Annotated in this window: 58 protein-coding genes (2 of these 58 only partly in view); 31 read left to right on the forward strand and 27 right to left on the reverse strand. The window is 60.3% G+C overall.

Annotation, left to right across the window (positions count from 1 at the left end; genetic code table 11):
* The 5 genes from EIY72_RS21285 to gatC all read right to left on the reverse strand — a co-directional run.
* A protein-coding gene (locus tag EIY72_RS21285) for a calcium/sodium antiporter (RefSeq protein ID WP_093226740.1) crosses the window boundary here: on the reverse strand, window positions 1-543 show its 5' portion. Its footprint begins 519 nt before the window's first position; 543 of the gene's 1,062 nt are visible here — the first part of the coding sequence; its start codon is at window positions 541-543; its stop codon lies off the left edge, out of view.
* 50 nt (window positions 544-593) lie between these two features.
* Window positions 594-968, reverse strand: a complete 375-nt coding sequence (locus EIY72_RS21290) for a septal ring lytic transglycosylase RlpA family protein (protein ID WP_093226739.1) — start codon at window positions 966-968, stop codon at window positions 594-596.
* A gap of 148 nt (window positions 969-1,116) precedes the next feature.
* Window positions 1,117-2,562 (reverse strand): Asp-tRNA(Asn)/Glu-tRNA(Gln) amidotransferase subunit GatB, encoded by a 1,446-nt coding sequence (gatB, locus tag EIY72_RS21295; RefSeq protein ID WP_093226738.1) that lies wholly within the window; start codon window positions 2,560-2,562, stop codon window positions 1,117-1,119.
* Between the two features lie 10 nt (window positions 2,563-2,572).
* On the reverse strand, window positions 2,573-4,024 hold the full coding sequence (gatA, locus tag EIY72_RS21300; RefSeq protein WP_093226737.1) for an Asp-tRNA(Asn)/Glu-tRNA(Gln) amidotransferase subunit GatA: 1,452 nt from the start codon (window positions 4,022-4,024) through the stop codon (window positions 2,573-2,575).
* 16 nt (window positions 4,025-4,040) lie between these two features.
* Window positions 4,041-4,328, reverse strand: a complete 288-nt coding sequence (gene gatC / locus EIY72_RS21305; RefSeq protein WP_093226736.1) for an Asp-tRNA(Asn)/Glu-tRNA(Gln) amidotransferase subunit GatC — start codon at window positions 4,326-4,328, stop codon at window positions 4,041-4,043.
* Between the two features lie 211 nt (window positions 4,329-4,539).
* On the opposite strand from gatC, the gene mreB reads away from it, so the two are divergent.
* The 8 genes from mreB to tldD all read left to right on the forward strand — a co-directional run bounded on the left by mreB (window position 4,540) and on the right by tldD (window position 15,740).
* Window positions 4,540-5,577 (forward strand): rod shape-determining protein MreB, encoded by a 1,038-nt coding sequence (gene mreB, locus EIY72_RS21310; RefSeq protein ID WP_002555108.1) that lies wholly within the window; start codon window positions 4,540-4,542, stop codon window positions 5,575-5,577.
* Between the two features lie 143 nt (window positions 5,578-5,720).
* Window positions 5,721-6,836: a rod shape-determining protein MreC gene (mreC, locus tag EIY72_RS21315; protein WP_093226735.1), complete on the forward strand. Its 1,116-nt coding sequence runs from the start codon at window positions 5,721-5,723 to the stop codon at window positions 6,834-6,836.
* Complete coding sequence (gene mreD, locus EIY72_RS21320; protein WP_093226734.1) at window positions 6,836-7,327, forward strand: rod shape-determining protein MreD; 492 nt, start codon at window positions 6,836-6,838, stop codon at window positions 7,325-7,327. Before mreC ends, mreD begins: the two co-directional genes overlap by 1 nt.
* Window positions 7,328-7,370: 43 nt before the next feature.
* Window positions 7,371-7,967, forward strand: a complete 597-nt coding sequence (locus tag EIY72_RS21325) for a Maf family protein (RefSeq protein ID WP_093226733.1) — start codon at window positions 7,371-7,373, stop codon at window positions 7,965-7,967.
* Window positions 7,968-8,024: 57 nt separating this feature from the next.
* The gene (gene rng, locus EIY72_RS21330) at window positions 8,025-9,482 is read left to right on the forward strand and encodes a ribonuclease G (protein WP_093226732.1); all 1,458 of its coding nucleotides are present in this window, start codon (window positions 8,025-8,027) and stop codon (window positions 9,480-9,482) included.
* A gap of 75 nt (window positions 9,483-9,557) precedes the next feature.
* The gene (locus EIY72_RS21335; RefSeq protein ID WP_093226731.1) at window positions 9,558-13,361 is read left to right on the forward strand and encodes a YhdP family protein; all 3,804 of its coding nucleotides are present in this window, start codon (window positions 9,558-9,560) and stop codon (window positions 13,359-13,361) included.
* A gap of 69 nt (window positions 13,362-13,430) precedes the next feature.
* Entirely contained in the window at window positions 13,431-14,285 is an 855-nt protein-coding gene (locus EIY72_RS21340; RefSeq protein ID WP_093226730.1) for a carbon-nitrogen hydrolase family protein, read from the forward strand.
* Window positions 14,286-14,297: 12 nt separating this feature from the next.
* Window positions 14,298-15,740, forward strand: a complete 1,443-nt coding sequence (gene tldD / locus EIY72_RS21345; RefSeq protein ID WP_093226729.1) for a metalloprotease TldD — start codon at window positions 14,298-14,300, stop codon at window positions 15,738-15,740.
* A gap of 49 nt (window positions 15,741-15,789) precedes the next feature.
* Here the strand turns inward: tldD and yjgA are convergent, their stop codons facing one another.
* Entirely contained in the window at window positions 15,790-16,314 is a 525-nt protein-coding gene (gene yjgA / locus EIY72_RS21350; protein WP_077045279.1) for a ribosome biogenesis factor YjgA, read from the reverse strand.
* A gap of 108 nt (window positions 16,315-16,422) precedes the next feature.
* Between yjgA and pmbA the strand changes: the two genes are divergently transcribed.
* The 6 genes from pmbA (at window position 16,423) to EIY72_RS21380 (ending at window position 21,690) form a co-directional block, all read left to right on the forward strand.
* On the forward strand, window positions 16,423-17,769 hold the full coding sequence (gene pmbA / locus EIY72_RS21355; protein WP_093226728.1) for a metalloprotease PmbA: 1,347 nt from the start codon (window positions 16,423-16,425) through the stop codon (window positions 17,767-17,769).
* Between the two features lie 163 nt (window positions 17,770-17,932).
* Window positions 17,933-18,340, forward strand: coding sequence for a FagA protein (locus tag EIY72_RS21360; protein WP_093226727.1), 408 nt, complete (start codon window positions 17,933-17,935; stop codon window positions 18,338-18,340).
* Window positions 18,321-19,697 carry a class II fumarate hydratase gene (locus EIY72_RS21365; RefSeq protein ID WP_093226726.1) on the forward strand — a complete coding sequence of 459 codons (1,377 nt, stop codon included), beginning with the start codon at window positions 18,321-18,323 and terminating at the stop codon, window positions 19,695-19,697. Before EIY72_RS21360 ends, EIY72_RS21365 begins: the two co-directional genes overlap by 20 nt.
* Before the next feature lie 26 nt (window positions 19,698-19,723).
* A complete protein-coding gene (locus EIY72_RS21370; RefSeq protein WP_093226725.1) occupies window positions 19,724-20,152 on the forward strand; it encodes a hypothetical protein in 429 nt (142 codons plus the stop codon).
* Between the two features lie 2 nt (window positions 20,153-20,154).
* Window positions 20,155-20,766 (forward strand): superoxide dismutase, encoded by a 612-nt coding sequence (locus EIY72_RS21375; protein WP_093226724.1) that lies wholly within the window; start codon window positions 20,155-20,157, stop codon window positions 20,764-20,766.
* A gap of 30 nt (window positions 20,767-20,796) precedes the next feature.
* Window positions 20,797-21,690, forward strand: a complete 894-nt coding sequence (locus EIY72_RS21380; RefSeq protein WP_093226723.1) for a ZIP family metal transporter — start codon at window positions 20,797-20,799, stop codon at window positions 21,688-21,690.
* A 4-nt stretch (window positions 21,691-21,694) separates the two neighbouring features.
* Here EIY72_RS21380 and EIY72_RS21385 read toward each other — a convergent pair whose 3' ends face one another.
* The 10 genes from EIY72_RS21385 to EIY72_RS21430 form a co-directional block, all read right to left on the reverse strand.
* On the reverse strand, window positions 21,695-21,970 hold the full coding sequence (locus EIY72_RS21385) for an HPr family phosphocarrier protein (protein WP_093226722.1): 276 nt from the start codon (window positions 21,968-21,970) through the stop codon (window positions 21,695-21,697).
* A gap of 15 nt (window positions 21,971-21,985) precedes the next feature.
* Window positions 21,986-22,843 carry an RNase adapter RapZ gene (rapZ, locus tag EIY72_RS21390; protein WP_093226721.1) on the reverse strand — a complete coding sequence of 286 codons (858 nt, stop codon included), beginning with the start codon at window positions 22,841-22,843 and terminating at the stop codon, window positions 21,986-21,988.
* A 2-nt stretch (window positions 22,844-22,845) separates the two neighbouring features.
* Window positions 22,846-23,310: a PTS IIA-like nitrogen regulatory protein PtsN gene (ptsN, locus tag EIY72_RS21395; RefSeq protein ID WP_093226720.1), complete on the reverse strand. Its 465-nt coding sequence runs from the start codon at window positions 23,308-23,310 to the stop codon at window positions 22,846-22,848.
* Between the two features lie 12 nt (window positions 23,311-23,322).
* On the reverse strand, window positions 23,323-23,631 hold the full coding sequence (gene hpf / locus EIY72_RS21400) for a ribosome hibernation-promoting factor, HPF/YfiA family (protein ID WP_093226719.1): 309 nt from the start codon (window positions 23,629-23,631) through the stop codon (window positions 23,323-23,325).
* 74 nt (window positions 23,632-23,705) lie between these two features.
* Window positions 23,706-25,199: an RNA polymerase factor sigma-54 gene (locus EIY72_RS21405; protein WP_093226718.1), complete on the reverse strand. Its 1,494-nt coding sequence runs from the start codon at window positions 25,197-25,199 to the stop codon at window positions 23,706-23,708.
* A gap of 238 nt (window positions 25,200-25,437) precedes the next feature.
* Window positions 25,438-26,163: an LPS export ABC transporter ATP-binding protein gene (gene lptB, locus EIY72_RS21410; RefSeq protein ID WP_093226717.1), complete on the reverse strand. Its 726-nt coding sequence runs from the start codon at window positions 26,161-26,163 to the stop codon at window positions 25,438-25,440.
* Window positions 26,163-26,711 (reverse strand): lipopolysaccharide transport periplasmic protein LptA, encoded by a 549-nt coding sequence (gene lptA, locus EIY72_RS21415; protein ID WP_093226716.1) that lies wholly within the window; start codon window positions 26,709-26,711, stop codon window positions 26,163-26,165. Before lptA ends, lptB begins: the two co-directional genes overlap by 1 nt.
* Window positions 26,698-27,270: an LPS export ABC transporter periplasmic protein LptC gene (lptC, locus tag EIY72_RS21420; RefSeq protein ID WP_093226715.1), complete on the reverse strand. Its 573-nt coding sequence runs from the start codon at window positions 27,268-27,270 to the stop codon at window positions 26,698-26,700. The genes lptA and lptC overlap by 14 nt, the downstream gene beginning before the upstream one ends.
* A 7-nt stretch (window positions 27,271-27,277) precedes the next feature.
* Entirely contained in the window at window positions 27,278-27,802 is a 525-nt protein-coding gene (locus EIY72_RS21425; protein WP_093226714.1) for a KdsC family phosphatase, read from the reverse strand.
* On the reverse strand, window positions 27,802-28,776 hold the full coding sequence (locus EIY72_RS21430) for a KpsF/GutQ family sugar-phosphate isomerase (protein WP_093226713.1): 975 nt from the start codon (window positions 28,774-28,776) through the stop codon (window positions 27,802-27,804). Before EIY72_RS21430 ends, EIY72_RS21425 begins: the two co-directional genes overlap by 1 nt.
* 276 nt (window positions 28,777-29,052) lie before the next feature.
* Here EIY72_RS21430 and EIY72_RS21435 point away from each other — a divergent pair, with 276 nt between their 5' ends.
* From EIY72_RS21435 to hisC, 10 genes are all read left to right on the forward strand, one after another.
* Window positions 29,053-29,862, forward strand: a complete 810-nt coding sequence (locus tag EIY72_RS21435) for an ATP-binding cassette domain-containing protein (RefSeq protein ID WP_093226712.1) — start codon at window positions 29,053-29,055, stop codon at window positions 29,860-29,862.
* The gene (gene mlaE, locus EIY72_RS21440; protein ID WP_093226711.1) at window positions 29,862-30,659 is read left to right on the forward strand and encodes a lipid asymmetry maintenance ABC transporter permease subunit MlaE; all 798 of its coding nucleotides are present in this window, start codon (window positions 29,862-29,864) and stop codon (window positions 30,657-30,659) included. Before EIY72_RS21435 ends, mlaE begins: the two co-directional genes overlap by 1 nt.
* Complete coding sequence (gene mlaD / locus EIY72_RS21445; protein WP_093226710.1) at window positions 30,659-31,126, forward strand: outer membrane lipid asymmetry maintenance protein MlaD; 468 nt, start codon at window positions 30,659-30,661, stop codon at window positions 31,124-31,126. Before mlaE ends, mlaD begins: the two co-directional genes overlap by 1 nt.
* An 11-nt stretch (window positions 31,127-31,137) precedes the next feature.
* On the forward strand, window positions 31,138-31,791 hold the full coding sequence (locus EIY72_RS21450) for an MlaC/ttg2D family ABC transporter substrate-binding protein (protein ID WP_093226709.1): 654 nt from the start codon (window positions 31,138-31,140) through the stop codon (window positions 31,789-31,791).
* Window positions 31,788-32,093 carry an STAS domain-containing protein gene (locus tag EIY72_RS21455; protein WP_093226708.1) on the forward strand — a complete coding sequence of 102 codons (306 nt, stop codon included), beginning with the start codon at window positions 31,788-31,790 and terminating at the stop codon, window positions 32,091-32,093. The genes EIY72_RS21450 and EIY72_RS21455 overlap by 4 nt, the downstream gene beginning before the upstream one ends.
* Before the next feature lie 114 nt (window positions 32,094-32,207).
* Complete coding sequence (locus tag EIY72_RS21460; RefSeq protein ID WP_008046181.1) at window positions 32,208-32,447, forward strand: BolA family protein; 240 nt, start codon at window positions 32,208-32,210, stop codon at window positions 32,445-32,447.
* A 22-nt stretch (window positions 32,448-32,469) separates the two neighbouring features.
* Complete coding sequence (gene murA, locus EIY72_RS21465) at window positions 32,470-33,735, forward strand: UDP-N-acetylglucosamine 1-carboxyvinyltransferase (protein WP_093226707.1); 1,266 nt, start codon at window positions 32,470-32,472, stop codon at window positions 33,733-33,735.
* Window positions 33,736-33,861: 126 nt separating this feature from the next.
* On the forward strand, window positions 33,862-34,497 hold the full coding sequence (hisG, locus tag EIY72_RS21470; RefSeq protein ID WP_007970278.1) for an ATP phosphoribosyltransferase: 636 nt from the start codon (window positions 33,862-33,864) through the stop codon (window positions 34,495-34,497).
* 126 nt (window positions 34,498-34,623) lie between these two features.
* Window positions 34,624-35,949 (forward strand): histidinol dehydrogenase, encoded by a 1,326-nt coding sequence (gene hisD, locus EIY72_RS21475; protein WP_093226706.1) that lies wholly within the window; start codon window positions 34,624-34,626, stop codon window positions 35,947-35,949.
* 2 nt (window positions 35,950-35,951) lie between these two features.
* Window positions 35,952-37,004, forward strand: a complete 1,053-nt coding sequence (gene hisC, locus EIY72_RS21480) for a histidinol-phosphate transaminase (RefSeq protein ID WP_093226705.1) — start codon at window positions 35,952-35,954, stop codon at window positions 37,002-37,004.
* 51 nt (window positions 37,005-37,055) lie between these two features.
* On the opposite strand, the gene algW is transcribed toward hisC, so the two are convergent.
* Window positions 37,056-38,216 carry a Do family serine endopeptidase AlgW gene (gene algW / locus EIY72_RS21485; RefSeq protein WP_093226704.1) on the reverse strand — a complete coding sequence of 387 codons (1,161 nt, stop codon included), beginning with the start codon at window positions 38,214-38,216 and terminating at the stop codon, window positions 37,056-37,058.
* 103 nt (window positions 38,217-38,319) lie between these two features.
* Between algW and EIY72_RS21490 the strand changes: the two genes are divergently transcribed.
* From EIY72_RS21490 to cysN, 3 genes are all read left to right on the forward strand, one after another.
* On the forward strand, window positions 38,320-39,078 hold the full coding sequence (locus EIY72_RS21490) for a Nif3-like dinuclear metal center hexameric protein (RefSeq protein ID WP_093226703.1): 759 nt from the start codon (window positions 38,320-38,322) through the stop codon (window positions 39,076-39,078).
* 186 nt (window positions 39,079-39,264) lie between these two features.
* Window positions 39,265-40,182 carry a sulfate adenylyltransferase subunit CysD gene (gene cysD / locus EIY72_RS21495; protein ID WP_093226702.1) on the forward strand — a complete coding sequence of 306 codons (918 nt, stop codon included), beginning with the start codon at window positions 39,265-39,267 and terminating at the stop codon, window positions 40,180-40,182.
* 9 nt (window positions 40,183-40,191) lie between these two features.
* Window positions 40,192-42,090 carry a sulfate adenylyltransferase subunit CysN gene (gene cysN, locus EIY72_RS21500; protein WP_093226701.1) on the forward strand — a complete coding sequence of 633 codons (1,899 nt, stop codon included), beginning with the start codon at window positions 40,192-40,194 and terminating at the stop codon, window positions 42,088-42,090.
* Window positions 42,091-42,277: 187 nt separating this feature from the next.
* On the opposite strand, the gene EIY72_RS21505 is transcribed toward cysN, so the two are convergent.
* Genes EIY72_RS21505 through EIY72_RS21515 form a run of 3 tightly spaced genes read right to left on the reverse strand, consistent with a single transcriptional unit; the run spans window position 42,278 to window position 45,670 of the window.
* Window positions 42,278-43,183, reverse strand: coding sequence for an acyltransferase (locus EIY72_RS21505; RefSeq protein WP_093226700.1), 906 nt, complete (start codon window positions 43,181-43,183; stop codon window positions 42,278-42,280).
* Entirely contained in the window at window positions 43,184-45,283 is a 2,100-nt protein-coding gene (gene pta / locus EIY72_RS21510; RefSeq protein ID WP_093226699.1) for a phosphate acetyltransferase, read from the reverse strand.
* Between the two features lie 60 nt (window positions 45,284-45,343).
* Window positions 45,344-45,670: a DUF3565 domain-containing protein gene (locus EIY72_RS21515; RefSeq protein ID WP_093230729.1), complete on the reverse strand. Its 327-nt coding sequence runs from the start codon at window positions 45,668-45,670 to the stop codon at window positions 45,344-45,346.
* Here EIY72_RS21515 and EIY72_RS21520 point away from each other — a divergent pair.
* From EIY72_RS21520 to EIY72_RS21530, 3 genes are all read left to right on the forward strand, one after another.
* Window positions 45,639-46,124 (forward strand): FKBP-type peptidyl-prolyl cis-trans isomerase, encoded by a 486-nt coding sequence (locus EIY72_RS21520; protein ID WP_007942189.1) that lies wholly within the window; start codon window positions 45,639-45,641, stop codon window positions 46,122-46,124. The two genes, EIY72_RS21515 and EIY72_RS21520, sit on opposite strands and share 32 nt — an antisense overlap.
* Window positions 46,125-46,246: 122 nt before the next feature.
* On the forward strand, window positions 46,247-46,729 hold the full coding sequence (locus EIY72_RS21525) for a glutathione peroxidase (protein WP_093226698.1): 483 nt from the start codon (window positions 46,247-46,249) through the stop codon (window positions 46,727-46,729).
* A 194-nt stretch (window positions 46,730-46,923) separates the two neighbouring features.
* Complete coding sequence (locus EIY72_RS21530; RefSeq protein WP_093226697.1) at window positions 46,924-48,027, forward strand: NADH:flavin oxidoreductase; 1,104 nt, start codon at window positions 46,924-46,926, stop codon at window positions 48,025-48,027.
* Between the two features lie 119 nt (window positions 48,028-48,146).
* Here the strand turns inward: EIY72_RS21530 and EIY72_RS21535 are convergent, their stop codons facing one another.
* Both EIY72_RS21535 and cysZ read right to left on the reverse strand, forming a co-directional pair.
* Window positions 48,147-49,346 carry a glycosyltransferase family 4 protein gene (locus EIY72_RS21535; RefSeq protein WP_093226696.1) on the reverse strand — a complete coding sequence of 400 codons (1,200 nt, stop codon included), beginning with the start codon at window positions 49,344-49,346 and terminating at the stop codon, window positions 48,147-48,149.
* A 36-nt stretch (window positions 49,347-49,382) separates the two neighbouring features.
* The gene (gene cysZ, locus EIY72_RS21540; protein WP_093226695.1) at window positions 49,383-50,135 is read right to left on the reverse strand and encodes a sulfate transporter CysZ; all 753 of its coding nucleotides are present in this window, start codon (window positions 50,133-50,135) and stop codon (window positions 49,383-49,385) included.
* Between the two features lie 314 nt (window positions 50,136-50,449).
* Between cysZ and trxB the strand changes: the two genes are divergently transcribed.
* Window positions 50,450-51,406 carry a thioredoxin-disulfide reductase gene (gene trxB, locus EIY72_RS21550; RefSeq protein ID WP_033042914.1) on the forward strand — a complete coding sequence of 319 codons (957 nt, stop codon included), beginning with the start codon at window positions 50,450-50,452 and terminating at the stop codon, window positions 51,404-51,406.
* Between the two features lie 180 nt (window positions 51,407-51,586).
* On the opposite strand, the gene EIY72_RS21555 is transcribed toward trxB, so the two are convergent.
* The 5 genes from EIY72_RS21555 to folE form a co-directional block, all read right to left on the reverse strand.
* Window positions 51,587-52,837, reverse strand: coding sequence for a 2-aminoadipate transaminase (locus EIY72_RS21555; protein WP_093226694.1), 1,251 nt, complete (start codon window positions 52,835-52,837; stop codon window positions 51,587-51,589).
* Window positions 52,838-53,085: 248 nt separating this feature from the next.
* Window positions 53,086-53,424 (reverse strand): HopJ type III effector protein, encoded by a 339-nt coding sequence (locus tag EIY72_RS21560; RefSeq protein WP_093226693.1) that lies wholly within the window; start codon window positions 53,422-53,424, stop codon window positions 53,086-53,088.
* Window positions 53,421-53,714: a DUF1244 domain-containing protein gene (locus EIY72_RS21565; RefSeq protein ID WP_093226692.1), complete on the reverse strand. Its 294-nt coding sequence runs from the start codon at window positions 53,712-53,714 to the stop codon at window positions 53,421-53,423. The genes EIY72_RS21560 and EIY72_RS21565 overlap by 4 nt, the downstream gene beginning before the upstream one ends.
* Before the next feature lie 96 nt (window positions 53,715-53,810).
* Complete coding sequence (gene folX, locus EIY72_RS21570; RefSeq protein WP_007970304.1) at window positions 53,811-54,182, reverse strand: dihydroneopterin triphosphate 2'-epimerase; 372 nt, start codon at window positions 54,180-54,182, stop codon at window positions 53,811-53,813.
* Between the two features lie 2 nt (window positions 54,183-54,184).
* Window positions 54,185-54,603: the 3' portion of a GTP cyclohydrolase I FolE gene (folE, locus tag EIY72_RS21575; protein WP_093226691.1), read on the reverse strand. Its footprint extends 157 nt past the window's final position; 419 of the gene's 576 nt are visible here — the last part of the coding sequence; its start codon lies off the right edge, out of view; it ends in the stop codon at window positions 54,185-54,187.

Below are 54,603 nucleotides of genomic sequence, written 5' to 3' on the forward strand. Positions count from 1 at the left end.
CAGGTGTCCGGCATAGATCAGCATCGCCAGCCCGCTGACGATCATCAGCAGGCTGGTAATCCAGGGGGCCTGAGCATGATGCTCGTGACTCGACACCGGACGCGTTGAATGTCGTGACTGGCGGAACAACAAGCCAAGGTAGAGCGCCAATGCGGCGAGCAGGATCATGCCGTCGCTGCGCGTCAGCTCTTCATTCCAGGCCAGTACGGTCACCAGCAGGGCTGCGCCGATCATCAAGGGAATGTCCAGGCGCACCAGTTGCCGGGAAACCCGTAGCGGGATGATCAGCGCGGACAATCCGAGGGTAACGAGGATGTTGAAAATGCTGCTGCCGATCACGCTTCCGACGGCAATGTCGGCGTTGTCGGTCAGGGTGGCTTGCAGGCTGACCGCCATCTGCGGTGCGCTGCTGCCCAGGGCAACAATGGTCAGGCCGATGATCAGTGGGCGTACACGCAGTCGTGCGGCAAGGCGTACCGCCGCGCGCACCATCAGCTCTGCACCGACGATCAGCAGGAGCAGGCCGCTGAACAGCTCGATCAGGTTGATCAGGGGAATATCGGCCAGTGCGAAAATGGTCAGGGCTCCCTCGGTTAGTCGTCGAGGGCCTGGACGCGCACCCGTGCGGTGCCACTTTGTAACATGCCCAGGCGTGCGGCGGCTGCATGGGACAGGTCGATCAGGCGGCCACGGGTGTGCGGCCCGCGGTCATTGATGCGGACCACGCAGGATTTGTCGTTGTTAAGGTTGGTGACCTTCACCCGGGTACCAAAGGGTAATTGGCGATGGGCAGCGGTCATGGAGTTCTTGTCGAAACGCTCGCCGCTGGCGGTGCGTTTGCCTTGGTGTTTTGCGCCGTAATACGAAGCTACACCGGTTTTGTCGTAGCCATGGGGGTCGACGGTTTCGTTGCTGGCGCAACCGGCCAGCAGGGAGAGCAGGGCGCAGGCGCCGAGTAGACGCATCATATTCAGTTTTCCCGAAACAATTGTGGGAGCGAGCTTGCTCGCGATAGCGTTCTGACAGTCAACTCATGGTTGAGTGCCGAAACACCATCGCGAGCAAGCTCGCTCCCACAGGGATCGGAGCCAGGCTTGAGAACTGGCTCCATTCCTATCAGCCCTCGAGCTTGCTTTTCAGCAGTTCGTTCACCTGTTGCGGGTTGGCCTTGCCCTTGGACGCTTTCATGGCCTGACCGACAAAGAAACCGAACATCTTGCCGCGCTTGGTTTCGTCTGCCGCGCGGTATTGTTCGACCTGCTCGGCGTTGGCCGCGAGCATTTCATCGAGCACCGCCGAAATGGCGCCGGTATCGGTCACTTGCTTGAGACCGCGCTTGTCGATGATCTCGTCCGCACTGCCTTCACCATTGGCCATGGCTTCGAACACGACCTTGGCGATCTTGCCGGAGATGGTGTTGTCCTTGATGCGCAGCAGCATGCCGCCCAGTTGCTCGGCGGTCACCGGCGATTCTTCGATGTCCAGGCCTTGCTTGTTGAGCAGGCTGCCCAACTCGACCATCACCCAGTTCGCCGCCAGTTTGGCGTCGCCACCGATGCTCGCGACTTTCTCGAAGTAATCGGCTTGCTCGCGGCTTGTGGCCAGGACGCTGGCGTCGTAGACCGACAGGCCGAATTGCTCCTGGAAGCGCTCGCGTTTTTGCGGCGGCAATTCCGGCAGAGTGGCGCGCACGTCGTTGAGGAACGAGTCCTCGATGACCACCGGCAGCAGGTCCGGATCGGGGAAGTAACGGTAGTCGTTGGCTTCCTCTTTGCTGCGCATCGGACGGGTTTCGTCCTTGTTCGGATCGTACAGACGGGTCTGCTGGATCACCTTGCCACCGTCTTCGATCAGCTCGATCTGACGCTGGATTTCGCTGTTGATCGCCTTCTCGATGAAGCGGAACGAGTTGACGTTCTTGATCTCGCAGCGGGTGCCGAACTCGGCCTGGCCTTTCGGGCGGATCGATACGTTGCAGTCGCAACGCAGCGAACCTTCGGCCATGTTGCCGTCGCAAATGCCCAGGTAGCGCACCAGGGCGTGGATGGCCTTGACGTAAGCCACGGCTTCCTTGGCGCTGCGCATGTCCGGCTCGGAAACGATTTCCAGCAGCGGCGTGCCGGCACGGTTCAGATCGATACCGGTGGCACCGTTGAACTCTTCGTGCAGGCTCTTGCCGGCGTCTTCTTCCAGGTGCGCACGGGTGATGCCGACGCGTTTGACCGTGCCGTCTTCCAGGGCGATGTCCAGGTGGCCCTTGCCGACAATTGGCAACTCCATCTGGCTGATCTGGTAGCCCTTCGGCAGGTCCGGGTAGAAGTAGTTTTTCCGCGCGAACACGTTGTGCTGGCCGATCTCGGCATCAATCGCCAGACCGAACATCACCGCCATGCGCACCGCTTCCTGGTTCAGCACCGGCAAGACGCCGGGCATGCCCAGGTCGATCAGGCTGGCCTGGGTGTTCGGCTCGGAGCCGAAGGTGGTGGAACTACCGGAAAAGATTTTCGACCGGGTGGTGAGCTGGGTGTGAATCTCCAGCCCGATCACGACTTCCCATTGCATGTGTGTCTCCTCAGAAGCCGGTTGGGGTGCGGGTGTGCCAGTCGGTGTTCAACTGATACTGGTGCGCAACATTGAGCAAGCGGCCTTCCTGGAAATACGGAGCGAGCAATTGCACGCCGACAGGCAGACCGTCAACAAAACCGGCCGGCATCGACAGGCCCGGCAGGCCGGCGAGGTTGGCGGTGATGGTGTAGACGTCTTCCAGGTAGGCAGCGACCGGGTCGCTGTTCTTGGCGCCAAGCTTCCAGGCCGGGTTCGGCGTGGTTGGGCCGAGGATGATGTCGACTTCGTTGAAGGCGGCCATGAAGTCGTTCTTGATCAAGCGACGAATCTTCTGCGCCTTGAGGTAGTAAGCATCGTAGTAACCGGCGGACAGTGCATAGGCACCGACCATGATCCGGCGCTGCACTTCCGGCCCGAAGCCTTCGCCACGGGAGCGCTTGTACAGGTCGATCAGGTTGACCGGGTTTTCGCAGCGGTAGCCGAAGCGCACGCCGTCGAAACGCGACAGGTTGGATGAGGCTTCTGCCGGGGCAATCACGTAGTACGCAGGAATCGCGTGCTGCATGTTCGGCAGGCTGATTTCCTTGATTACGGCGCCGAGCTTCTTCAGCTCTTCGACGCTGGCCATGACCAGGTCGGCGATGCGCGGGTCGAGACCGGCGCTGAAGTACTCTTTCGGCACGCCGATACGCAGGCCTTGCAGCGAGCCGGTGAGGCTGGCGCTGTAGTCCGGCACGGGCTCATCGATGCTGGTGGAGTCGTTCGGATCGAAGCCAGCCATACCTTGCAACAAAATCGCGCAGTCTTCGGCGGTGCGTGCCATTGGGCCGCCCTGATCGAGACTGGAGGCGTAGGCGATCATGCCCCAACGAGAAACACGACCGTACGTCGGTTTCAGGCCGGTAAGGTTGGTCAAAGCAGCGGGCTGACGAATGGAGCCGCCAGTGTCGGTGCCGGTGGCCGCTGGTAGCAGACGAGCGGCAACGGCTGCCGCCGAACCGCCGGACGAACCGCCCGGAACGTGTTCGAGATTCCACGGGTTTTTCACCGCGCCGTAGTAGCTCGACTCGTTGGCCGAACCCATGGCGAACTCGTCCATGTTGGTCTTGCCCAGGGTCACGGCCCCGGCAGCCGCCAGTTTGGCGACGACGGTGGCGTCGTAAGGGGCCTTGAAGTTGTCGAGCATCTTCGAGCCGCAGCTGGTGCGAATGCCCTGGGTGCAGAACAGGTCCTTGTGGGCGATCGGCGCGCCGAGCAGGGCGCCGCTCTCACCGCTGGCACGGCGCGCGTCGGCGGCTTTCGCCTGCTCGAGGGCCAGCTCTTCGGTGAGGCTGATGAAGCTGTTGAGCTGCGGATCGAGCTGGGAAATGCGCGCCAGCAGGACTTTGGTCAGCTCTTCGGAGGAAAACTTTTTATCGGCGAGACCGCGGGCGATCTCGGCCAGAGTCATTTGATGCATTGCAGGCTCTTTCCCTTTAGTCGATGACTTTCGGAACCAGATACAGGCCGTTTTCGACCGCTGGTGCGATGGACTGGTAGGCCTCGCGGTTATTGGTCTCGGTCACGACATCTGCGCGCAGGCGCTGGCTGGCTTCCAGAGGGTGGGCCAGGGGCTCGATGCCGTCGGTATTGACCGCCTGCATTTCGTCGACCAGGCCGAGAATGCTGTTGAGGGCCGAAGTAATGTGTGGAAGATCGGCATCATTGAGGCCAAGGCTGGCCAGATGAGCGATTTTTTCCACGTCGGAGCGTTCTAGCGCCATCGGGTTTCTCCAGTGGAAAACAGGACGGACGGCGTCCGTGTGTTAGATTGTCGGAACACTACCGCACTTCTACGGTCATAAGGCCGCGATTGTGGGGCTTGGTGCACAGAAAAGCGGCCAATTTAACATATTGGCGCCTTGCCCAAAATCCCTGTCGTTGTTAGAGTTTGCCGCACTTTTTTACCCACGCGTTGCCTAGGGTCCCTTTCCCATGTTCAAGAAACTGCGTGGCATGTTTTCCAGCGATCTTTCCATTGACCTGGGCACTGCCAACACCCTTATTTACGTGCGCGAGCGCGGTATCGTCCTGAATGAGCCCTCCGTTGTGGCCATTCGGACACACGGTAACCAGAAAAGTGTCGTTGCTGTCGGCACCGAAGCCAAGCGCATGCTCGGCCGTACACCGGGCAACATTGCTGCCATTCGTCCGATGAAGGACGGCGTAATCGCCGACTTCAGCGTGTGCGAAAAAATGCTGCAATACTTTATCAACAAGGTTCACGAAAACAGCTTCCTGCAGCCTAGCCCTCGTGTGTTGATCTGCGTTCCCTGCAAATCCACCCAGGTTGAGCGTCGCGCCATCCGTGAATCGGCCCTCGGTGCCGGTGCACGTGAAGTATTCCTGATCGAAGAACCAATGGCCGCTGCCATCGGTGCCGGCCTGCCGGTTGAAGAAGCGCGCGGTTCGATGGTCGTCGATATCGGTGGTGGTACTACTGAAATCGCGCTGATCTCCCTGAACGGTGTGGTCTACGCCGAATCCGTACGCGTCGGCGGCGACCGCTTCGACGAAGCGATCATCACTTATGTGCGTCGCAACTACGGCAGCCTGATCGGCGAATCCACCGCCGAGCGCATCAAGCAGGAAATCGGTACCGCTTACCCGGGCGGCGAAGTTCGCGAAGTCGACGTTCGTGGCCGTAACCTGGCGGAAGGCGTTCCACGCGCATTCACCCTGAACTCCAACGAAGTGCTGGAAGCTCTGCAAGAGTCCCTGGCAACCATCGTTCAGGCTGTGAAAAGCGCACTGGAGCAATCGCCGCCGGAACTGGCTTCCGATATCGCCGAGCGTGGCCTGGTACTGACCGGTGGTGGCGCATTGCTGCGTGACCTCGACAAGTTGCTGGCCCAGGAAACCGGTCTGCCGGTGATTGTTGCCGAAGACCCGTTGACCTGCGTTGCTCGCGGCGGTGGCCGTGCATTGGAAATGATGGATAAACACACCATGGACCTGCTTTCCAGCGAGTAAATCGCCGGATCGCCTCTATGCTGTTGAGCGCGCAGGCGGCACTTTGCAGTGCTGCCTGTTCGCGTTTATCTTCTGTCAGTCTGCATCCAGGCCGGTTTGCTGCCGTATGAATAAAGAGAACATTTGCCTGGGAGGAGCGGCTTATTAAACCGCTTTTCGCCAAAGGCCCCTCACTGGGCGTGCGCCTGTTGGTGCTGGTCGTGCTATCGGTCGCGCTGATGGTGGTCGATGCCCGCTTCAGTCTGCTCAAGCCTGCACGCAGCCAGATGTCGCTGGTGCTGATGGATGCCTACTGGATCACCGACCTGCCCGGACGGCTGTGGGAAGGTGTGGCCAGCCAGTTCGGCAGCCGGACCGAGCTCGTCGCCGAAAACGAAAAACTCAAGACCGAGAATTTGCTGCTGCAGGGGCGCATGCAGAAGCTTGCCGCCCTGACCGAGCAGAACGTTCGACTGCGCGAGTTGCTCAACTCCTCTGCACTGGTCAACGAAAAGGTCGAAGTGGCCGAGTTGATCGGCATGGACCCCAACCCCTTCACCCATCGCATCATCATCAACAAGGGTGAGCGCGACGGCGTGGTGCTTGGTCAGCCGGTGCTCGATGCCCGTGGCCTGATGGGGCAGGTGGTCGAGTTGATGCCGTACACCTCCCGGGTCCTGCTGTTGACCGATACGACCCACAGCATTCCGGTGCAGGTCAACCGTAACGGTCTGCGTGCCATTGCCAGCGGCACTGGCAACCCAGAGCGCCTTGAGCTGCGTCATGTCGCCGACACCGCCGATATCAAGGAAGGCGACCTGCTGGTCAGCTCCGGTCTTGGCCAGCGTTTCCCGGCGGGTTACCCGGTGGCAACGGTCAAGGAAGTGATTCATGACTCGGGGCAGCCGTTCGCCATCGTCCGTGCCATACCGACGGCCGCACTGAACCGCAGCCGCTATCTGCTGCTGGTGTTCAGCGACAATCGTACCGCTGAAGAACGTGCCAACGATGCAGCCCAGGCCCAGGAAAACCTCGATGCCCAGGGCGGTGGCCCGATCATCCCGGCAACCGTGCCGAAACTGGTCAATCCGACGGCTCCTGCTGCTCCTGCTGTTCCGGCGACCACGCCTGCTGCGGCTCCGGCGGCGACCCCGGCCAAGCCAGCCACGACGCCGGCCAAGCCTGCCGCGCATCCTGCGGCCGCCAAGCCACCGGCTGCTGCCAAGCCTGCCGCGAAACCGCCAGCCTCCGCGCCGGCCACTCCTGTGGGGAGAGAATAATGGGTGGCGTAAAAGCATCCCGAAACGGCTGGATAGTCTGGGTGACGTTTGCCGTTGGTCTGCTGCTGAGCGTTTCGCCCTTGCCGCAGTTCATGGAAATCCTCCGGCCGCTGTGGCTGGCCTTGTTGCTGGCGTTCTGGGCGTTGAATCTGCCGCAGACCGTCGGGATGGTCACGGCGTTCTGCCTGGGTCTGGCTGAAGACGTGCTCTATGGCACCTTATTGGGCCAGAACGCCTTGATCCTGACCCTTATCACCTATCTGGTGCTGGCGCTGCAACAACGCCTGCGGATGTTCCCGATGTGGCAGCAGAGCCTGGTGATCCTGGTGATTTTCGGCCTCGCCCAGCTCGTTCAGTTGTGGCTGAGCGCCCTGACCGGCAATCGCCAGCCAACCCTGGCGCTGGTGCTGCCCGCACTGGTCAGCGCCTTGCTTTGGCCGTGGGTGAGTTTCGGTTTGCGCGGATTGCGTCGACGCTACAAAATCAATTGATTTGGTCAGGCATTTGCCCGTACCTCGACAGGGAGATGTCTTGATGAAGCTGTTGTACCTCGCCTCCGGATCGCCCCGTCGACGTGAATTGCTCACGCAGATCGGCGTTCCCTTCGCCGCCGTCAGTGCGGACATCGATGAAACCCCTTTGCTTGAAGAATCCCCTGCGGCCTATGTCGAGCGCCTGGCGTGCGGCAAGGCCCGGGCCGGGCGTGAGCGGGTCGTGTCCGACGTGCCGTTCTGCGTACTGGGTGCCGACACGGCTGTCGTGCTGGACGGAAAAATTCTTGGCAAACCGGTTGATCAAGCCGAAGCCTGCGCCATGCTGATGATGTTGTCGGGGCGCGAGCATCAGGTCCTGACCGCGATTGCCGTGCTCGACGGCGAACATTGCGAGTCGCGGGTAGTCGTCAGTCGGGTGCGTTTTCGAAACATCAGTCGTGATGAAGCGGCGGCCTACTGGGCCAGCGGCGAGCCAAAGGACAAGGCAGGTGGTTATGGTATTCAAGGATTGGGTGCGGTGTTCGTCGCCGGGCTCGAAGGAAGTTACTCGGCGGTGGTCGGACTACCGCTGTGCGAAACCGCGGAACTGCTCGGCCATTTCGGCATACCCTGTTGGCAAACACAGCACGCGCATTGAGCGTCGCCCTGAACAGATGCGGCCATTATCGTGAACACGCCTGAACGAGACCCTGCCATGAGTGAAGAGATCCTGATCAACATCACGCCGATGGAATCGCGCGTGGCGGTGGTTGAAAACGGTGTTCTGCAAGAGGTCCATGTCGAACGTACGCAAAAACGCGGGATCGTCGGCAATATCTACAAAGGCAAGGTGGTACGAGTGCTGCCTGGCATGCAGGCGGCCTTCGTCGACATCGGCCTGGACCGCGCTGCGTTCATTCATGCGTCGGAGATTTCCCTGCGTGAAGGTCCTGCGGTCGAGAGCATCAGCGCTCTGGTGCACGAAGGCCAGAGCCTGGTGGTGCAGGTCACCAAGGACCCCATCGGCTCCAAGGGCGCACGCCTGACCACGCAGTTGTCGATCCCTTCGCGCTATCTGGTGTACATGCCGCGCACCGCTCATGTCGGCATTTCGCTGAAGATCGAGGACGAAGCCGAGCGCGAGCGCCTCAAGCAAGTGGTCACCGATTGCGTGGCCAAGGAAGGCATCAAGGAAGCCGGTGGATTTATCCTGCGCACGGCGGCCGAGGGCGCCGGCGCCGATGAAATCCTCATGGACATCCGCTACCTGCGTCGCCTCTGGGACCAGATCAATGCGCAGATCAAGACCATCAGCGCACCGAGTGTGATCTACGAAGACCTCGGCCTGGCGTTGCGTACCCTGCGTGACCTGGTGAGCCCGAAGATCGAGAAAATCCGCATCGACTCCCGGGAAACCTTCCAGAAAACCACGCAGTTCGTCGCCGAACTGATGCCGGAGATTGCCGATCGTCTGGAACATTACCCGGGCGAGCGGCCGATTTTCGACCTGTACGGCGTCGAAGACGAAATCCAGAAAGCCCTTGAACGCAAGGTCCCGCTCAAGTCCGGCGGTTATCTAGTGGTCGACCCGGCCGAAGCCATGACCACCATCGACGTCAACACCGGGGCGTTTGTCGGCCATCGCAATCTCGAAGAGACCATCTTCAAAACCAACCTCGAAGCCGCCACGGCCATCGCGCGCCAGTTACGCCTGCGTAATCTGGGCGGGATTATCATCATCGACTTCATCGACATGGAAGACGAGGAGCACCAGCGTCAGGTGTTGCGCACGCTGGAGAAACAGTTGGAGCGCGACCACGCCAAGACCAACATCATCGGCATTACCGAATTGGGCCTGGTGCAGATGACGCGCAAGCGCACCCGTGAAAGCCTTGAGCAAGTGCTGTGCGAACCCTGCAACTGCTGTCAGGGCCGCGGCAAGCTGAAGACTCCGGAAACGGTTTGCTACGAAATCTTCCGTGAAATCCTCCGCGAGGCTCGCGCCTATCAGGCGGAAGGCTATCGTGTATTGGCGAACCAGAAAGTTGTCGACCGTTTGCTCGATGAAGAGTCGGGCAACGTCGCCGAACTGGAAGGGTTCATCGGACGCACCATACGGTTCCAGGTGGAAACCATGTATTCCCAGGAACAATACGACGTGGTGTTGCTCTGAAGCGTTACGGTTTGACGGTTCGAGAACGGCTGGCCTCAGCTTTTTGCAGTATTTTTGCCACGGGAGCCAACTGACATGGACCGTCTGACACGCATTTTGGCCGCACTGACCCGCTGGGGTCTGGGCCTGTGCGCGTTGGTTTTGGTGCTCATGGCGCTTTACGTCAGCCTGGGCCGGGAGTTGGCACCCCTGGTGGCCGAGTACCGCGCCGAAGTGCAGGCCAAGGCCGCCGATGCCCTGGGCATGTCGGTGCAGATCGGCGAACTGGAAGGCAGCTGGAGCGGTTTCGCCCCCATCGTCTACGTGCATGACCTGACGCTAGGTGACGGCGCCAACGCCTTGCACCTGGACAAGGTGCGTGTGGTGCCGGACCTGTGGGCCAGCCTGCTGGCGCGCAAGCTGCGCATTGCCCACCTTGAACTCAGCGGCCTGAAGATCAGCCTCAAGGAAGGCGACGACGGTCAATGGGCGCTGGAAGGCTTGCCGGTGCAAGAGGACAAGCCACTCAATCCCGAACAGTTGCTCAATGACATGCAGATGGTCCAGCGGTTGTCAGTGCTCGACAGTCAGGTAACCCTGCAACCGTTCGCGCAGTCGCCGCTGACATTGAACTACGTCGGCCTCAGCCTGAAAACCGGTGCTACACGCCAGCGCCTTGATGCACGCCTGACGTTGCCCGATGGCCAGCCTGTGGCCATGAGCCTGCGCACGCGGGTGCGGGCCAGCGAGTGGAAGGATGGCCAGGCCGAGGTTTATCTGAGCCTCCCGCAAAGCGACTGGTCGAACTGGTTGCCTGAGCGTGTAACCCAGGAATGGAATTTCTCCGAGATCAAGGCCGGCGGTGAGCTCTGGCTGAATTGGGCCAAGGGCGGCGTACAAAGTGCGACCGTGCGGCTGAACGCCCCGCAACTCAAGGGCGCCTACGCAGAGCGCAAACCGGTGCAGATCAATAATCTGGCCCTCAACGGTTACTACCAGCGCAATGCCGAAGGGGCATTGATCACGCTGGACTCTCTGGCCATGAATCTTGGCGACACGCGTTGGGAGACTCGTGTGCAGCTCAAGCAGACGGCGGCCACCGAACAGGCCACTGAGCTTTGGCATCTGCAGGCCGACCGAATCAATCTCACCCCGCTGACACCTTTGCTCAAGGCGCTGGCGCCATTGCCTGAAGGGCTGGCCACTGTGGTTGAACGGCTCAAGGTCACCGGCGGCTTGCGCAATGTATTGGTCGACTTCCGCCCGAACGCCACCGATGACAGCAAGTTCGGCTTCGCCGCCAACCTCGATCAGGTCGGCTTCGATGCCTATCACGGCGCGCCAGCTGCGCGAAACGTCAGTGGCAGCATCAGCGGCGACCTGGGGCATGGCGAGTTGCGCATGGACAGCAAGGACTTCATGCTCCATCTCGACCCGATTTTCGCCAAGCCGTGGCAGTACATCCAGGCCAATGCCCGGCTGACCTGGAAGCTGGACAAGGAAGGTTTCACCCTGATCGCGCCGTACCTGAAAGTGCTCGGCGAGGAAGGCAAGATCGCTGGTGACTTCCTGATTCGCCTGCATTTTGATCACACCCAGGAAGATTACATGGACCTGCGGGTCGGCATGGTCGACGGCGACGGTCGCTACACCGCCAAATACCTGCCAGCGGTCCTCAGCCCGGCGCTCGACGAATGGCTGCGCACGGCGATTCTCAAAGGTGCAGTGGACCAGGGTTTCTTCCAGTACCAGGGCTCGTTGAACCACGATGCCAAGGATGTGGATCGCAGCATCAGTTTGTTCTTCAAGGTGCACGACGCCGAACTGGCATTCCAGCCGGGCTGGCCTCACGTCAGCAAAGTCAGTGGTGACGTGTTCGTCGAAGACAGCGGCGTGCGCGTTCTGGCCAGCAAGGGACAATTGCTCGATACCCAGGTCAGCGACGTCTACGTCAACATTCCCCATGTGCCGACGGGGCAGAAGGTTCATCTGTTCCTCGATGGCGATTTTGCCGGCGGCTTGGGAGATGGCCTGAAAATTCTTCAGGAAGCGCCGATCGGCACTGCCGAAACCTTTGCCAAGTGGCAAGGCGAGGGCGATCTGCAAGGCAAGGTCAAGCTGGATATTCCACTGGAGAAAGGCGAGCAGCCGAAGATCCTGGTCGACTTCAAAACCGCGAAGGCGCGCTTGAAACTGGCCGACCCCGAACTGGAGCTGAGCCAGCTCAAGGGTGATTTCCGCTTCGACAGCGACAAGGGGCTGAGTGGACAGAACATCAGCGCCCGTGCCTTCGACAAGCCTGTGACCGCGCAGATTTTCGCCGATGGCAGCGCCGGCAAGCTCAATACCCGCGTCACCGCTTCCGGCCAGGTCGAAGTCAAGAAACTTACCGATTGGCTTAAGGTGACCCAGCCGCTGCCGGTCAGCGGGGTGATTCCTTATCAGCTGCAACTGACGCTCAACGGCGCTGACAGTCAGTTGATGGTCAATTCCAACCTCAAGGGGGTTGCTGTCGATCTGCCTGCGCCCTTCGGCATGACCGCCGATACCGGGCGCGATACAACGTTCCGCATGACGTTGCAGGGGCCTGAACAACGTTATTGGGTCAACTACGGGAATCTGGCGAACTTCACTTTCGCGGCACCGCCGGGCAAGTTTGGCGACGGTCGTGGCGAGTTGCTGCTCGGTGGCGGCGAGGCTGTGTTGCCGGACGCCAAAGGCTTGCGCATACGGGGTTCGATGTCGGAGCTGGACGTTGGCCCGTGGAAGGGTCTGGTGGATAAGTACGCAGGCCAGGACCCGACCGGTAATGCCAAGCAGTTGCTCAGTGGTGTTGACGTCAAAGTGGGCAAGCTCAGTGGCGTGGGCACCACGCTCGATCAGGCTTCAATACAGCTGACACGCAAACCGTCTGCCTGGGCTATGCAACTCGACAGTCAGCAGATCAAAGGCAACGCCAACATTCCTGACGGGAAAACCCCGCCGATCGCCATCAATCTGCAGACCGTACGTTTGCCGGCGGCCGACCCGAAAGTGCAGGCCGATGAAAATGCACCAGACCCTTTGGCTTCGGTAGACCCGACGATTATCCCGGCGATGGATATCACCATCGATCAGCTGTATCAGGGCGCGGATCTGGTGGGGGCCTGGTCGTTGAAGATTCGTCCGACGGGCAAGGGCATTGCCTTCAGCTCGCTGGATCTGGGGCTCAAGGGCATCTTGCTGGTGGGCAGCGGCGGCTGGGAGGGCACTCCGGGTGCCAGTACCAGCTGGTACAAGGGGCGCATGAGCGGCAAGAACCTCGCCGATGTGCTCAAGGCCTGGGGGTTCGCGCCGAGTGTCACCAGCGAAAACTTCCGCATGGATGTCGACGGTCGCTGGCCCGGCTCGCCGGCCTGGGTCGCCACCAAACGCTTCTCCGGCTCCCTCGATGCCACGCTGAACAAAGGCCAGTTTGTCGAGGTCGAGGGCAGCGCTCAGGCTTTGCGCGTGTTCGGTTTGCTCAACTTCAACTCCATCGGACGCCGCCTGCGCCTGGATTTCTCCGACCTGTTCGGCAAGGGTTTGAGTTATGACCAGGTCAAGGGACTGTTGGTGGGGTCGAGCGGCGTGTACGTCACCCGTGAGCCGATCCGGCTGACAGGCCCGTCGAGTACCATCGAACTTGATGGCACCCTGAACATGGTGGCGGATCAGATCGATGCGAAGTTGTTGGTGACCTTGCCGGTCACCAACAACCTGCCAATTGCCGCACTGATCGTTGGGGCTCCGGCTGTCGGTGGGGCATTGTTCCTGATCGACAAGCTGATCGGTGATCGAGTCTCCCGTTTCGCCAGCGTGAAGTACACCGTCAAGGGACCATGGAAAGATCCGAAAATTACCTTCGACAAGCCTTTTTGAGTGCTTTTTCAAACGGCACTGCACAAGTCTATGGAGTAGCATGGCCGCATACGATCCCAGGAGTGCGCCATGTCTGTAGCGGTGATTCAAATGGTCAGTCAAAGCGATGTGCTGGCCAATCTGGCCCAGGCCCGTCGCCTTCTCGAGCAAGCCGCAGCCGGTGGCGCAAGGCTTGCGGTACTGCCGGAAAACTTCGCCGCCATGGGCCGGCGCGACATTGCCGACATCGGCCGCGCCGAAGCACTGGGTGAAGGGCCGATCCTGCCATGGTTGAAACAGACCGCACGCGACCTCAAGTTATGGATAGTGGCCGGTACCTTGCCATTACCGCCGGTGGATCAACCGACGGCAAAATCCCACGCCTGCTCGCTGCTGATCGATGATCAGGGCGAAACCGTGGCCCGTTACGACAAGTTGCATTTGTTTGATGTGGACGTGGCGGACAATCGTGGACGATACCGCGAATCCGATGACTATGCTTATGGCAGTGAGGTCGTGGTGGCGGATACGCCCGTGGGTCGGGTCGGTCTGACGGTTTGTTATGACTTGCGCTTTCCAGAGTTGTACAGCGAATTGCGCGCTGCAGGCGCGGAGTTGATCACCGCACCCTCGGCGTTTACCGCGGTGACCGGCGCGGCGCACTGGGATGTGCTGATACGCGCGCGCGCCATCGAGACCCAATGTTACGTGCTCGCGGCCGCCCAGGGTGGTACGCACCCGGGGCCGCGGGAAACCTTCGGTCATGCCGCCATCGTCGACCCTTGGGGGCGAGTGCTGGCGCAGCAGGATCGAGGCGAGGCCGTGCTGCTGGCCGAGCGCGACAGCAGCGAACAGGCGTCCATCAGGGCGCGGATGCCGGTGTCCAGTCACCGGCGCTTTTTCTCGCAGGGCGCCCGGCGACCTGCATCAGAACGACGAATTTAAGGCGTAAAGCATATGAGCGAGTTGTTGTCCTCAGTCAGTGAACACCTCCTGGCACCTGGCGGCGTAACCATCGAAAGCCTGCAAGGCGTGCTGGGCGATCTGGCCGGCCCTGGCATCGATGCGGCCGACCTGTATTTCCAGGGGCAGATTTCCGAGTCCTGGGCGCTGGAAGACGGCATCGTCAAGGAAGGCAGTTTCAACCTCGACCAGGGTGTCGGCGTGCGTGCACAGTCCGGTGAAAAAACCGGCTTTGCCTACAGCAACGCCATCACCCTGGAAGCCCTGGGCGCTGCCGCCCGTGCCGCCCGTTCGATTTCTCGTGCAGGGCAGAACGGCACGGTGCAGGCCTTCACCAGCCAGGACGTCGCCCAGTTGTATGCGCCGGACAACCCGCTGGAAGTGCTGACCCGTGCTGAAAAAGTCGATCTGCTCAAGCGTGTCGACGCCGCAACCCGCGCCCTCGATCCGCGTATCCAGCAGGTGACGGTGAGCATGGCCGGTGTCTGGGAACGCATTCTGGTGGCCTCCACTGACGGTGGCCTGGCCGCCGATGTGCGCCCACTGGTGCGTTTCAACGTTAGCGTGATCGTGGAGCAGAACGGTCGCCGCGAACGCGGTGGGCATGGCGGCGGTGGCCGTACCGATTACCGTTATTTCCTCAGCGAAGACCGCGCCATGGGCTATGCCCGTGAGGCGTTGCGTCAGGCGCTGGTCAATCTGGAAGCCATCCCGGCACCGGCCGGCACCTTGCCAGTGGTCCTGGGTTCTGGCTGGTCGGGTGTGCTGCTGCACGAAGCCGTCGGCCATGGCCTGGAAGGCGATTTCAACCGCAAGGGCAGTTCGGCCTACAGCGGGCGCATGGGTGAAATGGTTGCATCGAAATTGTGCACCATCGTCGATGACGGCACTCTGGCGGGTCGTCGTGGCTCGCTGAGTGTCGACGACGAGGGTACACCAACCGAGTGCACCACACTGATCGAGAATGGTGTGCTCAAAGGCTACATGCAGGACAAGCTCAATGCGCGCCTGATGGGCGTGGCCCGTACCGGTAATGGTCGTCGCGAATCCTACGCGCACCTGCCGATGCCACGGATGACCAACACCTACATGCTGGCCGGTGAAAGCGACCCCGAGGAAATCATCGCCTCGGTCAAGCGCGGCATCTACTGCGCCAACCTTGGCGGTGGCCAGGTTGACATCACCAGCGGCAAGTTCGTGTTCTCCACGAGCGAGGCGTACCTGATCGAGGACGGCAAGATCACCGCGCCGGTCAAAGGTGCAACGCTGATCGGCAACGGGCCGGAAGCCATGAGCAAGGTGTCGATGGTCGGTAACGATCTGTCGCTGGACAGCGGCGTGGGTACTTGTGGCAAGGATGGGCAGTCGGTGCCGGTGGGTGTCGGCCAGCCAACGCTGAAGATCGATGCGATCACCGTGGGTGGCACGGGCGCATAAAGAGGTGAAGCTGCGGGTGAGTCGCCTGGCGACTCACCCGGTCAGAGAATCAGCGCAGACCGCGTTGAGTCTCGTCCAGCTCACGGATGTACTTGAAGATTTTACGGCTGGACGCAGGAGGCTTGTTTTGCGCAACCTCGTGCTGGGCCTGACGGATCAGGGAGCGCAGTTGCTGGCGGTCCGCGTCCGGGTAGTCGACGACGAATTTTTCCAGAACGGCATCGTCGCCGGCAATCAGACGATCGCGCCAACGTTCCAGGTTATGGAAGCGTTCGTTGTACTGGCGAGTGGAGGCATCGAGTTGATCGAGCAAAACCAGAATCGCGTCAGTGTCCTGATCGCGCATCAGTTTGCCGATGAACTGCAGGTGCCGTTTACGCGCGATGTTCGCGGTGTGCTTGGGCGCATCAGCCAGAGCCCGGCGCAGAGCGTCGGTCAAGGGCAGTTTGTTGAGCAAGTCCGGCTTGAGCGTTGTAAGGCGCTCGCCGAGGTCAACCAGAGCATGCAGCTCGCGTTTGACCTGGGATTTGCTCTTTTCTCCCGTATCGAGGGAGTCGTCGTAAGAATCAACCATGGTGGCAGTCCGCAAAGAAACGCCGCCATGATAACCAGTCGGGGGCCAATTGTCCGGCCCGGTCGCTCGATGACCGTAACCGAAAGCAGAATTTGAGTGGAGAACAGCATGAGTGCAGTTGAAAGCGTCGGCCCACAAGCGTTGCCGGCACTGCAGGAACAAGTCGAGCAGATCATCGCTGAAGCCAAGCGCCAAGGCGCCAGTGCCTGTGAAGTGGCGGTGTCGCTGGAGCAGGGCTTGTCGACCTCGGTGCGCCAGCGTGAGGTCGAAACAGTCGAGTTCAACCGCGATCAGGGTTTCGGTATCACCTTGTATGTCGGCCAGCGCAAAGGTTCGGCAAGCACTTCGGCCAGCGGTCCGGATGCGATTCGCGAGACCGTCGCCGCTGCGCTGGCGATCGCCAAACACACCTCGGAAGATGAAGCTTCGGGCCTGGCGGACGCGGCGTTGATGGCGCGTGACCTGCAGGATTTCGACCTGTTCCACCAATGGGATATCACCCCGGAGCAGGCCATCGAGCAGGCGTTGGCCTGTGAAGCCGCAGCCTTTGCCGCCGACAGCCGGATCAAGAACGCCGACGGCACCACCCTCAGCACCCATCAGGGCTGCCGTGTATATGGCAACAGTCACGGCTTCATCGGCGGTTACGCGTCGACTCGGCACAGCCTGAGCTGCGTAATGATCGCCGAGGCCGATGGCCAGATGCAGCGTGATTACTGGTACGACGTGAACCGCCAGGGCACCTTGCTGGCTGATCCGGTGAGCATCGGCCAGAAGGCGGCGCAAAGGGCGGCGAGCCGCTTGGGCGCGCGTCCGGTGCCGACCTGCGAGGTGCCGGTGCTGTTCTCCGCAGAGTTGGCTGGCGGCTTGTTCGGCAGTTTCCTCTCGGCGATTTCCGGTGGCAGCCTGTATCGCAAGTCGTCGTTCCTTGAAGGCACCCTCGGTCAGAAACTGTTTCCGGAGTGGCTGACTATCGATGAGCGTCCGCACCTGATGCGTGCCATGGGCAGCGCCGCGTTCGACGGTGATGGCCTGGCAACCTACGCCAAACCGTTCGTCGAAAAGGGCGAGTTGGTCTCGTACATCCTCGGCACCTATTCCGGGCGCAAGCTCGGCATGCCGAGTACTGCCAACGCAGGCGGTGTGCACAACCTGTTCGTCACCCACGGTGATGAAGACCAGGCCGCGCTGTTGCGGCGCATGGGCCGTGGTTTGTTGGTGACCGAGCTGATGGGCCAGGGCCTGAACATGGTGACCGGCGACTATTCCCGCGGCGCGGCCGGTTACTGGGTCGAGAACGGTGAAATCCAGTTCGCCGTGCAGGAAGTGACCATCGCCGGCAACATGCGCGACATGTTCAAGCAGATCGTTGCCGTGGGTAACGATCTGGAATTGCGCAGCAACATTCGCACAGGCTCAGTGCTGATCGAGCGGATGACTGTCGCCGGCAGTTGATCCATCGCGTTACACAAAAAGGCGCGCCACCCATCGGGTGGCGCGCCTTTTTTATGCACCTTGCGCTGCGCGCACCCACAGGAAACTGCATGACTTGGATGGGCTTGTTTTGATTCTCGTTATCAACTAATAATAAATCTCATTATCGAATGAGTCCCCGATCATGAGTTCTGCCTTGCACGAGCAGCCTTACCTCGACAGTTGGCGCTGGATGAGTCGCCAGATCCGTTGCGCGATGTGCCCCGATGAACCGCGCCTGATCGACCATTATCTGGCCGAAGGCCGCTATCTCGCCTGTTGCACGGCAACCTCGCCCTGGACCGTCGCCGAAACCGCCTTCCGATTGTTGCTCGATACCGCCGCCGATGTCGCGCTGCCCTGGCACTGGCGCACCTACTGCCTCGACCAGGCCTGGCGCCCGCTGCGTGAACTCGAACGCCTCTCTTTGTGCAAATGCCGGCTCAAGCGCTGGCAGCGCTACACATGGCAACTGGCAACCTGCGAGTTGCAGCCTTCGATTCCTCTTTTAGAACTGGTGCAAGGATATTCAGATGAGCAAGACACGTATTGAGCGCGACAGCATGGGCGAGCTTCAGGTCCCGGTGGGCGCCCTCTACGGCGCACAGACCCAGCGTGCGGTGGATAACTTCCCGATCAGCGGCAAGCCGATGCCTGTGCAGTTCATCCGCGCGCTGATCCTGGCCAAGGCTGCCGCCGCACGGGCCAACATCGAGCTCAAGCAAATCAGCCAGGCGCAGGGCAAGGCTATTGTCGATGCTGCCCAAGGGCTGCTGGAGGGCGATTTCATGCAGCACTTCCCGGTGGACATCTTCCAGACCGGTTCGGGCACCAGCTCCAACATGAATGCCAATGAAGTGATTGCGACGCTGGCCAGCCGTCTGCTCGGCGAGCCGGTCAACCCGAATGATCACGTTAACTGCGGCCAAAGCAGCAATGACATCATCCCGACCACCATTCATGTCAGTGCTGCACTGGCGTTGCACGAGCAACTGCTGCCGGCGTTGACGCATCTGGTGCAGGTCATCGAGCACAAGGCCGAACAGGTTCATCACCACGTCAAGACCGGGCGTACGCACTTGATGGACGCCATGCCGGTACGCATGAGCCAGGTACTCAACGGTTGGGCGCAACAGCTCAAGGCCAACATCGGCCATCTGCAGGATCTGCTGCCGGCTCTGCAATCCCTGGCGCAGGGCGGTACGGCGGTCGGTACCGGGATCAATGCCCATCCGCAATTCGCCGCGCGTTTCAGCGAGCAACTGAGCAAGCTGACCCAGGTTCAGTTTCAGCCGGGCAAGGATCTGTTTGCGCTGATTGGCTCCCAGGACACTGCCGTGGCGGTGTCCGGCCAGTTGAAGGCCATCGCGGTGTCGTTGATGAAAATTGCAAACGATTTGCGCTGGATGAACTCAGGTCCCTTGGCGGGCCTTGGCGAGATCGAACTGGAAGCGTTGCAACCGGGTTCTTCGATCATGCCGGGCAAAGTCAATCCGGTGATTCCGGAAGCCACTGCCATGGTCGCCGCACAAGTCATCGGCAATGACAGTGTGATCACCATCGCCGGCCAATCGGGCAATTTCGAATTGAACGTGATGTTGCCGATCATCGCCCAGAACCTTCTGAGCAGCATCGAGCTGCTGGCCAATTCCAGCCGCTTGCTGGCGGACAAGGCCATCGTCAGCTTCAAGGTCAACGAAGAGCGGATCCAGCAGGCGCTGTCGCGCAACCCGATTCTGGTGACGGCGCTCAACCCGATCATCGGCTACCAGAAGGCCGCCGAGATCGCCAAGAAAGCCTATCAACAGGGTCGGCCGGTGATCGACGTGGCTCTCGAACACACCGACCTGTCGCGTCAGCAACTTGAAGAGCTGCTCAATCCAGAGAAGCTCACCGCCGGCGGCGTGTAATCACCGCCATCGCTTTGGAGTTCACCATGGAACACTGGAAACGCACGATCGAAAGAGCCAACCGTTTTTTCATGCTGGGTGAACTGGTCGATGCCCGCGAGGCTTACCTGCAGGCATTGGCGCTGGCCCAGGTGCTGTTCGAGCGCTGGGCGGATGCCGACGAAGCGGTGGCAGCCTGCGTGATTTCCCATCACAACCTGGCGGACCTGCATTTGCGCCTGAATCAGCCGGAGGAGAGCGCCGAATACCTGTGCGCCATCCATCAACGACTGTTACAGACGATTCAGGACCCGCGCCTGTCGTCGGCCCTGCGCGAAGCCGCGTTGCGCCAAAGCAGCAAAACCTACGTCGAACTGCTGAATTTCATCAGCGAACACGGCGAGTACCCGCGCTCCCATCGATTGTTGCACCTCGATGTCGCTTCGCCTGCGCCCCACCATCATGGAGTTCATTGAACATGGCTTTCACCTTGCCCGTCTTGCCTTATGCCTACGACGCCCTGGAACCGCACATCGATGCGCAGACCATGGAAATTCACTACACCAAGCACCACCAGACTTACATCAACAACCTGAACGCGGCTGTGGAAGGCACCGAGTTTGCCGAGTGGCCGGTGGAGAAACTGGTCGCTGCCGTCCAGCAGTTGCCTGAAAAACTGCGCGCGGCGGTGATCAATCAGGGCGGCGGTCACGCCAACCATTCGCTGTTCTGGGAGGTCATGGCGCCCAACGGCGGTGGAAAGCCGCAAGGTGCGCTGGCCAAGGCCATCGATGAGCAATTGGGTGGGCTCGACAGCTTCAAGGACGCGTTCACCAAGGCAGCGTTGACTCGCTTCGGCAGTGGTTGGGCGTGGTTGAGCGTGACGCCGCAAAAGACCCTGATCGTGGAAAGCAGTGGCAATCAGGACAGCCCGCTGATGAATGGCAATACGCCCATTCTCGGCCTGGACGTCTGGGAGCACGCGTATTACCTGCGTTATCAGAATCGTCGGCCGGAATACATCAGCGCGTTCTACAACGTGATCAATTGGCCGCAAGTCGCGGCGCGCTATCAGGTCGCAGTGGCTTGAGTCCTCAATAAAAACAATTCAAGGCTGACTATGGGCACTGAAACACTGGCGATCGGCAGTGGGCGAATGTTTCGTTACGCGTTTGGATCGCTGCTTTTACTGGCAGGCACGAGTCTATTGGTTGCCCATGGCTTGGCCTGGCTTGATCTTGAGCCGAAACTGTTGCGCGCCCTGCAAGGCGGGGCGATTTGTGCCCTGGGCACTGCATTGGGCGCTGTACCGGTGTTGGTGATTCGGCGGATGCCGCAGACTCTGAACGACACGCTGTTGGGCTTTGGTGGGGGAGTGATGCTTGCGGCAACGGCGTTTTCGCTGATCGTGCCGGGGATCGTCGCTGCCGAAAGCCTGGGGTTGTCGTCGTGGGCCGCCAGTGGGCTGATCAGTTGCGGGATCTTGCTCGGTGCGTTCGGGTTGTATCTGGTGGACCGCAAAGTGTCCGCAGCCAGCCCGGAGATGCTGGTCGGCACGCTGGAGCAACCGGTGATTGCCCCGCGTATCTGGCTGTTTGTGTTTGCCATCATTGCCCACAACATCCCGGAAGGCATGGCGGTCGGCGTGTCGGCGGGTGGCGCAATGCCGGATGCTGACAGCCTGGCCATGGGCATCGCCTTGCAGGATGTGCCGGAAGGGTTGGTGATCGCGTTGGTGCTGGCCGGGGCAGGGATGTCGCGGCTCAAGGCGTTCCTGATCGGTGCTGCATCAGGTTTGGTCGAGCCGGTGTTCGCGTTGGTGTGCGCGTGGCTGGTGAGTCTGGCCGAGCTGCTGCTGCCTTTGGGGTTGGCGTTGGCGGCAGGGGCGATGTTGCTGGTGGTCACTCACGAAGTGATTCCCGAATCGCGGCGCAACGGTCACGACAAGCTTGCCAGTCTTGGGTTGTTGGTCGGCTTCTGCCTGATGATGGTGATGGATACGGCGCTGAGTTGAGCGGTTACTCGCCTTCGTCGAAATAGTTGTTGATCAGCGCCACCAGTGCATCCATGGCTTCCTGATCCTGCTCGCCTTCGGTGCTCAGGTGGATTTTTGTGCCCTTGCCGGCGGCGAGCATCATCATGGCCATGATGCTTTTCCCGTCGACAGTGGATTCCGGCGTGCGCCCGACGCGGATCGTGCAGTCCTTGAATTGGCCGGCAACACCCACGAATTTTGCAGAAGCGCGGGCATGCAAACCCAGCTTGTTGATGATTTCGATTTCCAGAGCAGGCATCGCGGTGTGAATCCTTTAGCTGAGGTCGCGGTGGCGAACCTGGACGTTCTTCAGGGTTTGTTGCAGCGTCTGGCCCAACCGTTCGGTCAGGTACACGGAGCGGTGATGGCCACCGGTACAGCCAATGCCGATCGTCACATAGGCGCGATTGCTGGCGGCAAAACGAGGCAGCCACTTTAGCAGGTAAGTGGAGATGTCCTGGAACATCTCTTCGACATCCGGTTGCGCCGCCAGATAGTCGGCAACCGGTTGATCCAGCCCGGACAGCTCGCGCAGTTCCGGTTTCCAATAGGGGTTGGGCAGGCAGCGCACATCGAATACCAGATCGGCGTCGACCGGCATGCCGCGCTTGAACCCGAAGGATTCCACCAGGAATGCAGTTCCCGGCTCAGGCTGGTTGAGCAAACGCAGCTTGATGGTGTCGCGCAGTTGGTAAAGGTTCAGGCTGGTGGTGTTGATCTTTAGGTCAGCCAGGTCAGCAATGGGCCCAAGCAGTTCGCTTTCAACATTGATGGCTTCCGCCAGCGAGCGATTGGCATTGCTCAAGGGGTGGCGTCGACGGGTTTCCGAGAAGCGCTTGAGCAGGGTTTCTTCGTCGGCATCCAGGTACAGGACATCACACTGGATATGCCGGCTGCGCACTTCTTCAAGCAGATCGGGGAAGCGTGACAGGTGACTCGGCAGGTTGCGCGCGTCGATGGACACGGCAATCAGCGGCTGCAGCATCTCGGTATGAATCAATGCTTTCTCGGCCAGTTCCGGCAGCAACCCGGCGGGCAGGTTATCGATGCAGTAATAGCCATTGTCCTCGAGTACGGCGAGGGCGGTGCTTTTACCTGAGCCGGATCGGCCGCTGACGATGATCAAGCGCATGATTAGTGACCGTTTTGTGCGTCCAGGACAACCTGATACAGGGCTTCGTTACTGGCAGCGTTACGCAGATTTTCGCGTACGTCCTTGCGGTCGAGCATGCTGGCGATCTGACGCAGCAGCTCCAGGTGCGCATCGGTGGCCGCTTCCGGGACCAGCAGTACAAACAGCAGGTCAACCGGTGCGCCGTCGATGGCATCGAAATCGATGGGAGCGTCCAGGTGCATCAAGGCACTGATGGGCGACTCGCAGCCTTTCAATCGGCAATGGGGAATGGCGATGCCGTTACCAAAACCGGTGGAACCCAGTTTTTCACGGGCGATCAGCGCCTCGAAGACATCTTGCATCTCCAGCGCCGGCACTTCGCGGGCAATCAGGTTGGCAATTTGTTCAAGGGCTTTCTTCTTGCTGCCGCCCGGCACGTTCACCAGGGAACGGCCGGGGGTCAGGATACTTTCAAGTCGGATCATGGGTTGGGAGTGTTAACGACCGGTCGCGCCCTGGAGGAGGCTCTGGGTCTTTTCCTTATGCTTTTTAAGTTGGCGATCCAGCTTGTCGGTCAGCAGGTCAATGGCGGCATACATATCGTTATGCTCGGCATTGGCAACCACTTCTCCGCCGGGGATATGCAATGTGGCTTCGATTTTCTGCAACAGCTTTTCGACGGTCATCGTGACCTGAACGTTGGTGATCTTGTCGAAATGTCGCTCCAATCGATCGAGTTTTTCGCCGATGTAGGTGCGAAGAGGTTCGGTCACTTCCAGTTGGTGTCCACTGATGTTGACTTGCATACAGCTTCTCCTTCGTTGCCAGTGCATAAAGCGGCAGACCTGATGATCTGCCACTGGAACGCTGTGGCGTGGCCCTACATCAACCGCTTGCGTTCGCTCGAAGGCGCGATCCCGAGGGATTCGCGGTACTTGGCGACGGTGCGGCGAGCCACCTGAATGCCTTGTGCCTCCAGTAAACCAGCGATCTTGCTGTCACTCAACGGCTTTTTCTGATTTTCCGCGGCAACCAGTTTTTTGATGATCGCGCGGATCGCCGTGGACGAGCATTCACCGCCTTCGGAGGTGCTGACATGGCTGGAGAAAAAGTATTTCAGTTCATAGATACCGCGAGGGGTATGCATGAACTTCTGGGTGGTCACCCGGGAAATCGTCGACTCGTGCATGCCCACTGCCTCGGCGATGTCATGCAGGACCAACGGCTTCATCGCTTCGTCACCGTACTCGAGGAAACCGCGCTGGTGCTCGACGATCTGCGTCGCCACTTTCATCAGGGTTTCGTTGCGGCTTTGCAGGCTCTTGATGAACCAGCGCGCCTCTTGCAACTGGTTGCGCATGAAGGTGTTGTCGGCACTGGTGTCGGCGCGACGCACGAAGCCGGCGTACTGGGCGTTGACCCGCAGGCGTGGCACTGACTCCTGGTTGAGTTCAACCAGCCAGCGCTCGTTATCCTTGCGCACGATGACGTCGGGCACGACGTACTCGGCTTCGGTGGATTCGATTTGTGAGCCGGGGCGCGGGTTGAGGCTCTGCACCAGTTCGATCACCTGGCGCAGTTCATCTTCCTTGAGCTTCATGCGGCGCATCAGCTGGCTGTAGTCGCGGCTGCCGAGCAGATCGATGTAGTCGACGACCAGTCGTTTGGCTTCGGCCAGCCAAGGGGTCTTGGCGGGCAACTGACGCAGTTGCAGCAACAGGCATTCGCCCAGGTTGCGAGCGCCAATGCCGGCCGGTTCGAATTGCTGGATGCGGTGCAGGACGGCTTCGATTTCGTCCAGTTCGATGTCCAGTTCCGGATCGAAGGCTTCGAGGATTTCCTCGAGGGTCTCGTCCAGGTAGCCCTGATTGTTGATGCAATCGATCAGGGTCACCGCGATCAGGCGATCGGTGTCGGACATCGGCGCCAGGTTCAGTTGCCACAGCAGATGGCTTTGCAGGCTTTCGCCGGCGGAGGTACGGGTGGTGAAGTCCCACTCGTCGTCGTCACTGCTGGGCAGGCTGCTGGCGCTCGTCTGGTACACGTCTTCCCAGGCGGTATCGACCGGGAGTTCGTTGGGAATGCGTTCGTTCCATTCGCCATCTTCAAGGTTGTCGACCGTCGGGGCGCTTTCCTGGTACGAGGGTTCCTGGATGTCGGTGTTGGGCTTTTGTTCGGCGTTGTCTGCCAAGGGGTCGGAATTGTCGAAGTCGTCGCCTTCTTCCTGGCGTTCGAGCATCGGATTGGACTCCAGGGCCTCCTGGATTTCCTGTTGCAGGTCCAGGGTCGACAATTGGAGCAGGCGGATGGCCTGTTGCAGCTGCGGTGTCATCGTCAGCTGCTGGCCCATTCTCAAGACTAGCGATGGTTTCATGGCAGGGGCTTAACACCTTATTCGCCGGCGCACATGCGCCATCCACTACAGGGCGCCGGAGCGCCAAACATAAGCAAATTATATGCCTGAAACTGAAGTGTTTGCCTAGAGCGCTGTAACAATAAAAAACGATTAAATCTGCCCTGATGGGTGGCCAAACACCTTGTGGGTGCTCGCGTGCCTGGACTGCGGTTTTTATTGTAATCAGCGCCCCGGCAACCACCGCGGCGCTTCAGTCTTACAGGCGGAACTCATGGCCCAGGTACACTTCCTTGACCAGATTATTGGCCAGGATAGTCTCCGCATCGCCTTCGGCGATCAATTGACCGTCGTTGACGATGTAGGCGGTTTCACAGATGTCCAGGGTCTCACGAACGTTGTGGTCCGTGATCAGCACGCCAATGCCTTTGGCTTTGAGGTGGTGGATGATCTGCTTGATGTCGCCAACCGAAATCGGGTCCACGCCGGCGAAGGGTTCGTCGAGCAGGATGAACTTCGGATTGGTTGCCAGCGCGCGGGCGATTTCCACGCGGCGGCGTTCGCCACCGGACAGGCTCATGCCGAGGTTGTCGCGGATGTGGCTGATGTGGAACTCCTGCAGCAGGCTTTCCAGCTCCTTGCGACGGCCGGCCTTGTCGAGTTCCTTGCGGGTCTCGAGGATGGCCATGATGTTGTCGGCGACCGACAGTTTGCGAAAAATCGACGCTTCCTGTGGCAGGTAACCGATACCGGCCTTGGCCCGACCGTGCATCGGCTGGTGGCTGACATCGAGGTCGTCGATCAGCACGCGGCCCTGATCGGCCTGTACCAGGCCGACGATCATGTAGAAGCAGGTGGTCTTGCCGGCGCCGTTCGGGCCGAGCAGGCCGACGATCTGACCGCTGTCGATGGACAGGCTGACGTCACGCACGACCTGGCGGCTCTTGTAGCTCTTGGCCAGATGCTGAGCTTTCAGAGTTGCCATTACTGGGCCTTTTGCTCGTCGGTTTTCTTTTTCGGCTGGATCACCATGTCGATGCGCGGACGCGTCTCGGTGACCTTGCTGCCCGTTGCGCGACCGGCGCTGGCGAGTTTCTTGACGGTGTCGTAGACGATTTTCTCGCCCTGAGTGACGTTGTTGTCCTTGTCGATGACCTTGGCCTTGTCGATCAGGATGACGCGGTTTTGCTGGGCCATGTACTGTATGGTCACGCCCCAACCCTGTACCGGCTTGGTGTCGCCCTGGGTTTGCAATTGTTCGAAGTAGGCAAGGTTGCCCACCGAGGTCACCACATCGATGTCACCGTTCGGCGCACGGGTCATGGTTACCTTGTTGCCAGTGACCTTCATCGAGCCCTGGGTGATGATGACGTCGCCGGTGTAGACCGCAACGCCTTGTTTGTCGTCGAGTTGGGCGTCGTCGGCTTGAATGCGGATGGGCTGCTCTTGATCGTTCGGCAGAGCCCAGGCGCTCACGCTTCCCAGTGCTGCGCCCAGGCTGAGCAAAATCGGGAGGGTTTTAACGAGCCTCATACTGTCCTCTTACGTTCGATAGCAGGTGTATCCTGCTTTCTTTCAAATACGCCTTCATTCCCGTGCCTGTCGACACACCGCCGGCGCCGTCGATTCTAACGGGTTGCTCGGTCTGCGCATATTGCTGCTGCGGGAATACGGTCATGCGGGTGCTGGTGATCAGGGTCTTGCGGTTTTTCTCGTCGAAACGGGTGATGCGCACGTTATCGATCAGTTCGACCTGGGTGCCATCCGGGTTGACCTCGCCGCGCAGGCTCTGCACGTGCCACGGGTACTCGGTGCCACGAAAGGCATTGAGATCCGGGTTGGTCAGCAGGGTCACTTCGCTCGCCTTCAGGTGTTCGACCTTGTCGGAGGTCAAATCATATTGCAGCCCGCCATCGGGCAGGAACTGCCGACTGTGGGCATTGATGGCGTAATAGTCGATCGCGCTTTCGTCGACGGCCACGATCGGCTTGTCGAGGAAGCGTTCCGGGCTGATGTTCCAGTAGCCGACAGCAGCGAAAATCGCTGCGATACAGCCGAACAGCAGAATGTTGCGAAACTTTTTGCTCAGCATAATGGGCTCACAGGTACGCGGCGTTGGCCGCTTCAAGGCGGCCCTGGGCGCGCAGGATCAATTCGCAGAACTCGCGGGCGGCACCTTCGCCACCACGGGCAGTCGTGGTGCCATGGGCGTGTTCGCGGACAAAACTGGCAGCATTGGCCACGGCCATGCCCAAGCCTACACGGCGGATCACCGGCAGGTCGGGCAGGTCGTCGCCGAGATAGGCAACCTGTTCATAGCTTAGGTTGAGTTGGCCAAGAAGCTCGTCGAGAACCACCAGTTTGTCTTCACGGCCTTGATAAAGATGCGGGATGCCGAGGTTTTTCGCTCGTCTTTCGACTACCGGGGTCTTGCGGCCACTGATGATGGCCGTCTGCACGCCGGCGGCCATGAGCATCTTGATGCCTTGGCCGTCCAGGGTGTTGAAGGTCTTGAATTCGCTGCCATCTTCGAGGAAGTACAGGCGCCCGTCGGTGAGGACGCCATCGACGTCGAACACCGCCAGTTTGATCTGCTTGCCGCGTTGCAGAAGGTCCATGCTCATTACATTACCCCCGCACGAAGCAAGTCGTGCATGTTCAAGGCGCCGACCGGACGGTCTTCGCTGTCGACCACCACCAGTGCGCTGATCTTGTGGTCTTCCATGATCTTCAGGGCTTCGGCGGCGAGCATTTCGGCGCGGGCCGTCTTGCCGTGGGCGGTCATGACCTGATCGATGATGGCGCTGTGGAAATCGACGTTGCGATCCAGAGTGCGACGCAAGTCGCCGTCGGTGAAGATCCCGGCCAGCTTGCCGTCGGCTTCCAGGATCACGGTCATGCCCAGACCTTTGCGGGTCATTTCCATGAGCGCGTCCTTGAGCAGGGTGCCACGTTGAACCTGTGGCAACTCCTGACCTGCGTGCATGACGTGTTCCACTTTCAGCAGCAAGCGTCGACCCAGCGCGCCGCCGGGGTGGGAAAAGGCGAAATCTTCGGCGGTAAAGCCGCGGGCTTCCAGCAGGGCCACCGCCAGTGCGTCGCCCATGACCAGGGCGGCGGTGGTGGATGAGGTCGGGGCAAGGTTCAGCGGGCAGGCTTCTTGCTCGACGTGAACGTTCAGGTTCACTTCGGCAGCCTTGGCCAATGGCGAATCAGGGTTGCCGGTCACGCTGATCAACTGGATGCCCAGGCGTTTGATCAAGGGCAGCAGGGTGACGATTTCATTGGTAGAGCCCGAGTTGGACAGCGCCAGGATGATGTCGTCGCCGGTGATCATGCCCATGTCGCCGTGGCTGGCTTCCGCCGGGTGCACGAAAAAAGCCGTGGTGCCGGTGCTGGCCAGGGTGGCGGCAATCTTGTTGCCGATGTGCCCCGACTTGCCCATGCCGACCACGACCACGCGGCCTTTGCTGGCCAGAATCATCTCGCAAGCGCGTACGAAATCTGCGTCGATATGGGGCAGCAGGCCTTGTACGGCTTCTACCTCGAGGCGGATGGTGCGTTGTGCTGATTGAATCAGGTCGCTGGATTGGCTCATGTCAGAAATCGTATAGCCTGATGAAAAGGCGGCGATTATAGCGGTTATGAGCAAAACCCTCACGCAAGTTCGTTGTGCTTTGTCATCCCCTGTTACCAAGATCGCTCTAAATGGTGCTTTGTGCCTGTCGCGTTGTTGAACATGACGCGGCTTTGGCCTTGGGCGTGCAGCCTTTGCAGTGGTATAGTTCGCCGCCAGTTCGGCCTGCCCGGGAGGTATGTGCTTTTGTCAGAAAGCCAGGCGTCCGAGTGAGAGGCTGCATCGCAAGGAGTTTAGATGAGTGCCGATAACGCCTACGCGGTCGAGCTGAAGGGAGTGTCCTTCAAGCGCGGTGCGCGCAGCATTTTCAATAACGTCGATATTCGCATCCCGCGCGGCAAGGTCACCGGTATCATGGGACCTTCCGGGTGTGGCAAGACCACGCTTCTGCGTCTGATGGGCGCACAACTGCGGCCCTCTGGTGGCGAAGTCTGGGTCAACGGCCAGAATCTGCCGAAGCTGTCGCGCAGTGATCTGTTCGATGCGCGCAAGCACATGGGCGTGCTGTTTCAGAGCGGCGCCCTGTTTACCGACCTCGATGTCTTCGAGAACGTCGCCTTCCCGCTGCGTGTGCACACCCAGCTGCCTGAAGAAATGATCCGCGACATTGTCCTGCTCAAGCTGCAGGCCGTGGGCCTGCGCGGCGCCATCGATCTGATGCCGGATGAATTGTCCGGTGGCATGAAGCGTCGGGTCGCACTGGCCCGGGCGATTGCGCTCGATCCGCAGATTCTCATGTATGACGAGCCCTTTGTCGGTCAGGACCCGATCGCCATGGGCGTGCTGGTGCGCCTGATCCGGCTGCTCAACGACGCCCTCGGCATCACCAGTATCGTGGTTTCCCATGACCTGGCCGAGACCGCGAGCATCGCCGACTACATTTATGTGGTGGGTGACGGGCAGGTGCTGGGGCAGGGCACGCCGGACGAATTGATGAACTCGGATGAGCCGCGTATCCGTCAGTTCATGACCGGCGACCCCGACGGCCCGGTTCCGTACCACTTTCCAGCGACGGATTACCGCGCAGATCTTCTGGGGAAGCGCTGATGCGCAAAATTTCATTAATAGAACGCGTGCGTCGCTTCGGCCAGGCCGGCATCGATGTGCTGGCGGTATTTGGGCGTTCGGCGTTGTTCCTGTTCCATGCGCTGCTCGGGCGTGGTGGCATCGGCGGCGGTTTCGGGCTGCTGGTCAAGCAGTTGCATTCCGTGGGTGTGATGTCCCTGGTGATCATCGTCGTTTCCGGTGTGTTCATCGGCATGGTGCTGGCGCTGCAGGGCTTCAACATCCTGTCCAGCTACGGCTCGGAGCAGGCTGTCGGGCAGATGGTTGCGCTGACCCTGCTGCGCGAACTGGGGCCGGTGGTGACTGCCTTGTTGTTCGCCGGGCGTGCCGGTTCGGCCCTGACGGCGGAAATCGGCAACATGAAATCCACCGAGCAGTTGTCCAGTCTCGAAATGATCGGTGTCGACCCGCTCAAGTACATCATCGCGCCACGCCTGTGGGCAGGGTTCATTTCCCTGCCTGTGCTGGCGATGATTTTCAGCGTGGTGGGTATCTGGGGCGGATCCTGGGTGGCTGTCGACTGGCTGGGGGTCTATGACGGCTCCTACTGGTCGAACATGCAGAACAGCGTGACGTTTAGCGAAGATGTGCTCAACGGCATCATCAAAAGCATCGTGTTTGCCTTTGTCGTGACCTGGATTGCCGTATTCCAAGGCTATGACTGTGAGCCCACTTCCGAGGGTATCAGTCGCGCCACTACCAAGACCGTTGTGTACGCCTCGTTGGCGGTACTCGGCCTGGACTTTATTCTGACCGCCTTGATGTTTGGAGATTTCTGATGCAAAACCGCACCCTGGAAATCGGTGTCGGCCTTTTCTTGCTGGCTGGCATCCTGGCTTTGCTGTTGCTGGCGTTGCGGGTCAGTGGCCTGTCCCCGAGCCCGAGCACCGACACTTATAAACTGTACGCCAACTTCGACAATATCGCCGGTTTGACGGTCAGAGCCAAAGTGACCATGGCCGGTGTAACCATCGGCAAGGTCACGGCGATCGATCTGGACCGCGACAGCTTTACCGGCCGCGTGACCATGCAACTGGAAAAACGCGTCGATAATCTGCCGACTGACTCCACAGCATCTATCCTGACGGCTGGCCTGTTGGGCGAGAAGTACATTGGTATCAGCGTGGGTGGTGAGGAGACACTGCTCAAGGACGGCGGCGTGATTCACGATACTCAGTCGTCGCTGGTGCTCGAGGACCTGATCGGTAAATTCCTGCTCAATACCGTTAGCAAAGAAGCTAAATGAGGAACTGTTAAATGATCTCTACCTTGCGACGTGGCCTGTTGGTAATGCTCGCGGTGTTTCCGCTGGTGTCCAACGCTGTAGCGGCGCCTTCGGCGCACGATCTGGTGCAAGACACGACCAACCGCATGCTCGCGGACCTGGCGGCGAACAAAGAGAAGTACAAGCAGGACCCGCAGGGCTTTTACAACGCGCTGAACACCATTGTCGGGCCGGTCGTGGATGCCGAGGGCATTTCCAAGAGCATCATGACGGTCAAGTACTCGCGCAAGGCGACGCCTGCGCAAATGAAGACCTTTGAGGAAAACTTCAAGAAAGGTCTGTTCCAGTTCTACGGTAACGCGTTGCTGGAATACAACAACCAGGGCATCACCGTTGATCCGCCCAAGGACGAATCCGGCGACCGTACCAGTGTCGGCATGACCGTCAAGGGCAGCAGCGGCGCGATCTACCCGGTGTCCTACACACTGGAAAAGATCAATGGCGAGTGGAAGCTGCGTAACGTCATTATCAACGGCATCAACATTGGCAAGCTGTTCCGCGACCAGTTCGCCGACGCGATGCAGCGCAATGGCAATGACCTCGACAAGACCATCAACGGTTGGGCCGGGGAAGTCGCCAAGGCCAAGGAAGCCACCGACAAAAAACCAGAGCAGTCGGCCCAATGAGTGAGTCGGCCGTCCAGATGGACGACACTGGCGAGCTGAAGCTCAGCGGTGTGCTGGATTACCGCACCGGCCCGGGCCTGCGGGAGCAGGGTCGGGCGCTGATCAAGTCGAGCAAGGCTACGGCGCTGGTGGTGGATTGCTCCGCGGTGAGCAAATCCAGCAGTGTCGGATTGTCCTTGCTGCTGTGCTTCATTCGTGATGCCCAGGCCGTTGGCAAATCACTGAGCATCCGCGGGATGCCGGAAGACATGCGTGAAATTGCCGAGGTCAGCGAGCTGACCGAGCTGTTGGCGCATCCCTAACCCACATCTATAAGGAAGCCCCCCGTCAGAGTCCTGCTTCGCGGGGTTCGCAGGCGCGGGGCTTTTTTGTATGATGTCCGACCCGTGCGCACAGGGCGCCGATTGAGGTTGAGCATGCAGGCCAACGAAGTTAAGAGCTTTCTCGAAGGAAAGCTGCCCGGAACGAAAGTAGAAGTCGAGGGCGAAGGCTGCAATTTCCAGCTGAACGTGATTAGCGATGAACTGGCGGCGTTGAGCCCGGTGAAGCGTCAGCAGCAGGTCTATGCCCATTTGAACCCGTGGATCGTCGATGGCAGCATCCATGCGGTCACTATGAAATTTTTCAGCAGCGCGGCCTGGGCCGAGCGCACCTGAGCCCAAGGGCGTCGAGATTCTTATGGATAAATTGATTATTACCGGTGGCGTTCGTCTTGATGGCGAAATCCGCATTTCCGGGGCAAAGAACTCTGCCCTGCCGATCCTGGCCGCCACCTTGTTGTGCGATGGCCCGGTGACCGTGGCCAACCTGCCGCACCTGCACGACATCACCACCATGATCGAATTGTTCGGTCGCATGGGTATCGAGCCGGTGATCGACGAGAAACTCGCTGTCGAAATCGACCCACGTACCATCAAGACCCTGGTCGCGCCGTACGAGCTGGTGAAAACCATGCGTGCGTCGATCCTGGTGCTGGGCCCGATGGTTGCCCGTTTCGGTGAAGCCGAAGTCGCGCTGCCAGGTGGTTGCGCCATTGGTTCGCGCCCGGTCGACCTGCACATCCGTGGCCTCGAAGCCATGGGCGCGATCATCGACGTCGAAGGCGGCTACATCAAGGCCAAGGCGCCGGAAGGCGGCCTGCGCGGTGCGCAATTCTTCTTCGACACCGTCAGCGTGACCGGTACCGAGAACATCATGATGGCCGCTGCCCTGGCCAAAGGCCGCAGCGTGCTGCAAAACGCCGCGCGCGAGCCTGAAGTCGTCGACCTGGCGAACTTCCTCAACGCCATGGGCGCCAAGGTTTCCGGCGCCGGCACCGATACCATCACCATCGATGGCGTCGAGCGTCTGCACACCACCACTTACAAAGTGATGCCTGACCGTATCGAAACCGGCACCTACCTGGTTGCCGCCGCCGTGACCGGTGGCCGCGTGAAGGTCAAGGACACCGATCCAACCATCCTTGAAGCTGTTCTGGAAAAACTGCGTGAGTCGGGTGCGGAAATCACCTGCGGCGAAGACTGGATCGAGCTGAACATGCACGGCAAGCGTCCGAAAGCCGTCAACGTGCGGACTGCTCCGTACCCGGCGTTCCCGACCGACATGCAGGCGCAGTTCATCTCCCTCAACGCCATTGCCGAAGGCACGGGCGCCGTGATCGAGACGATCTTCGAAAACCGCTTCATGCACGTGTACGAACTGCATCGCATGGGCGCCAAGATCCAGGTCGAAGGCAATACCGCCATCGTTACCGGCACCGAGAAGCTCAAGGGCGCGCCTGTCATGGCTACCGACCTGCGTGCTTCGGCCAGTCTGGTGATCTCGGCGTTGATCGCCGATGGCGACACCCTGATCGATCGCATCTACCACATCGACCGTGGTTACGAGTGCATCGAAGAGAAACTGCAGATGCTGGGCGCCAAGATCCGTCGCGTTCCGGGCTAGTTGTTGCAGATGGGGCGCAAGGACGCGCCCGTTGGTTTTTCAAGTCGAGCCGGTTTCCGGCTCGATGCGTGTCCGGCGCCGATTGCGACCGGGCATAAGATTCCTGATTAAGGGCTGACGTTTCCCATGCTGACTATCGCACTGTCCAAGGGCCGCATCCTTGACGACACCTTGCCGCTTCTGGCTGAAGCGGGCATCGTGCCGACCGAGAATCCGGACAAGAGCCGCAAGCTGATCATCCCCACGACCCAGGACGATGTTCGTCTGTTGATCGTGCGCGCCACCGATGTGCCGACCTATGTCGAGCATGGCGCTGCCGACCTCGGCGTCGCGGGTAAAGACGTGCTGATGGAATACGGCGGCCAGGGCCTGTACGAGCCGCTGGACCTGCAAATTGCCCAGTGCAAGCTGATGACGGCCGGCAAGGTCGGCGCCGTCGAGCCCAAGGGCCGTCTGCGCATCGCCACCAAGTTCGTCAACGTTGCCAAGCGTTACTACGCTGAGCAGGGCCGTCAGGTCGACATCATCAAGCTGTATGGCTCGATGGAGCTGGCGCCACTGATCGGCCTGGCCGACAAGATCATCGACGTCGTCGACACCGGCAACACGCTGCGGGCCAATGGCCTGGAGCCACAGGACTTTATCGCGGCCATCAGCTCCCGGCTGATCGTCAACAAGGCTTCGATGAAAATGCAGCACGCCCGAATCCAGGCGTTGATCGACACCCTGCGCAAGGCAGTGGAGTCTCGACACCGCGGCTGATTCACCTGCGCGACGTTAAGTCGCGCCCGTCTATCCGCCTCATAGCCAGAATTCTCAGGTGCCCAAGCGGAAACGACTGCTAAGTTAGGGCGCCTGAGTTTTTGCCATTCCTATGAGGCTCTCGCTATGACCGCACTGACTGCAATTCGCCGACTCAACGCTGCTGACCCGGATTTCGCGCATCATCTGGATCATCTGCTGAGCTGGGAAAGTGTGTCTGACGACTCGGTCAATCAGCGGGTGCTCGACATCATCAAGGCCGTGCGTGAGCGTGGCGATGCCGCGCTGGTGGAGTTCACCCGGCAGTTCGATGGCCTGGACGTCGCGTCCATGGCTGACTTGATCCTGCCGCGTGAGCGTCTGGAGCTGGCGCTGACGCGCATTTCCCCGGATCAGCGCGAAGCGCTGGAAGTCGCCGCCGCCCGCGTGCGCAGCTACCACGAGAAACAGAAACAGGACTCCTGGAGCTACACCGAAGCCGATGGCACCGTGCTCGGCCAAAAGGTCACGCCGCTGGATCGCGCTGGCCTGTATGTGCCGGGCGGCAAGGCGTCGTATCCGTCTTCTGTATTGATGAACGCCATTCCAGCCAAGGTGGCCGGCGTGACCGAAGTGGTCATGGTGGTGCCGACCCCGCGGGGTGAAATCAACGAGCTGGTGCTGGCTGCGGCCTGCATTGCCGGGGTTGATCGTGTATTCACCATCGGTGGCGCGCAAGCCGTTGCCGCACTCGCCTACGGCACCGAAAGCGTGCCGCAGGTCGACAAGGTGGTGGGCCCGGGCAACATCTACGTCGCTACCGCCAAGCGTCACGTTTTTGGTCAGGTCGGCATCGACATGATCGCGGGTCCATCGGAAATTCTCGTGGTGTGCGACGGTCAGACCGATCCGGACTGGATTGCCATGGACCTGTTCTCCCAGGCCGAACACGACGAGGACGCCCAAGCCATCCTGGTCAGCCCGGACGCCGAGTTCCTCGACAAAGTGGCCGCCAGCATCGCCAAGCTGATGCCGACCATGGAGCGTGCGGCGATCATCGAAACCTCGATCAACGGCCGTGGTGCGCTGATCAAGGTTCGTGACATGGAACAAGCCATCGAAGTCGCCAACCGCATCGCGCCGGAGCACCTCGAATTGTCCGTGGCCGACCCGCAAGCCTGGCTGCCGCAGATTCGCCACGCTGGCGCGATCTTCATGGGCCGCCACACCTCCGAAGCCCTGGGCGATTACTGCGCGGGTCCGAACCACGTTCTGCCAACTTCCGGCACTGCGCGGTTCTCTTCGCCGCTGGGCGTGTATGACTTCCAGAAACGCTCGTCGATCATCTTCTGCTCCGAGCAGGGCGCATCGGTACTGGGCAAGACTGCGTCCGTGCTGGCTCGTGGCGAGTCCTTGACCGCGCACGCACGCAGTGCTGAGTACCGCATCGTTGACGAACAACAGGGGAAATGAAGATGAGTAAATTCTGGAGCGCTTTCGTCAAGGATCTGGTGCCCTACGTGCCGGGCGAGCAGCCGAAGCTGACGAAGCTGGTGAAGCTCAACACCAACGAAAACCCGTACGGTCCATCGCCCAAAGCCTTGGCGGCGATGCAGACCGAGCTGAACGACAACCTGCGCCTGTACCCGGATCCGAACAGCGACCTGCTCAAGCAGGCGGTGGCCAAGTATTACGGCGTGCAAGCCAATCAGGTGTTCCTCGGCAACGGTTCGGACGAAGTGCTGGCGCACATCTTCCACGGTCTGTTGCAGCACGATCAGCCGCTGCTGTTCCCGGACATCAGCTACAGCTTCTACCCGGTCTACTGCGGGTTGTACGGCATCACCTTCGACGCCGTGCCGCTGGATGAGCAGTTCCGGATCAACCCGGCGGACTATGCCAAGCCGAACGGCGGGATCATTTTCCCCAACCCGAACGCACCGACCGGTTGCCTGTTGGCGCTGGAAGCGGTCGAGCAGATCCTCAAGGCCAGCCCGGATTCGGTGGTGGTGGTCGACGAGGCCTACATCGACTTCGGCGGCGAAACCGCGATCAGCCTGGTGGACCGTTACCCGAACCTGCTGGTCACCCAGACCCTGTCCAAATCCCGTTCGCTGGCGGGCCTGCGCGTTGGCCTGGCGGTCGGTCATCCGGACCTGATCGAAGCGCTGGAACGGATCAAGAACAGCTTCAACTCCTATCCGCTGGATCGCATGGCGAATGTCGGCGCTGCCGCCGCATTCGAGGATCGCGAATACTTCGACAAGACCTGTGCGCTGGTCATCGAGAGTCGTGAATGGGTCGTTGCGCAGTTGCGGGCCAAGGGGTTTGAGGTGTTGCCGTCGGCGGCGAACTTCATTTTCGCCCGTCACCCGCAGCACGATGCAGCGGGCCTGGCGGCGAAACTGCGTGAGCAGGGCGTCATCGTCCGGCACTTCAAGCAGGAGCGGATTGCCCAGTTCCTGCGGATATCGATCGGCACGCCAGAGCAGAATCAGGCGTTGATCGACGGTCTCGGCGAGTTGTAAAACTCCGCTGACCCGGTGGGAGCGAGCAAGCTCGCTTCCACCGGGATCCGTTTAGTTCTCTTCTGTTTCCTTCATCGGCGCTGGCGGTGGGCGCAAGCCCACTTCCGCCGTGAGCTTGAGCTCCTTGCCGTTGCGCATCACCTGGATCGCGACCTTGTCGGTCGGCTTGATCCGCGCGACCTGATTCATCGAGCGTCGACCATCACCGGCGGGTTCGCCGTCGATGGAAAGAATCACGTCACCCAATTGCAGGCCGGCTTTCTGCGCCGGGCCATCACGGAAAATCCCCGCAACGACGATGCCCGGACGCCCGGACAGGCCGAACGACTCCGCCAGCTCTTGGGTCAGCGGCTGCACTTCAATCCCCAGCCAGCCACGAATCACCTGGCCGTGCTCGATGATCGACTTCATCACTTCCATCGCCAGCTTCACCGGGATCGCAAAACCGATACCTTGCGAGCCGCCGGATTTGGAGAAAATCGCCGTGTTGATGCCGGTCAGATTGCCGTTGGCGTCGACCAGTGCGCCGCCGGAATTGCCGGGGTTGATCGCGGCGTCGGTCTGGATGAAGTCTTCGTAATTGTTCAGGCCCAGCTGATTACGCCCGGTGGCACTGATGATGCCCATGGTCACGGTCTGGCCGACGCCAAACGGGTTGCCGATGGCCAGTGCGACGTCGCCGATGCGAATGTTGTCGGATCGACCCACGGTGATGGCCGGGAGATTTTTCAGGTCGATCTTCAGCACCGCGAGGTCGGTTTCCGGGTCGCTGCCGATGACCCGCGCCAGGGTTTCGCGGCCATCCTTGAGCGCGACCACGATCTGGTCGGCGCCGCTGGTCACGTGGTTGTTGGTCAGGATGTAGCCTTCCGGGCTCATGATCACACCAGAACCGAGGCTCGATTCCATGCGCTTTTGCTTGGGCGAGTTATCGCCGAAGAAGCGCCGGAACTGTGGATCCTCGAACAGTGGATGCGCCGGTTTGGCGATGACTTTGGTGGTGTACAGGTTTACCACCGACGGCGCGGCGACGATCACCGCATCGGCGTAGGACACCGGCCCCTGCTGCACACTGGTGGTCTGTGGAGCTTGCTGTAGATTGACGTCGAGGCTTGGAAGCCCGACCCACTGCGGGTAACGCTGGATAATCAACAGAGCGACAAGCACGCCGGCCAACAACGGCCAGCCGGAAAAACGCAGCGCCTTGAGCATTAAGCACGTCCTGAGAGAGTTGCAGGCGGTATGAGACCGCTCATAATGTTGCGCATTATACGAGGCCGCACGCGCCTCTGAACGGGATATTTAGGAGTCTTTTATGGCCGTCGCCCTGAGCACCCTGGTCGAAGAAGCCGACCGTTATCTTAGCAGTGGCAAAATTGCCGATTACTGCCCCAATGGCCTGCAAGTCGAAGGCCGGCCGCAAGTGATGCGCATCGTCAGCGGAGTCACGGCCAGCCAGGCCTTGCTCGACGCGGCGGTTGAAGCCAATGCCGATCTGGTGCTGGTGCATCACGGTTACTTCTGGAAAGGCGAGAACCCGTGCATCACCGGCATGAAACAGCGCCGCTTGAAAACGCTTCTCAAGCACGACATCAGCCTGCTCGCCTACCATCTGCCTTTGGACCTGCACCCGGACGTCGGCAACAACGTACAGCTGGCGCGCCAGCTGGATATCACCGTGGAAGGTCCGCTGGACCCAGACAACCTGAAGATTGTCGGTCTGGTCGGCTCGCTCAATGAACCGGCGACGCCACGGGATTTCGCCCGGCGCGTGCAGGAAGTCATGGGCCGCGAGCCGCTGCTGATCGAGGGTAGCGCGATCATCCGTCGGGTCGGCTGGTGCACCGGTGGAGGCCAGGGCTACATCGATCAGGCGATTGCCGCCGGGGTCGATCTGTTCATCAGTGGCGAGGCGTCCGAGCAGACGTTCCACAGTGCCCGGGAAAACGACATCAGCTTCATCGCCGCCGGCCATCACGCCACCGAGCGCTACGGTGTGCAGGCACTGGGCGAGTACCTGGCGAAACGCTTCGCCGTCGAGCACATCTTCATCGATTGCCCGAATCCGATCTAAGGCCGCGCGAATTCCTTGTGGGAGCGAGCTCGCTCCCACGAGGTTCTGCAGTGGCCAAACAGGCAGGCATATTCATATGCTCTTTCGTTCTAGTTGGCGCCCTGATTAGAAGCAGGCCGCTATGCTAGGATTCCTCGCTCGAACACGGCCCGCTGGCCGTTCATAAGAAAGATTTCGTGAGTAGCCATGGTCGACAAACTGACGCATCTGAAACAGCTGGAGGCGGAAAGCATCCACATCATCCGCGAGGTGGCCGCCGAGTTCGACAACCCGGTGATGCTGTACTCCATCGGTAAAGACTCCGCCGTGATGCTGCACTTGGCACGCAAGGCCTTCTTCCCCGGCAAGCTGCCGTTTCCGGTGATGCACGTCGACACTCGCTGGAAATTCCAGGAGATGTACGCCTTCCGCGACAAGATGGTTGCGGACCTGGGTCTGGACCTGATCACCCACATCAACCCCGATGGCGTGGCGCAGAACATCAACCCGTTCACCCACGGCAGCGCCAAGCACACCGACATCATGAAGACCGAGGGCCTCAAGCAGGCACTCGACAAGCATGGTTTCGACGCCGCGTTCGGCGGTGCCCGTCGCGATGAAGAGAAGTCCCGCGCCAAGGAGCGCGTGTACTCGTTCCGTGACAGCAAGCACCGCTGGGACCCGAAAAACCAGCGTCCCGAGCTGTGGAACGTCTACAACGGCAAGGTCAACAAGGGCGAATCCATTCGCGTGTTCCCGCTGTCGAACTGGACCGAGCTGGACATCTGGCAGTACATCTATCTGGAAGGCATCCCGATTGTCCCGCTGTACTTCGCCGCCGAGCGTGAAGTCATCGAGAAGAACGGCACCCTGATCATGATCGACGACGAGCGCATCCTCGAGCACCTGAGCGATGAAGACAAAGCCCGCATCGTCAAAAAGAAAGTGCGTTTCCGTACCCTTGGCTGCTACCCGTTGACGGGCGCGGTGGAGTCCGAGGCCGAAAGCCTCACGGACATCATTCAGGAAATGCTCCTGACGCGAACTTCCGAGCGCCAGGGCCGTGTCATCGACCACGATGGCGCAGGCTCGATGGAAGACAAGAAACGTCAAGGTTATTTCTAAGGGGCTGTCATGTCGCATCAATCTGATTTGATCAGCGAGGACATCCTCGCCTACCTGGGCCAGCACGAACGTAAAGAGCTGCTGCGCTTTCTGACCTGCGGTAACGTCGACGACGGCAAGAGCACCCTGATCGGGCGCTTGCTGCACGACTCCAAGATGATCTACGAAGATCACCTGGAAGCCATTACCCGCGACTCGAAAAAAGTCGGCACCACCGGCGAAGACATCGACCTGGCATTGCTGGTCGACGGCCTGCAGGCCGAGCGTGAGCAAGGCATCACCATCGATGTTGCGTATCGCTACTTCTCTACCGCCAAGCGCAAATTCATCATCGCCGACACCCCCGGCCATGAGCAGTACACCCGCAACATGGCCACCGGTGCTTCCACCTGTGACCTGGCGATCATCCTGGTCGACGCCCGTTACGGCGTGCAGACCCAGACCCGTCGCCACAGCTTCATCGCCTCGTTGCTGGGCATCAAGCACATCGTTGTGGCCATCAACAAGATGGACCTCAAGGGCTTCGACCAGGGCGTGTTCGAGTCGATCAAGGCCGACTACCTGCAGTTCGCCGAAGGCTTGAAGATGAAGCCGACCAGCATGCACTTCGTGCCGATGTCCGCCCTCAAAGGCGACAACGTGGTGAACAAGTCCGAGCGTTCGCCGTGGTACACCGGCCAGTCGCTGATGGAAATTCTCGAGACCGTGGAAGTGGCAGGCGACCGCAACTTCACCGACCTGCGTTTCCCGGTGCAGTACGTCAACCGTCCGAACCTGAACTTCCGTGGTTTCGCCGGTACCCTGGCCAGCGGCATTGTCAAGAAAGGCGACGAAGTCGTGGTCCTGCCATCGGGCAAGAGCAGCCGCGTGAAATCCATCGTCACCTTCGAAGGTGAGCTGGAACATGCAGGTCCTGGTCAGGCCGTCACGCTGACCATGGAAGACGAAATCGACATCTCCCGTGGTGACCTGTTGGTGCATGCCGACAACGTGCCGCCGGTGACCGACAGCTTCGAAGCGATGCTGGTGTGGATGGCTGAAGAGCCGATGCTGCCGGGCAAGAAATACGACATCAAACGCGCCACCAGTTACGTGCCGGGCTCGATCGCCAGCATCGTCAACAAGGTCGACGTCAACACCCTGGAAGAAGGCCCGGCCAGTGCGTTGCAGCTGAACGAAATCGGCAAGGTCAAGATTGCGCTCGACGCGCCGATTGCCCTCGACGGTTACGACAGCAATCGCACCACCGGCGCGTTCATCATCATCGACCGCTTGACCAACGGCACCGTTGGCGCGGGCATGATCGTCGCCCAGCCGCTGGCTCATGGCAGCGCTACGCACCACGGCAAACTGGCGCATGTGGCCACCGAAGAGCGTGCACTGCGTTTCGGCCAGCAACCGGCCACCGTGCTGTTCAGCGGCCTGTCCGGCGCCGGCAAGAGCACTCTGGCCTATGCCGTTGAACGCAAACTGTTCGACATGGGCCGTGCAGTGTTCGTCCTCGACGGCCAGAACCTGCGTCACGACCTGAACAAAGGTCTGCCACAGGATCGCGCCGGACGTACCGAGAACTGGCGTCGTGCCGCCCACGTTGCCCGTCAGTTCAACGAAGCCGGCCTGTTGACCCTGGCAGCGTTCGTTGCGCCGAGTGCCGAAGGGCGTGAGCAGGCCAAGGACCTGATCGGCAAGGAGCGCCTGCTGACGGTCTATGTCCAGGCTTCGCCAGCAGTTTGCGCCGAGCGTGATCCCCAAGGCTTGTACGCGGCAGCGGGGGATAACATCCCGGGCGAATCCTTCCCGTACGACGTACCGCTGGATGCCGATCTGGTGATCGACACCCAGTCCGTGTCGCTGGAAGAAGGCGTCAAGCAAGTGCTGGATCTGTTGCGCAAGCGCGGCGCGATCTAGTCAAGAAGCAGCGGCAAGCTTCTAGCTTCAAGCTGCAAGAAAAAGCCCGTCGATGAGTGATCATCGGCGGGTTTTTTTTGTGACCTTGAAATCGCCATCGCGAGCAAGCTCGCTCCCACAGTGGATCTTCGGTGACCACTGAACCTGTGGGAGCGAGCTTGCTCGCGATGAGGCAGGTTCAGTCACCTCAGAATTTTGCGGGATACTCCCGATGCATCTGCGCAAGCAACGCATCCTTGTCCTGCCACAACTGATTGATCCAGCCCTGGAACTGCAAGCGGTATTCGCCGTCTTGGTCGTAGTTTTTGCCAATGAATTGCGGCGGTATCTTCAGCTCTTCAAAGTGCACGACCACGTCTTTCACGTTACCGCACAAGAGATCCCAGAAGCCCGGGCGTCCGGCCGGGTAGTGGATGGTCACGTTGACGATCGATTCAAGTTGCTCACCCATCGCATCCAGCACAAAGGCAATGCCGCCGGCCTTGGGCTTGAGCAGGTACTTGAACGGTGATTGCTGCTGCTTGTGCTTGCCTTCGGTGAAGCGCGTGCCTTCGACGAAGTTGAAAATCCCCACCGGATTGTTGCGAAACTTCGCGCAGGTCTTGCGGGTGGTTTCCAGGTCCTTGCCTTTCTTTTCCGGGTGCTTTTCCAGATAGGCCTTGGAGTAGCGCTTCATGAACGGAAAGCCCAGCGCCCACCAGGCCAGGCCGATCACCGGGACCCAGATCAGCTCCTGCTTGAGGAAGAATTTCAACGGCTGGATACGCCGGTTGAGCACGTATTGCAGCACCAGGATGTCGACCCAGCTCTGGTGGTTGCTGGTAATCAGGTACGAGTGCTGATAGTCGAGCCCTTGCAGGCCGCTGATGTGCCAGCGGGTGCGGCGCACCAGGTTCATCCAGCCTTTGTTGTTGCTGATCCAGGCTTCGTGGGTATGGCTCATCAGCCATCCGGCAATACGTTGGGTCAGGGCGAACGGCAAGGCCTTGACCAGCGCCACGCAGAACAGGAACGAGCAGAGCAAGATCGTGTTCAGGGCCAACAGCAGCGAAGCGATCACGCCGCGCAGCGGTGCAGGTAGAAAATCCAGCATTTAAATATCCATAGGTCGGTTGGCAGCCTGAATCGCAGTCAAGGCAATGGTGTACACGATGTCGTCGACTTGCGCGCCCCGCGGCAAATCGTTCACGGGTTTGCGCAGGCCTTGCAGCATCGGTCCGAGACTGACGCAGTCGGCGCTGCGCTGTACGGCTTTGTGGGTGGTGTTGCCGGTGTTGAGGTCGGGGAACACGAACACCGTCGCACGTCCGGCGACCTGGCTGTTCGGCGCCAGTTGCCGGGCCACCTCTGCGTTCGCGGCGGCGTCGTATTGCAACGGCCCGTCGATCAGCAGCGAATGCTGTTGCTCGTGAGCGAGCAGGGTGGCTTCGCGGACCTTCTCGACTTCTTCGCCGCTGGCCGAATCGCCGCTGGAGTAACTGATCATCGCCACCCGTGGGGTGATGCCGAACGCAGCAGCCGAATCGGCGCTTTGCAAGGCAATTTCGGCCAGTTCGCTGGCGCTCGGGTGCGGATTCATCACGCAGTCGCCGTAGACCAGCACTTCTTCCGGGAACAGCATGAAGAACACCGACGACACCAGGCTGCAGCCCGGCGCCGTCTTGATCAGTTGCAGGGCCGGACGGATGGTGTTGGCGGTGGTGTTGATCACCCCGGACACCAGGCCATCGACTTCATCCAGTGCGAGCATCATGGTGCCGATGACCACGGTGTCTTCCAACTGTTGTTCAGCCATCGGCGCATTGAGGCTTTTGCTTTTGCGCAGCGCGACCATGGGTTCGACATAGCGCTCGCGGATCGAGTCCGGGTCGAGGATTTCCAGCCCCGGTGGCAGCTCGATGCCTTGGGCACGGGCCACGGCCTGGACATCTTCGGGCTTGGCCAGCAACACGCAACGGGCAATGCCACGCGCCTGACAGATCGCGGCGGCCTGCACGGTGAACGGCTCGCTGCCTTCTGGCAGGACAATGCGTTTGTTCGCCGCCTGGGCGCGCTGGATCAACTGGAAGCGGAACACTGCGGGCGACAGGCGCATTTCCCTCGGCGTGCCGCAACGTTGGTGCAGCCAGCGGGCATCGAGGTGGCTGGCGATGAAGTCGGTGATGATTTCCGCGCGCTCGCGGTCATCGATCGGGATTTCCTTGTTCAAGCCGTTGAGCAGGTTGGCGGTGTCGTAGGAGCCGGTGCTCACCGACAGAACCGGCAAGCCGGCCTGCAGGGCACCGCGACACAGGTCCATGATGCGCGGGTCGGGCAGGGTGTCGCTGGTCAGCAGCAGACCGGCCAGCGGCACGCCGTTCAGGGCAGCAAGGCTGACGGCAAGAATGATGTCGTCGCGATCCCCCGGCGTCACCACCAACACGCCGGGCTTGAGCAACTCCACGGTGTTGCGCATGGTGCGCGCGCAAATGATGATCTTGGTCATGCGCCGGGTTTCGTAGTCACCGGCATTGAGCACCTGGGCGCCCATCAGGTCGGCAACGTCGCGGGTGCGCGGCGCGTTCAGCTCCGGTTGAAAGGGTATGCAGCCGAGCAAACGGAAGTCACCACTGCGCAGCAACGGCGAGTGTTCCTTCAGGCGCGCGGCAAAGGCGTCCATGCTTTCCTCGGTCTTGACCTTGTTGAGGATCACACCGAGGACTTTCGGGTCTTTCGGACCGCCAAACAATTGCGCCTGCAACTCGACACGGCCGGAGAGTTCGGTGAGCACTTCGTTTTCCGGCGCCGACACCAGGATCACCTCGGCATCGAGGCTCTTGGCCAGATGCAGGTTCACGCGCGCGGCGTAACTGGCGCTGCGGGTTGGCACCATGCCTTCGACGATCAACACGTCCTTGCCCACGGCGGCCTGCTGATACAGGGTAATGATTTCTTCGAGCAACTCGTCCAGCTGACCGTCGCCGAGCATGCGCTCGACATGGGCCAGGCCCAGCGGTTGCGGCGGTTTCAGGCCGTGGGTGCGGGCGACCAGTTCGGTCGAACGTTCAGGTCCGGTGTCACCCGGGTGCGGTTGCGCAATCGGTTTGAAAAAGCCGACCTTGAGTCCGGCACGCTCAAGGGTGCGTACCAGCCCGAGGCTGATGGAGGTCAGGCCCACACCAAAATCGGTGGGTGCGATAAAAAAAGTTTGCATGCGAATTCTCTAAAGGAGCATGGCAAAGGTGGTGACCGGTAACGGGTCGCCAACCGAATCTCAGTCGCCAAGGTTATCGTTAACCGAGCCTTGTGCGCACCAACCGCAGGCAAAGGGCTGGCCTATTTTTTCCTGGCGCTGCGCGGGGTCCATGACCCAGGCCCTGGACTGCCATGGCGGCTGGTGGCGCAGGTGCTGTGTATGGCCACAGGAAAGCTCGACCACCCAGTGTCCGTCCTCGTCCTGATGGAAGCCGGTGATGGTCGAATCCCGTCTGTCCGGGTTGTGTTCGCTTTCGGACGATTGCTTCGCTAAACTTGGCCTTTCAATATTCTTATGCAAAAGGTCTCGCCCCATGCTGATCGCCGCCAATAAGGCTGTCTCCATCGACTATACCCTGACCAACGACGCTGGTGAGGTCATCGACAGCTCCGCCGGCGGCGCGCCGCTGGTCTACCTGCAAGGCGCAGGCAACATCATCCCGGGCCTGGAAAAAGCCCTGGAAGGCAAGGCAGTCGGCGACGAGCTGACCGTGGCCGTTGAGCCAGAAGACGCCTACGGCGAATACGCTGCCGAACTGGTCAGCACCCTGAGCCGCAGCATGTTCGAAGGCGTTGACGAGCTGGAAGTGGGCATGCAGTTCCACGCTTCCGCGCCGGACGGCCAGATGCAGATCGTGACCATCCGTGACCTGGACGGCGACGACGTCACCGTTGACGGCAACCACCCGCTGGCTGGTCAGCGCCTGAATTTCCAGGTCAAGATCGTTGCCATCCGTGATGCCAGCCAGGAAGAAATCGCTCATGGTCACGTCCATGGCGAAGGTGGCCATCACCACTGATTTCTGCGCTAAGCTCAGAATACTGGAGAGGCGCCCTGTGGGCGCCTTTTTAGTCTGCGGCTGCCCCTGAAGACGCTGCCAACTGGGTATTTCGAAAAGAACACGGGAATCTGGAGTACGTCATGAGTGCTTTTCACGACCTTAAATTGACAGCCCTGGATGGACAGGAGCTACCTCTGGCGCCTTTCAAAGGCCAAGTCGTGCTGGTGGTCAACGTCGCCTCCAAATGCGGCTTGACCCCGCAATACGCGGCGCTGGAAAACCTCTACCAGCAATTCAAAGGCAAGGGTTTCAGTGTGCTGGGCCTGCCGTGCAATCAGTTCGCCGGGCAGGAACCGGGAAGCGAGAAGGAAATTCAGGAGTTCTGCAGCCTGAACTATGGCGTGACCTTTCCGCTGTCCAGCAAGCTGGAAGTCAACGGCCATGACCGTCACCAGCTCTACCGTCTGCTGGCAGGCGAGGGCGCGGAGTTTCCCGGTGACATCACCTGGAATTTCGAAAAATTCCTGCTGGGCAAGGACGGCCGGGTACTGGCGCGGTTCTCCCCACGTACGGCACCGGATGATCCGACCATCGTCCATGCGATTGAAAAAGCCCTGAGCTGATCCCCCTCTCCCTGTAGGAGCGAGCTTGCTCGCGATGGTTGCAGGAACACCGCTGGGCATCAGACCGCCAGCGTTATCGTTGACCACCATCGCGAGCAAGCTCGCTCCTACATCACCAAAATCAATAATGCTGTTCAAGCAGCGGATCTCTCCATATTATCACCGTCATAAAGTTAACTCCCGTGGAGCGTCCCATGCCCGTTAAAGCCCTGTTCAAACCGTTCCACCTCGGCAGCCTTGAACTGCCGACCCGCGTCGTCATGGCGCCAATGACCCGCTCTTTTTCGCCAGGAGGCGTGCCTAACTCCAAGGTGATCGAGTACTACCGTCGCCGCGCCGCTGCCGGCGTAGGCTTGATCATCACCGAAGGCACCACGGTCGGTCACAAGGCGTCCAACGGCTATCCGAACGTGCCGCAATTCTTTGGCGAAGCGGCACTCGCCGGCTGGAAGAAAGTCGTCGACGCTGTGCATGCCGAGGGCGGCAAGATCGTTCCGCAGTTGTGGCATGTCGGCAGTGTGCGTCGCATCGGTACCGAGCCGGATGCCAGCGTGCCGGGTTATGGTCCTTCGGAAAAATTGAAGGACGGCCAGGTCGTGGTGCACGGCATGAGCAAACAGGATATTCAGGACGTCATCGCCGCGTTCGCCCAGGCCGCCAAGGATGCCCAGAGCATCGGCATGGACGGCGTGGAAATCCACGGCGCCCACGGTTATCTGATCGATCAGTTCTTCTGGGAAGGCAGCAACCAGCGCAGCGACGAGTACGGCGGCAGCCTGGCCAATCGTTCGCGCTTCGCCATCGAGCTGATCCAGGCCGTGCGTGCCGCGGTCGGTGAAGGTTTCCCGATCATCTTCCGCTTCTCCCAGTGGAAGCAGCAGGACTACACCGCGCGTCTGGTGCAAACCCCGGAGGCCCTGGGCGAATTCCTCAAGCCATTGTCCGAGGCCGGCGTGGACATTTTCCATTGCTCGACCCGACGCTTCTGGGAGCCGGAGTTCGACGGTTCCGACTTGAACCTGGCAGGCTGGACCCGCCAACTCACCGGCAAACCGACCATCACCGTCGGCAGCGTGGGCCTGGATGGCGAGTTCCTGCAGTTCATGGTCAACACTGACAAGATCGCGCAACCGGCCAGCCTGGAGAAGCTGCTTGAGCGTCTGAACAAGGAAGAGTTCGATCTGGTCGCTGTGGGCCGCGCGTTGCTGGTGGACCCGGACTGGGCGCAGAAAGTGCGTGACGGCCGCGAGCAGGACATTCTTCCGTTCAGCCGTGAGGCGTTGATGACGTTGGTTTAATCGGCGTTTGCACTGACGCTATCGTCGGAACGCCGCCCGGACCAAGCCCGTTCCCACAGGTTTTGAGTATTCTGTAAAAACTGTGGGAGCGAGCTTGCTCGCGATAGGACGACAAGGATTCAGGGAACAGAAGGCGCATTCAGCACCGCCATCTCCCCCGCGCACGCCCCGCGCAACTGCCCCTCGAACTGCTCGATGATCGTCGCCCAACCCTGGCGACTGGCATGTTGGCGCGCATTGAGACGTACATTGCGCAGGGTCTCGCGCTCCTCCAGCAACCATGCCGCGGCATCGCAGAACGCACCTTCATCCCCCGGCATCGCCAACACGCCGTTGTAGCCATGGCGAATATGTTGCGCCGCCGCCGCCTGATCGTAAGCCACCACGCCCAAACCGGACGCCAAGGCCTCAAGCACAACGTTGCCGAAGGTTTCAGTGAGACTGGGAAACAGGAACACATCCCCCGAGGCATAGTGGCACGCCAGGGCCTCGCCACGCTGGGTGCCGCAGAAAACGGCATCGGGCATTTCCCTTTCCAGTTCCTGGCGCTGTGGGCCGTCACCAACCACGATCAGCTTCAATCGGCGCTGTGGATAACTTGCCTTGAGCGCTTCGAAGGTGCGCTTGAGCAGGCCGAGGTTCTTTTCCGGCGCCAGGCGTCCTACGTGAATGACCGCGATGTCCTCTTCGGCCAGGCCCCATTGTTCACGCAGGGCGTGCAAGCGTTTGGCCGGGTGAAACAACTGACTGTCGACCCCTCGAGAGAGCAGGGCCAGGCGCTCGAAATGCCGCCTTTCCAATTCCAGCCGCTGGCTGACGCTGGGCACCAGGGTCATGGTCGAGCGATTGTGAAACCAGCGCAGATAGTGGGTCAGTAGCCGAGTCAGCAAACCCAGCCCGTATTGATTGGAATACTGCTGGAAATTGGTATGGAAGCCGCTGACCACGGAAATGCCCAGGCGCCGTGCGGCACGCAAGGCCGACAACCCCAGCGGGCCTTCGGTGGCAATGTACAACACGTCCGGGCGATGCCGTTGCCAGCGTCGTAACAGCTTGTGCATCGACGACTGACCCCACTGCAAGCCGGGATAACCGGGCAGTGGCCAGCCCCGGCACAACATCAGCTCGTCATCACTGCCCAGTTGCTGGTCGCAGCCCTGGCGCGGTCGCACCAGTTCGACCTGATGGCCGCGCGCGCGCAAACCGTCGCACAAGCGACCAAGGGTATTGGCCACGCCGTTGATTTCCGGTGGGAAGGTTTCGGTGATCAGGGTGATATGCAGAGCTGTCGTCATGGCACCAGTGTCGACGGGTGCCATGTCGCCAATGTGACGTCAGGATGATGGATTTGTGAATCAGCGTTGGGTCACCAGGTTTTCCGCGCCACGTTCGCGCACCCAGAACAGCGTCGCCCCGGCCACGGCGGCCGGCATCATCAGGATGTTCACCACCGGAATCAGCAGCGCCAGATAGACAATGCCGCCGAAGCTCATGCTCTGCCAGCGTTTCTCGCGCAGCCAGGCGAGCATTTCGTTCCAGCCCAGCTTGTGGTTGTCCGCCGGGTAGTCGATGTACTGGATCGCCATCATCCACACACCGAACAGCAGCCACAGCGGTGCGGCAATGATGTTCACCACCGGAATGAACGAGAGGATGAACAGACCGATCGCCCGTGGCAGGAAGTAGCCGAGTTTGCGCATTTCCCGGGCCAGGGTGCGGGGAATCATGGCAATCAGTTCGCCCCAGCTGAACGCCGGGAAGTCGTCGGTGCCGCGCACCACCACTTCAACTTTTTCAGCGAGAAACCCGTTGAAGGGCGCGGCGATGACGTTGGCGAGCATCGTGAAGGTGAAAAACACCATCAACGCCACCAGCACGACAAAAATCGGCCAGAGGATGTAACTGAGAAAACCGAGCCAGTCCGGCAGCGTCGGCATCAGCGTATCGACCCACAGGCTGAATTGATGGCCAGCCAGGTAGATCAATCCGACGAACAGCACGAGGTTGATCATCAGCGGCAGCAACACAAACAAACGCAGGCCAGGACTCAGCACCAGCTTGAGACCTTCGCGCAGGTATTGTGGGCCGGACAGGACAGGGGCGGGCATAACGGGCTCCGAGCAAAGGGAAAACGCGCCGACCTTACCGGCTTTGCCGAGTGGGCGAAAGCGCGGCAGCGGTATCGACATTCACTGTAACAAAGACGCCTTCAGAGACATTCAGATGGCATAGAGACCACCTATGAGCTGGATTGTTAAACGGTATTTCCTTAATCTTCGCCCCCTCGATACGCTTCACCCATCTTTTTACAGGACGGTGGAGTTCAAGCCTTCCCCAAGTGCTTTCAACCGTTCTTTTTTATTCCCGCCGGTGATCCGGCGTTCCGTGCCAGGTGTTCCGGGCCGGTCAACAGGAGCAGGTCATGTCTGAAGTCCGTCATTCGCGAGTGATTATTCTCGGTTCCGGCCCTGCCGGTTACAGCGCTGCGGTCTACGCCGCCCGTGCCAACCTCAAGCCACTGCTGATCACCGGCATGCAGGCTGGCGGTCAACTGACCACCACCACTGAAGTCGATAACTGGCCGGGCGACGTGCACGGCCTGACCGGCCCGGCACTGATGGAGCGGATGCGCGAGCACGCCGAGCGTTTCGAAACCGAGATCGTTTTCGATCACATCAATGCCGTGGACTTCGCCGCCAAGCCGTACACCCTGACCGGCGACAGCGCGACCTACACCTGCGACGCCCTGATCATCGCCACCGGCGCCAGCGCCCGTTACCTGGGCCTGCCGTCGGAAGAAGCGTTCATGGGCAAAGGCGTTTCGGCCTGCGCGACCTGCGACGGTTTCTTCTACCGCAACAAGCCGGTTGCCGTCGTCGGTGGCGGTAACACCGCTGTTGAAGAGGCGCTGTACCTGGCCAACATCGCCAGCACCGTGACCCTGATCCACCGTCGCGAAACCTTCCGCGCCGAGAAGATCCTGATCGACAAGCTCAACGCACGGGTTGCCGAAGGCAAGATCATCCTCAAGCTCAACGCCACCCTGGACGAAGTTCTGGGCGACAACATGGGCGTGACCGGTGCTCGCCTGAAGAACAACGACGGCAGCTTCGACGAAGTGAAAGTCGACGGCGTGTTCATTGCCATCGGCCACACCCCGAACACCTCGCTGTTCGAAGGCCAGTTGACCTTGAAAGACGGTTACCTGGTTGTTCACGGCGGCCGAGACGGCAATGCCACCGCGACCAATCTGGAAGGCATCTTCGCCGCCGGTGACGTGGCTGACCACGTATACCGCCAGGCCATCACCTCCGCCGGTGCCGGTTGCATGGCGGCCCTGGACGCCGAGCGTTACCTGGACAATCTGCAGAACGCTTGATTCTGTAGTGATAAAAAAACCGGCTTCGGCCGGTTTTTTTGTGCGTTCGCGAAATGTACCAGTCCCTGTAGGAGCGAGCCTGCTCGCGATGGTCTTCAACGATAACTCGGGAAGCCTGACACCCTGCGCCGTTCTCAGGTTTTTCGCGAGCAGGCTCGCTCCTACAGGTGGTGCTGTGGCTCAGGTCAGTTTTTGCAGGCAGGCTTCGAAAATATCGAGCCCTTCATCAAGCACCACCGCCTCGGTCGTCAACGGTGCCAGCAACCGGATGATGTGCCGCGATTTTCCGCTTGGCATCAGCAGCAAACCCGCCTCCCGCGCCAAGGCCAGCAGTTGCGTCAATTGCGCCGCAGCCGGTGTGCCATCGGCGTTGGCCAGCTCGATTCCGCGCATCGCACCCACGCCGGTCAGGCGCCCGAGGTACGGCGACACCTTGCGCTCTCGCCAGGATTGATAGCGGCTGACAATCGCTTCCTCCTGCCGCGGACCCCAGGCTTGAAGGTTAGCGTCGGTCATCTCATCCAGGGTCGCCAGGGCGGCGGCGCACGCAATCGGATTGCCCGAGTAAGTGCCGCCAAGTCCGCCCTTGGGCAAATTGTCGAGCAATGACTTTCGCCCGACCACCGCACCCAGGGGCACGCCGCCGGCGATGCTTTTCGCCAGCAGAATCAGGTCCGGTTCGATACCCAGACGGGAAAACGCGAAGCGCTGACCGGTACGACCGAAGCCGGACTGGATTTCGTCGGCGATCAGCAGGATGCCATGCTCGTCACAAAAGGCGCGTAAATGCTGGGCGAACGCCGCGTCCATGGCCAGAAAACCGCCTTCACCCTGCACCGGTTCGACAATGAAACAAGCGACTTCGTTAACGTCGATCTCGACACTGAACAGACGCTCCATCGCCTTCAGCGCTTCGGCGCAGGTCACGTCGTTGTCTTGGCTTGGGAAGGGCAGGTGGTAAACCGGGCCCGGCAACACGCCGACCTTCTGTTTGTAAGGGGCGACTTTGCCGTTGAGGTTGAGGGTGGCCAGCGTACGGCCGTGGAAGCCGCCATCGAAGGCGATCACGGCGGTACGTCCGGTGGCGCCACGGGCGATTTTCAGCGCGTTTTCCGCCGCTTCCGCGCCACTGTTGGTGAGCATGCCGCTGACCGGGTAACTCACCGGGATAAACGCGCAGAGACGATCCATGAGTTCGAGGTAGGGCGTGTGCGGCGCCGCATTGAAAGCGTAATGGGTCAAGCGGGTGGCTTGATCACGAATGGCTTCGACGATACGCGGATGGCAATGGCCGAGATTGAGCACGCCGATCCCGCCGACGAAGTCGATGTAGCGTTTGCCATCGGTGTCCCAGACCTCGGCGTTTTTGCCGTGGCTGAGCGTAACGGGGTGAACGATGTTGATCGACTGGCTGATGGTTTCGCTGTGCATGAAGGGCCGGCTCGGAAGAAGGAGGACTTCTTTTTATCTAAGCCGTGAGCAGTACTGAGCGGCAAACGAAATAAAGTCGTCGGGTCAATCTTAAAAGTCGGGATGTGCCCTGAGCTCGACCATTCATGGGCTGGGGAGAGAATTTTGTGGCGAGGGAGCTTGCTCCCGCTGGACGGTGTAGCCGTCCCTTTTTTTGGGGCCGCTTCGCTGCCAGCGGGAGCAAGCTCCCTCGCCACAGATTCTTTAAGTTATCGGCGGGTCAGGGGTTGCTGAGTGAATTTCACACCAGCCAGACCCTGGGTAATCAACGCACGGATGTTGGCGTGATCGCTACCCTCAGGGGTGGCAAGTACCGAACGATAATGCTCACCGAAGGCCAGCAGAGCCTCTTCGTCGCTCAGGCCTTCCAGCAGCGCCAGGCCCAGGGTCTTGCACGAGCCTTCGTTCTGCCCGGCAGCGTTTTCCACGCCACCGTTGTTGAAGGCCTGTGGCTGATAGTCGTAGCCGGCGGCGATGAAGGCCAGGGTGTCGGCGAATGCATGCTCGCCGCTCTTGAGGCTGGCGCGCAGGGTGTTCAAATCACTCATTGGGTTTTTCCTTTGGCGAACGCCGCCTGTTGTTCGGCGCTGGCTTCTTGCTGAAATTGGGCTTTCCATTCGGCGTACGGCATGCCGTAAACCACTTCACGTGCCTCATCGAGGCTGACGTCGATCTGGCGCTCGTCTGCCGCCGCCTTGTACCACTTGGACAGGCAGTTACGGCAGAAACCCGAGAGGTTCATCAGGTCGATGTTCTGCACATCCTTGCGGCTGTCCAGATGGGCCACCAGTCGGCGAAAGGCGGCGGCTTCGAGTTCCAGGCGTTGTTGATCGGTCATGGCGGTCTCTGCGAGACAGCTTCAAGCGGCACGCTTCAAGCTGCAAGATGGATTGCGGTAGGTCGAAGTTTACAGCTTGCCGCTTGAAGCTTGTAGCTACCGACTCGCTGCAAGCGTGATCGACACCGATTCGGCAAAGCGCAGGGCGTGGGGCTTGTCGACCTCGACCTCGGCGTACAACACCGACGCATTGGCCATCACCAGGTCGAGAATTTCCTGGGTCAGGCGCTCGAGCAGGGCGAAGCGGTTGCCTTCGACGTGGGCGATGATCGCCTTGGTGATGGTGCGGTAGTTCAGCGCGTGATCGATGTCGTTGTCACGCACCGCTTCCTGGGCCGCGTAGAGGATGGTGAGGTTGATCAGCACATCCTGCTTGTTGAGGATTTCATCCTCGTTGATGCCGATGAAGGTGCGCAGGCACAGGTCCTTGACCCGGATGCGTGCCATGCCTGGTTGAAGTTGTGGCATTACTACTTGCTCCGTCCAATCAATTGCAGGAACTCCTGGCGGGTGTTGCTCGACTCGCGAAAGGCGCCGAGCATCACCGAGGTGTTCATGGTTGAGTTCTGTTTCTCGACGCCGCGCATCATCATGCACATGTGCTGCGCTTCGATGACTACCGCGACCCCGGCCGCGCCGGTGACCTGTTGCACGGCCTCGGCGATCTGGCGGGTGAGGTTTTCCTGGATTTGCAGGCGGCGGGCGAACATGTCCACCAGCCGCGCAATCTTCGACAGGCCCAGCACCTTGCCTGTCGGAATATAAGCCACATGGGCCTTGCCGATGAAGGGCAGCAGATGATGTTCGCAGAGCGAATACAACTCGATGTTGTCGACGATCACCATTTCATCGTTGTCAGAGGCGAACAGCGCGCCATTGACGATCTCCT

Origin of the sequence: Pseudomonas vancouverensis (assembly GCF_004348895.1) — a bacterium.
GTDB lineage: Bacteria > Pseudomonadota > Gammaproteobacteria > Pseudomonadales > Pseudomonadaceae > Aquipseudomonas > Aquipseudomonas vancouverensis.

What these genes read in the sequence shown, in the direction of transcription:
- EIY72_RS21290 (WP_093226739.1), bottom strand. Translation starts at nt 968, where the DNA reads ATGATGCGTCTACTCGGCGCCTGCGCCCTGCTCTCCCTGCTGGCCGGT.
- gatB (WP_093226738.1), bottom strand. Translation starts at nt 2,562, where the DNA reads ATGCAATGGGAAGTCGTGATCGGGCTGGAGATTCACACCCAGCTCACC.
- gatA (WP_093226737.1), bottom strand. Translation starts at nt 4,024, where the DNA reads ATGCATCAAATGACTCTGGCCGAGATCGCCCGCGGTCTCGCCGATAAA.
- gatC (WP_093226736.1), bottom strand. Translation starts at nt 4,328, where the DNA reads ATGGCGCTAGAACGCTCCGACGTGGAAAAAATCGCTCATCTGGCCAGC.
- mreB (WP_002555108.1), top strand. Translation starts at nt 4,540, where the DNA reads ATGTTCAAGAAACTGCGTGGCATGTTTTCCAGCGATCTTTCCATTGAC.
- mreD (WP_093226734.1), top strand. Translation starts at nt 6,836, where the DNA reads ATGGGTGGCGTAAAAGCATCCCGAAACGGCTGGATAGTCTGGGTGACG.
- EIY72_RS21325 (WP_093226733.1), top strand. Translation starts at nt 7,371, where the DNA reads ATGAAGCTGTTGTACCTCGCCTCCGGATCGCCCCGTCGACGTGAATTG.
- rng (WP_093226732.1), top strand. Translation starts at nt 8,025, where the DNA reads ATGAGTGAAGAGATCCTGATCAACATCACGCCGATGGAATCGCGCGTG.
- EIY72_RS21335 (WP_093226731.1), top strand. Translation starts at nt 9,558, where the DNA reads ATGGACCGTCTGACACGCATTTTGGCCGCACTGACCCGCTGGGGTCTG.
- EIY72_RS21340 (WP_093226730.1), top strand. Translation starts at nt 13,431, where the DNA reads ATGTCTGTAGCGGTGATTCAAATGGTCAGTCAAAGCGATGTGCTGGCC.
- tldD (WP_093226729.1), top strand. Translation starts at nt 14,298, where the DNA reads ATGAGCGAGTTGTTGTCCTCAGTCAGTGAACACCTCCTGGCACCTGGC.
- yjgA (WP_077045279.1), bottom strand. Translation starts at nt 16,314, where the DNA reads ATGGTTGATTCTTACGACGACTCCCTCGATACGGGAGAAAAGAGCAAA.
- pmbA (WP_093226728.1), top strand. Translation starts at nt 16,423, where the DNA reads ATGAGTGCAGTTGAAAGCGTCGGCCCACAAGCGTTGCCGGCACTGCAG.
- EIY72_RS21360 (WP_093226727.1), top strand. Translation starts at nt 17,933, where the DNA reads ATGAGTTCTGCCTTGCACGAGCAGCCTTACCTCGACAGTTGGCGCTGG.
- EIY72_RS21365 (WP_093226726.1), top strand. Translation starts at nt 18,321, where the DNA reads ATGAGCAAGACACGTATTGAGCGCGACAGCATGGGCGAGCTTCAGGTC.
- EIY72_RS21370 (WP_093226725.1), top strand. Translation starts at nt 19,724, where the DNA reads ATGGAACACTGGAAACGCACGATCGAAAGAGCCAACCGTTTTTTCATG.
- EIY72_RS21375 (WP_093226724.1), top strand. Translation starts at nt 20,155, where the DNA reads ATGGCTTTCACCTTGCCCGTCTTGCCTTATGCCTACGACGCCCTGGAA.
- EIY72_RS21380 (WP_093226723.1), top strand. Translation starts at nt 20,797, where the DNA reads ATGGGCACTGAAACACTGGCGATCGGCAGTGGGCGAATGTTTCGTTAC.
- EIY72_RS21385 (WP_093226722.1), bottom strand. Translation starts at nt 21,970, where the DNA reads ATGCCTGCTCTGGAAATCGAAATCATCAACAAGCTGGGTTTGCATGCC.
- rapZ (WP_093226721.1), bottom strand. Translation starts at nt 22,843, where the DNA reads ATGCGCTTGATCATCGTCAGCGGCCGATCCGGCTCAGGTAAAAGCACC.
- ptsN (WP_093226720.1), bottom strand. Translation starts at nt 23,310, where the DNA reads ATGATCCGACTTGAAAGTATCCTGACCCCCGGCCGTTCCCTGGTGAAC.
- hpf (WP_093226719.1), bottom strand. Translation starts at nt 23,631, where the DNA reads ATGCAAGTCAACATCAGTGGACACCAACTGGAAGTGACCGAACCTCTT.
- EIY72_RS21405 (WP_093226718.1), bottom strand. Translation starts at nt 25,199, where the DNA reads ATGAAACCATCGCTAGTCTTGAGAATGGGCCAGCAGCTGACGATGACA.
- lptB (WP_093226717.1), bottom strand. Translation starts at nt 26,163, where the DNA reads ATGGCAACTCTGAAAGCTCAGCATCTGGCCAAGAGCTACAAGAGCCGC.
- lptA (WP_093226716.1), bottom strand. Translation starts at nt 26,711, where the DNA reads ATGAGGCTCGTTAAAACCCTCCCGATTTTGCTCAGCCTGGGCGCAGCA.
- lptC (WP_093226715.1), bottom strand. Translation starts at nt 27,270, where the DNA reads ATGCTGAGCAAAAAGTTTCGCAACATTCTGCTGTTCGGCTGTATCGCA.
- EIY72_RS21425 (WP_093226714.1), bottom strand. Translation starts at nt 27,802, where the DNA reads ATGAGCATGGACCTTCTGCAACGCGGCAAGCAGATCAAACTGGCGGTG.
- EIY72_RS21430 (WP_093226713.1), bottom strand. Translation starts at nt 28,776, where the DNA reads ATGAGCCAATCCAGCGACCTGATTCAATCAGCACAACGCACCATCCGC.
- EIY72_RS21435 (WP_093226712.1), top strand. Translation starts at nt 29,053, where the DNA reads ATGAGTGCCGATAACGCCTACGCGGTCGAGCTGAAGGGAGTGTCCTTC.
- mlaE (WP_093226711.1), top strand. Translation starts at nt 29,862, where the DNA reads ATGCGCAAAATTTCATTAATAGAACGCGTGCGTCGCTTCGGCCAGGCC.
- mlaD (WP_093226710.1), top strand. Translation starts at nt 30,659, where the DNA reads ATGCAAAACCGCACCCTGGAAATCGGTGTCGGCCTTTTCTTGCTGGCT.
- EIY72_RS21450 (WP_093226709.1), top strand. Translation starts at nt 31,138, where the DNA reads ATGATCTCTACCTTGCGACGTGGCCTGTTGGTAATGCTCGCGGTGTTT.
- EIY72_RS21455 (WP_093226708.1), top strand. Translation starts at nt 31,788, where the DNA reads ATGAGTGAGTCGGCCGTCCAGATGGACGACACTGGCGAGCTGAAGCTC.
- EIY72_RS21460 (WP_008046181.1), top strand. Translation starts at nt 32,208, where the DNA reads ATGCAGGCCAACGAAGTTAAGAGCTTTCTCGAAGGAAAGCTGCCCGGA.
- murA (WP_093226707.1), top strand. Translation starts at nt 32,470, where the DNA reads ATGGATAAATTGATTATTACCGGTGGCGTTCGTCTTGATGGCGAAATC.
- hisG (WP_007970278.1), top strand. Translation starts at nt 33,862, where the DNA reads ATGCTGACTATCGCACTGTCCAAGGGCCGCATCCTTGACGACACCTTG.
- hisD (WP_093226706.1), top strand. Translation starts at nt 34,624, where the DNA reads ATGACCGCACTGACTGCAATTCGCCGACTCAACGCTGCTGACCCGGAT.
- hisC (WP_093226705.1), top strand. Translation starts at nt 35,952, where the DNA reads ATGAGTAAATTCTGGAGCGCTTTCGTCAAGGATCTGGTGCCCTACGTG.
- algW (WP_093226704.1), bottom strand. Translation starts at nt 38,216, where the DNA reads ATGCTCAAGGCGCTGCGTTTTTCCGGCTGGCCGTTGTTGGCCGGCGTG.
- EIY72_RS21490 (WP_093226703.1), top strand. Translation starts at nt 38,320, where the DNA reads ATGGCCGTCGCCCTGAGCACCCTGGTCGAAGAAGCCGACCGTTATCTT.
- cysD (WP_093226702.1), top strand. Translation starts at nt 39,265, where the DNA reads ATGGTCGACAAACTGACGCATCTGAAACAGCTGGAGGCGGAAAGCATC.
- cysN (WP_093226701.1), top strand. Translation starts at nt 40,192, where the DNA reads ATGTCGCATCAATCTGATTTGATCAGCGAGGACATCCTCGCCTACCTG.
- EIY72_RS21505 (WP_093226700.1), bottom strand. Translation starts at nt 43,183, where the DNA reads ATGCTGGATTTTCTACCTGCACCGCTGCGCGGCGTGATCGCTTCGCTG.
- pta (WP_093226699.1), bottom strand. Translation starts at nt 45,283, where the DNA reads ATGCAAACTTTTTTTATCGCACCCACCGATTTTGGTGTGGGCCTGACC.
- EIY72_RS21520 (WP_007942189.1), top strand. Translation starts at nt 45,639, where the DNA reads ATGCTGATCGCCGCCAATAAGGCTGTCTCCATCGACTATACCCTGACC.
- EIY72_RS21515 (WP_093230729.1), bottom strand. Translation starts at nt 45,670, where the DNA reads ATGGAGACAGCCTTATTGGCGGCGATCAGCATGGGGCGAGACCTTTTG.
- EIY72_RS21525 (WP_093226698.1), top strand. Translation starts at nt 46,247, where the DNA reads ATGAGTGCTTTTCACGACCTTAAATTGACAGCCCTGGATGGACAGGAG.
- EIY72_RS21530 (WP_093226697.1), top strand. Translation starts at nt 46,924, where the DNA reads ATGCCCGTTAAAGCCCTGTTCAAACCGTTCCACCTCGGCAGCCTTGAA.
- EIY72_RS21535 (WP_093226696.1), bottom strand. Translation starts at nt 49,346, where the DNA reads ATGGCACCCGTCGACACTGGTGCCATGACGACAGCTCTGCATATCACC.
- cysZ (WP_093226695.1), bottom strand. Translation starts at nt 50,135, where the DNA reads ATGCCCGCCCCTGTCCTGTCCGGCCCACAATACCTGCGCGAAGGTCTC.
- trxB (WP_033042914.1), top strand. Translation starts at nt 50,450, where the DNA reads ATGTCTGAAGTCCGTCATTCGCGAGTGATTATTCTCGGTTCCGGCCCT.
- EIY72_RS21555 (WP_093226694.1), bottom strand. Translation starts at nt 52,837, where the DNA reads ATGCACAGCGAAACCATCAGCCAGTCGATCAACATCGTTCACCCCGTT.
- EIY72_RS21560 (WP_093226693.1), bottom strand. Translation starts at nt 53,424, where the DNA reads ATGAGTGATTTGAACACCCTGCGCGCCAGCCTCAAGAGCGGCGAGCAT.
- EIY72_RS21565 (WP_093226692.1), bottom strand. Translation starts at nt 53,714, where the DNA reads ATGACCGATCAACAACGCCTGGAACTCGAAGCCGCCGCCTTTCGCCGA.
- folX (WP_007970304.1), bottom strand. Translation starts at nt 54,182, where the DNA reads ATGCCACAACTTCAACCAGGCATGGCACGCATCCGGGTCAAGGACCTG.